Here is a 55,739-nt window from a genome sequence, read left to right on the forward strand (position 1 = left end):
CTGGAAACCGTGGTCGAGGGCAACGCCACCCTGCGGCGCGGCGCGCTCGGCATCACCGCCGACCGCCTCGAGTACTACCAGCCCAACGACCTCGCCAAGGCCACCGGCAACGTGCGGGTCAACCAGGGCGGCAACGTGTACGAAGGGCCGGAGCTGCAGCTCAAGCTCGAGACCTTCGAGGGCTTCTTCAACAACGTTCGCTACCAGTTCCTCGCGAACGAAGCGCACGGCGAGGCGCAGCGCATCGACTTCGTCGACGCCAACGTGTCGGTGGCCCGCCAGGCCACCTACACCACCTGCCGCCGCGAAGACTTCCCCGGCTGGATGCCGGCCTGGCTGCTGACCGCGACCACGCTGACCACCGACACCGAGGAGAACGAGGGCGTCGCCAAGAACGCGCGCCTGAGCTTCATGGGCATCACCACGCCGCCCATTCCCAGCGTGAGCTTTCCGCTGTCCAGCGAGCGCAAGAGCGGCCTGCTGCCGCCGACCGTCGGCATCGACAACACCAACGGCATCGAGATCTCGCAGCCGTACTACTGGAACATCGCACCCAACCGCGACGCGACGATCACGCCGACGATCATGAGCAAGCGCGGCGTCGATTTCAGCAACGAATTCCGCTACCTCGAGAAGGACTACAAGGGCACCGTCCGCCTCGACTTCATGGGCAGCGACCGGCTGGTGGGGCAGCGCTACAACGAACTGCGCAGCACCCAGCTGCAGCAACTGATGAGCGGGCAGATCCAGCCCCAGGCCCTGACGCTCGGCAACGGACCGGGCAGCACCAGGCGCTGGGGCCTCTGGGCCAACCACCACCAGGACTTCGACGCCAAGGCGCTCGGCCTGGATTCGCTGTCGGCCAACATCAGCATCAACCGCGTGAGCGACAACGACTACTGGCGCGACTTCACGCGCACGCCGTCGCTCGCGCAGCGCCAGTTGCCGAACGACGCCTCGCTCAACTGGGCCAAGGGCGACTGGAGCGGCGGCATCCGCGCGCTGCAGTACCAGAACCTGCAGTACAACCTGTCGCCGATCACGCCGGCCTACGACCGGATGCCGCAGATCACCGCCAACTACAACAAGTACGACTGGCACGGCTTCGACGTCTCGCTCAACCTCGACTACACGCATTTCCGGGTCAACACGATCCTGAACGGCCAGCCGGGCTACGACTTCAACCAGCAGTCGCAGCCCGATGGCGACCGTGCGATGGCCGTTGCATCCATCAGCCGGCCGTTCATCACGCCGAGCTCCTTCGTCATTCCGAAGCTGATGCTGAATGCGGCCACCTACAACTACTACCTGCCGCAGGCTGACATTCCGAAGCTCACCGTCAACGGCACGCAGTACGTGGGCGGCATTCCCTACAACCCGAACTCGCTGTATTTCTACCCGACCTCCAGCACCCGGACGGTGCCGACCTTCAGCCTCGACAGCGGCCTGATCTTCGAGCGCGACGCCAGCTACTTCGGCCGAGCCTTCCGCCAGACGCTGGAGCCGCGCGCCTACTACGTCTACACGCCGTACCGCAACCAGAACATGCTGCCGAACTACGATTCGGCGGCCAACGACTTCAGCTTCGCGACCATCTACACCGAGAACGCGTTCTCCGGCGGCGACCGGATCTCGGACACCAATGCGCTCACCCTCGGCGTGACCTCCCGCCTGATCGATCCGGCCACCGGCGTCGAAGCGGCGCGCTTCGGCATCGCGCAGCGCCTGCGCTTCAGCAACCAGAACGTGGTGTTGCCCGGCGGCACCCCCGTGACCGACCGCGCGAGCGACCTGCTGATCGGCGGCCAGATCAACTGGACGCCGAAGTGGAGCGTGGACACCCTCGTCCAGTACAACCCCGACACGCGCAAGTCCGAGCGCTCCGCCATCAGCGCACGGTACAACCCCGAGCCGTATCACAACCTCAGTGCCGCCTTCCGCTACCAGGCGCCGACCACGCCCACCGCAACCGACGGCAGCAAGTCGTTCGACGTGGGCTGGCAGTGGCCGATCAACGACCTTTGGGGCGACAAGGGCAAGAACCTGGGCCCCGGCAAGGGCCAGGGCGGTGGACGCTGGTATGCGGTCGGCCGCCTCAATTACGACCTGCAGGACAAGAAGATCACCGACGGCGTGCTCGGCTTCGAGTACGACGGCTGCTGCTGGATCGGACGCGTGGTGCTCCAGCGCACCACGACCGGCCTGGTGACGGCGAACACGCGCATCATGTTCCAGCTCGAATTTGTCGGCTTCTCCAGCATCGGGTCGAGCCCGATGCAGGCGCTGCGGCAGAACATCCAGCGCTATGAACCCCTGCGCCAACCTGGCGAAGCGCCGAGCCGCTTCACCAACTACGACTGAGACGACTGACTGAGCACGCCATGAAACACATCCGTTCCATCATCACCCTGGGCTGCCTTGCAGCAATGGCCGCAGCGGCGGGCGCGCAAGGCTTCCACTCCGGCATCACGGACATCATGCGCGCCGGCCCGCGCCTGGGCCCGCCGGTGGCCCGCCCCGCGGCGCCCACCACCGCACCGGTGCAGCGCGCGGCCGAATTCATCGTCGCGCTGGTCAATTCGGAGCCGATCACCAACACCGAAGTGCTGACGCGGGTGGATCGCCTCATCAAGGAAAACCCGGATGCCGAACGCGTGCCGCGCAACGAACTCACGCGGCTCGTGCTCGAGCGCCTGATCTCCGAGCGCGCCCAGCTGCAGCTGGCCAAGGAAAACGGCATCAAGGTCGACGAAGTGGCCATCGACCAGGCCGAGCAGACGGTGGCGCGCCAGAACGAAATCAGCCTGACCGAGCTGCGCCGCCGCGTGGCCGCCGAAGGCCTCACGCAGGCCGAGTTCCGCCGCGACCTGCGCGACCAGCTTCTGCTCACGCGGCTGCGCGACCGCGAAGTCGAGTCGAAGGTCAAGGTCAGCGATGCCGAGGCCGACGAATACCTGATCGACCAGCGCAACGTCGCCGTCAAGAACATGGCGCTGCAGAACCTTAACCTTGCGCAGGTGCTCGTCGCCGTGCCCGAGACCGCCACCGACGCCCAGGTGGCCGCGGCCCAGAAGAAGGCGCAGGACATCGCCCAGCGCGCCCGCGCCGGCGAAGACTTCGCCAAGCTGGTGCGCGAGAACTCGGATGCGCCCGACCGCGCCAACGGCGGCGCCATCGGCATGCGCAGCGCCGACCGCTATCCGTCGCTGTTCGTCGACGCCACGCAATCGACGGCGGTGAACGGCATTGCCGGGCCGGTGCGCTCGAGCGCCGGCTTCCATGTGCTCAAGGTGCTCGCCAAGGCCCAGATCGGCTCGGGCGACGCGACCGTGACCCAGACGCAGGTGCGCCACATCCTGCTGCTCAACGATCCCAAGCGCACCACGGCGCAGGCGGTCGCGCAGCTGGCCGAATTCAAGCGCCGGGTGCAGTCCGGCACGGCCGACTTCGCCGGGCTGGCCCGCGACAACTCGCAGGACGCCAGCGCCAAGGACGGCGGCGAACTCGGCTGGTCGCGCCCCGGCCAGTTCGTGCCCGAGTTCGAGGAAGCCATGGACCGCCTCGCCCCGGGCGAGATCAGCGATCCGGTGGTGTCGCGCTTCGGCGTGCACCTGATCCAGGTGGAAGGCCGCCGCGACGCCAAGCTGAGCCAGTCCGAGCAGCGCGAAGCCGCGCGTGCCGCGCTGCGCGAAAAGCGCGTCGAAGAGGCTTTCTCCACGTGGGTGCAGGAAGTGCGCGCCCGCGCCTACGTCGAATACCGCGATCCGCCGCAGTCTTGATGGCACATATCGCCAGGAAGCGGTTCGGACAGCATTTCCTGTCCGACGGGGGAATCATCGATGCGATCGTGCGCGAGATCGCGCCGCAGCCCGGCGACGCCATGGTCGAGATCGGACCGGGGCTTGCCGCGCTGACGCAGCCGCTGGTCGAGCGGCTGGGCCGCCTGACGGTGATCGAGCTCGACCGCGACCTCGCCAAGCGCCTGCGCGAGCACGCCCAGCTCGAGGTGATCGAGTCCGACGTGCTGAAGGTCGACTTCGCGGCGCTGGCCGAACGGTTTCCGGCCAGGCCCCTGCGCGTGGTCGGCAACCTGCCCTACAACATCTCCACGCCCATTCTTTTCCACCTGCTCGGCTATGCCCACCTGGTGGCCGACCAGCACTTCATGCTGCAGAAGGAAGTGATCGACCGCATGGTGGCGAAGCCCGCCACGTCGGACTACAGCCGGCTGAGCGTGATGCTGCAGTGGCGCTACAAGATGGAAAACGTGCTGTTCGTGCCGCCCGAGAGCTTCGATCCACCGCCTCGCGTGGACAGCGCCGTGGTGCGGATGGTGCCGCTGGCCACGCCGCCGGCGGTCAATGCCGCGCGGCTGGGCGAAATCGTGCAGGTGGCCTTCAGCCAGCGCCGCAAGCTGCTACGCCACACGCTCGGCAAGTGGCTGCAGGAACACGGCTTCGAGGGCGAGTTCGATGTCCAGAGGCGGGCCGAGGAAGTGCCTGTCGACGAATACGTCGCCCTGGCCCAGGCCGTTGCCCCATGAAAAAAGCCCGCTCAGCGGGCTTTTTTCAATTAGGCCGATGCGCTGTCGCTTGTGTTCAAGCGGCGGCAAGCCAGTAACCCGCATTGAAGGGGCTGCTCATGCGCAGGGCAAGAGGCGAAACGTCGACCAGTTTGTCGGTCGGCATTTTTTCGCCGGCCGGCTCGGTGCTGGCGGCGGCCGCCGCGGTTGCGGTGGTGTTGTTGACGTCGATGCCATCGAGGGTTTCAGCGTTCGGCTGAGCCTCGTTCGCCCGTTCTGCTTGGCTGGTGGATGCAGAACGGGCTACAGAAAAGAATAGAAGCAGCGGAACGGGACCTTGCGGTCGCCCCAGTAGTCCGAGGCATCGCGGAAGATGTCGAGCAGTTGCTCGCGCGCTTCCTTGTCGAACTTGGCGTTGGCCGGAATCTGCTCCAGCACGATGACGAAACCTGGCTGCGGGCCCGATTTATGCAACGGGTCGGTCATGCAGTCGTACAGCGCGTCGAAGTTCTTCCCGAAGTGGGCCGGGAACGTGAACTGCTGTGCGATCAGGTCGAGCACGTCCTGCTTGGTCTGGGCGTTGCCCAGGTTCGCATACAAGAAGTGCTGGCCGGCTGCGTTGGCAGCGTCCTGCAGGTCGTTCACGCGGAACGCGCGGATCGATTGCACGATGTTCGGGCGTACGGCACGAAGGGATAAGGTCATCTCCGCTGGTCTTTCCATAGTCATCATCATTTCTTCGGGGCGCTTTGGTGCGCCGCTCAGGTCGTTTTCATCGCTCATGGTGCAATCCGTCTGAAACTCGCATAGTGGTCCGCCGTGTACCAGCAGGCTTCGGGCGCCGTGCGCTGTTCACCGCCGCAGACGATCCGCCGTGCACCACGATTGCGCGCGCCGGGCGTCTGCACCGTGTACTCGCGGTAGTGGCCGCGGCGTGCCGCTGGCAGGAGGCGTTCGCGATTGCCAAATACAACGCCGTCCTTTTCATGGCGAAACGGGCCGCCGCTGAGGATTGCCTGATAGGTCTGCTGTCCTTGCACCGGCAATTCGGACAGTGCAATCGTTTCCTCGGCGGGCGTTTTTCCTGCGCCGAACCATCCGCGGGCCTCGGCCCCCGTCGTCAACGCCGCCAGCAACAAGCTGGTGAGCGCAAACTTTGTGACAGAGGACGTGATCGAGGCGTAAGCCGCCATGGGGCACCACAAGAAAAGAGCGGGGGGTTCGAATTGGCGATCAACCTCGGGGTTAACCCGCAAATTCAAGCCCGCGAGTGTGCACCACGCTGGCGAAAATAGCAAGCGACTGCCCAAAGTTTGAGCAGTCGCAGGGGCATCGAATGGCGTTTTAAGTTGGCGGCCACTCTCGCCAAATAGCTTACCTTTCGGCGTTTGCGTCAGCCACTGTCAAGGCTGTCATGTTCACGATGCGGCGAACAGTCGCGCTGGCCGTGAGAATGTGCACGGGTTTGGCCGCGCCGAGCAGAACCGGCCCGATCGCGATATTGCCGCCCGCCGCCGTCTTGAGCAGGTTGTACGAAATATTCGCCGCGTCGATGTTTGGGAAAACCAACAGGTTGGCATCGCCCGCCAGTGCGCTGTGCGGCATGACGACCGCGCGCTGCTTGCTGTCCAGCGCCACGTCGCCGTGCATTTCGCCGTCCACCTCGAGCCAGGGGGCCTGCACGCGCAGCAGTTCTAGCGTCTTGCGCATCTTGATGGCGCTGGGCTCGTTGCTGGTGCCGAAATTGGAGTGAGACAGCAGCGCCGCCTTCGGCTTCAGGCCGAAGCGCATCATTTCCTCGGCCGCCATCGTCGTGATCTCGGCCAGTTCCTCGGGCGAGGGGTCGTAGTTGACGTGCGTGTCGACCAGGAATACCTGGCGGTCGGGCAGCAGCAGGCCGTTCATGCAGGCGTACACCGGCACGTCCTGCGGGGTGCTTTCGCAGCCGCCGGGGCGCTTGCCGATCACCTGGTCGATGTAGTGCAGGTGGATCAGCGTGGTGCCCCAGGTGCCGCAGATCATGCCGTCGACCTCGTCCTTGTGCAGCAGCATCGCGCCGATCAGCGTGAGGCGGCGGCGCATCTCGATCTTGGCGGTCTGCACCGTCTGGCCCTTGCGCTCCGTCATGCGGTGGTAGGTCTGCCAGAAGTCGCGGTAGCGGTGGTCCTGCTCGACGTTGACGATGTCGTAGTCCAGCTCTTCCTTCAGCCGCAGGCCGAACTTCTCGATGCGCTGGGCGATGATGGCCGGGCGTCCGATCAGCGTCGGGCGGGCGATGCCTTCGTCGACCACGATCTGGGCGGCGCGCAGCACGCGTTCTTCTTCACCTTCGCAATACGCCACGCGCTTCTTCGAGGCGCGCCGGGCCGCTTCGAAGATCGGCTTCATCGTCGTGCCCGAGGCATAGACGAAGTTCTGCAGCTTGTCGCGGTAGGCGTCCATGTCCTTTATCGGACGCGACGCCACGCCGCTTTCCTCGGCCGCCTTGGCCACGGCCGGCGCGATCTTCATCATCAGGCGCGGGTCGAAGGGCTTCGGAATCAGGTATTCAGGGCCGAATGACAGCTTTTCGCCGACGTAGGCAGCAGCAACGCGCTCGCTCTGCTCGGCCTGCGCCAGGTCCGCAATGGCGTGCACCGCGGCGATTTCCATCTCGTCGGTGATCGTGGTCGCGCCCGAGTCGAGCGCGCCGCGGAAGATGTACGGGAAACACAGGACGTTGTTGACCTGGTTCGGGTAGTCGGTGCGGCCGGTGGCCATGATGACGTCGTCGCGCACCGCATGGGCGTCTTCGGGCGAGATCTCGGGGTTCGGGTTCGCCAGCGCGAAGATCACCGGCTTGGGGGCCATCTTGGCCACCATTTCGGGCTTCAGCACGCCGCCGGCCGACAGGCCCAGGAACACGTCGGCGCCGGCAATGACTTCCGACAGCTTGCGCGCGTCGGTTTTCTGCATGTATTGGCGCTTGTCGTCGTCCATCAGCTCGGTACGGCCTTCATAGACCACGCCGGCCAGGTCGGTCACGAACACGTTCTCGCGCTTCAGGCCGACCTTGAGCAGCAGGTTCAGGCAGGCCAGCGCCGCGGCGCCCGCGCCCGAGGTCACCAGCTTCACGTCGGCGATGTTCTTGCCCGCCACCTTCAGGCCGTTGACCATGGCCGCCGCCACGGTGATGGCCGTGCCGTGCTGGTCGTCGTGGAACACCGGGATCTTCATGCGCTTGCGCAGCTCGCGCTCCACGTAGAAGCAGTCCGGTGCCTTGATGTCTTCCAGGTTGATGGCGCCGAAGGTCGGCTCCAGCGACGCGATGATGTCCACCAGCTTGGCCGGATCCTTTTCGTCGATTTCGATGTCGAAAACGTCGACGCCGGCGAACTTCTTGAAGAGAACGCCCTTGCCTTCCATCACCGGCTTTGACGCCAGCGGGCCGATGTCGCCCAGGCCCAGCACGGCGGTGCCGTTGCTGATGACGGCCACGAGGTTGCCGCGGGAGGTGTACTTGAAGGCGTTGGCCGGGTCCTTGACGATTTCCTCGCAGGGCGCGGCCACGCCGGGCGAGTAGGCCAGCGACAGGTCGCGCTGGTTGACCATCTGCTTGGTCGCCGCGATGGCGATCTTGCCTGGGACGGGAAACTCGTGGTACTCGAGGGCGGCACGGCGCAGCTCGGCGCGTTTGTCTTCGGGCGTGGGAGTCGATGAGGTCGAAGGGGTCGAATCGGACATGTGCCTGTAGCTCCTGGTGGCGCTTCTTCTGGGGGCGCCGATTGTAGACCTCGCCCCATTGGCGCCATACGCCGCATGGCCGGTGGGGCCCATGACCAAAGGCACGGCTGCGCGGTCAAGTCGGTGTGGCAATATGCACAGTTCGGACAAAAACCTGAAAACACCTGAAGAGGAGCGACCATGGCCCTGATGGATTTCATCAAGAAACAGTTCATCGACATCATCCAGTGGACCGAGACCGGCGACGGCACGCTGGCCTGGCGTTTCCCGATGGCGGACATGGAAATCCAGAACGGTGGCTCGCTCACCGTCCGCGAATCCCAGGTCGCGGTTTTCGTCAACGAAGGCAAGGTGGCCGACGTGTTCGGCCCCGGCATGTACAAGCTCACGACGCAGACGCTGCCCGTGCTCACGTACCTGAAGAACTGGGACAAGCTCTTCGAATCCCCCTTCAAGAGCGACGTCTACTTCTTCAGCACCCGCCAGCAGGTCGACCAGAAGTGGGGCACGCCCCAGCCGATCACCATCCGCGACAAGGACTTCGGCGCCGTGCGCCTGCGGGCCTTCGGCAACTACAGCTTCCGCATCGGCGACGCCAAGCTGTTCCACACCGAAATCTCCGGCACGCGCGACATCTACAGCGTGGCCGACCTCGACGGCCAGCTGCGCGGCCTGGTGCTGCAAAACATCAGCAACGCCATCGCCTCCAGCGGCGTGCCTTTCCTCGATCTCGCGGCCAACCAGATCCAGTTTGCGCAGGCGCTCGCAGCGCAGCTGGTGCCCGAGTTCGAGAAGATCGGCATCAAGCTCGAGAACATCACGGTCCAGAACGTCTCGCTGCCCGAAGAGCTCCAGAAGATCCTCGACCAGAAGATCGGCATGGGCATGGTCGGCAACGACATGGGCAAGTTCATGCAGTACCAGACGGCGCAGGCCATTCCCAAGTTCGCCGAAGGCGCGGCTGGCGGCGGCGGCATCGCGGGCGACGCGATGGGCCTGGGTGCCGGCGTGGCGCTCGGCCAGGTGCTGGCGCAGAACCTCGCGCAGGGCCTGAGCCCGAACGCGGCCGCCCAGGCCGCGGCGACGCAGCAGCAGCCTGCCGTGGCCGTGGTGAGCCCCACCGACGTGATGACCACGCTCGAGAAGCTCGGCGAACTCAAGACCAAGGGCATCCTCACGCAGGAAGAGTTCGACGCCAAGAAGGCTGAACTGCTCAAGAAGCTGGTCTAACCCCGGTATTTGTCCAACCCCCAGGCTCCGCGCACTTCGTGTCGCTTCTCCTCCCCCCTTGCAGGGGGCGATACCTGCGGCCCGGCATAGCCGGTTCCGCGGTATCTCCCGCCTCGTTCGCCGTGTCTTCAGCATCGCTTCATGGCTGAGGAAACCGGCAACCAACGCTACTACCGCGCGCCCTGCCCCGGCTGCGGCGCGCCGGTCGAGTTCCGCTCGGCGCAATCGACGCACGCGGTCTGTCCGTATTGCCAGAGCACCGTCGTGCGCCAGGGCGACACGCTCGCGCGCACCGGCAAGATGGCCGAGCTGTTCGATGACTTCAGCCCGCTGCAGCTGTTTGCCGCCGGCCGCATCCAGGACAAGCCCTTCACGCTGATAGGCCGGCTGCAGTACACCTACCCGGGCGGGCGCTGGACCGAATGGATCGCAGCGCTTGACGGCGACCGCACCGGCGTGCTCAGCGAGGACAACGGCGCCTACGTCTTCGCGCTGCCCTTCGACCTGCAGCGCGCCGCGCCGCCCTGGAACGAGCTGCGCGTGGGCGCGACCACCGCCTTCGCCGGCCAGGGCTACACCGTCACCTCGAACGAGCAGGTGGCGCTGACTTCCGCTCAGGGCGAGCTGCCGCACCTGCCCGAACTCGGCCGCTCCTTCGCGATGGTCGAGCTGCGCAACGACAAGGGGCTGGTGCTCAGCATCGACTACGGCACCGCCACGCCCACCGCGTACCTGGGCCGCTCGGTGCAGCTCGAGGACCTGCAGCTCACCGGACTGCGCGAGGAATCCGCCAAGAACGAGACGGGCCGCAGCTTCAATTGCCCCAATTGCGGCTCGCCCGTCACTGTCAACCTGGCGGACAGCAAGAGCGTCACCTGCCGTTCGTGCAACAGCATCATCGACCTGACGCAGGGCATCGGCGGCGAGCTCAAGCATGCGACGCAGGACGAGCCCGTGCGCCCGCTCATCGCGCTCGGCAGCATGGGCCAGCTGCAGGGTGCGCAGTGGCAGGTGGTCGGCTTCCAGCACCGCATGGGCACCGAGCCCGGCGACGACGAGCAGTTCGGCTGGGACGAGTACCTGCTCTACAACAAGAAACGGGGCTTCAGCTTCCTGGTCGACGCGGAAGACGGCTGGAGCATGGTCAAGCCGACCACCGGCGCCCCGGTGATGGCCGAGAGCGGCAATACCGCCACGTACCTCAACAAGCGCTACCAGCAGCAGTACGCCTACAACGCCGAGACCACCTATGTGGCGGGCGAGTTCTATTGGCAGGTCGAGCGCGGGCAGAAGACCTTCAACCGCGACTTCGCCAGCGGCCCCGCGCTGCTGTCGATGGAGCGCTCGGCCAACGAGCTCACGTGGTCGTCGGGCATCAAGCTCGACAGCGGCGTGGTGGCGACCGCCTTCAAGCTCGACGCCAAGAAGGACATGTTCAAGCGCGCCGACGCGCTGCCCGTGAGCGCGGCCGCGTCGAAGCTGGGCTGCGGCACGATCATCCTCATCATCGTCGTGATCATCATCCTGCTGATCATCCTGAGCACCTGCAGCAGCAGTGGCGGCTCTTCGAGCGGCTACCGCAGCTCGGGCGGCTCCTATGGCGGCTACTCGAGTGGCGGCGGCCACAAATGACGAGGAAGATGCGCATGACGCACCCGATGTATCTCATTACTACGACTGGAGGTCCCCATGGGATTTGAATGGCTGAAACCGGGCGTGGTCCTCGGATCGCTCGTGTACGCGCTGATCGGCGTCGTGATCTTCTGGCTCTGCTTCCTGATCATCGACAAGATCACGCCCTATGACCTGTGGGGCGAGATCGTCGAGAAGCAGAACGTGGCGCTGGGCCTCGTCGTGGCGGCAATGAGTCTGGGCATCAGCATCATCGTGGCTGCTGCAATCCATTGAGCGACGCGGCCTCGCCCGCGCGCACCCCGGATGCGCGGGGGCCGCAACCCGTCGAAGTCGCGCTGCTCGCCAGCGTGTTCGTGGTCGCCGCCTGCGGGCTGGTCTACGAACTGAGCGCGGCCGCGCTGAGCTCCTACCTGCTCGGCGACTCGGTGCTGCAGTTCAGCACCATCATCGGCACCTACCTGTTCGCGATGGGCGTGGGCTCCTGGCTTTCGCGCTATTTCGATCGCCAGCTGCCGGCGCACTTCCTGCGCATCGAGCTGATGGTCGCGCTGATCGGCGGCGCGCTGCCGGCGATCCTGTTCCTGGCCAACGCCTACGTGCCGGGCGCCTTCCGCCTGCTGCTCTATGGCCTGGTGATGGTGGTCGGCACGCTGGTGGGCCTCGAGATTCCGCTGGTGATGCGCATCCTGAAGCGCAACATCGTGCTCAAGAACCTGGTGTCGCAGGTGCTCACCTTCGACTACCTCGGCGCGCTGGCGGTGTCGGTGGCGTTCCCGCTCATCCTCGTGCCGCAGCTCGGCATGATCCGCACCGGCCTGCTGTTCGGCTTCATGAACGCGGCGGTGGCGGTGTGGGCGCTGTGGCTGTTTCGCCATGAGCTGCGCCGCATCGGGGCGCATGCGCTCGCCTGCTTCCTGTCGCTGGCCGTGCTGCTGGCCGCCTTCGTGTGGGCCGACCACATCACCACGCTGGCCGAAGACAAGTTCTACCAGGACCGCATCGTGTTCAGCGCGACCTCGCCGTACCAGCGCATCGTCGTCACGCGCGGACTGCTCGGGCACCGCCTGTTCCTGAACGGCAACCTGCAGTTCGCCGAGCGCGACGAGTACCGCTACCACGAGGCGCTCGTGCATCCGGTGATGGCCGCGCAGGGCGCGCCGAAGAAGGTCGCGGTGCTCGGCGGCGGCGACGGCATGGCGGTGCGCGAGATCCTCAAGTACCCCTCGGTCGAGTCGGTCACCCTGGTGGAACTTGACCCGAACATGACCAGACTCTTCACCGAGCACGAGACGCTGGCCGCGCTCAACGGCCATTCGCTCTCGTCGCCCAAGGTGAAGATCGTCAACACCGACGCCTTCCAGTGGCTGCAGCAGCCGGGCGACATGTACGACGTGATCGTGGTCGACTTTCCCGATCCGACCAACTTCGCGATCGGCAAGCTCTACACCAACAGCTTCTACGCGCTGCTCGAAAAGCGCCTGTCGGCCAGCGGCTATGCGGTGATCCAGACCACCTCGCCGCTGGTGGCGCGCAAGAGCTACTGGACCGTGGCGACCACCATCGAGTCGGTCGGCCTGCGCGCCACGCCGTACCACGCGCACGTGCCGAGCTTCGGCGAGTGGGGCTACATCATCGCGAGCCGCCGGCCGTATCGCATGCCCGATGCCTTGCCGCCGGGACTGCGCTTCCTGTCGCCTTCCACGCTGCCGCTGATGTTCGACTTTCCGCTCGACATGGCGCGCGTGCCGACCGAAGTGAACCGGCTGTCGAACCAGATCCTCGTCACCACCTATGAGCAGGAGTGGGGCAAGGTCATGGCGCACTAGCCACGCCATGCAGCGGCGCGAATTCCTCGGCGTGGCGGCGGGTGCGGCGGGTGTCCTGGCGCTCGCCGGCTGCGAGGCGCCGCCACCGCCCATCGAAGGCGGCTTCACCGGCATCGACGTCACGCGCGGCCACGCGATGCGCGACGGCGCGCTCAAGAGTGCTGCGCCTGCTGTCGTGAAGCGCACACGCGTAGTGGTCGCCGGCGGTGGCGTGGCCGGCCTCGCGGCGGCGCGCGCGCTGCGGCTCGCGGGCGTCGAAGACTTCGCGCTGATCGAGCTCGAGGACACCGCCGGCGGCAATGCGCGCGGCGGCATGGTCAACGGCATCGCCTGCCCGCTCGGCGCGCACTACCTGCCGGTGCCGGGGGACGATGCGCGCGAGGTGCAGGACCTCCTCGAGGAACTCGGCCTGCGCCGCCGCGTGGCGGGCCGCTGGGAGTACGACGAACTCAACCTCTGCCACGCTCCGCAGGAGCGGCTGTTCCTGCACGGCGAATGGCAGGACGGCCTGCTGCCCGTGCACGGCGTCGGCGAGAGCACGCTGGCGCAGTACCGCAAGTTCGCGCAGCGCATCGACACACTGCAGCACGCGGCGCATTTCGCCATTCCCACGCTCAAGGTCGCCATCACGCCCGAGCTGCTGGCGCTCGACGCCATCCCTTTCTCCAGCTGGCTCGACAGCGAAGGCTTCAGCGACGCGCAACTGCGCTGGTACCTCGACTACTGCTGCCGCGACGACTACGGCGCCGGCATCGCGCATGTTTCGGCCTGGGCCGGCATCCACTATTTCGCGAGCCGCCACGGCTTCCACGCGCCCGGCGACCCGAGCGGCAGCGTCAACGATTCGAGCCCCGAGCGCGACGGCATCCTCACCTGGCCCGAAGGCAACGGCTGGCTCACGCGGCAACTGGCCAAGCCGCTCGGCGACCGGCTGCACACCGGCCAGGTCGTCACGCGCATCGCCGAGCTGCGCGACGGCGTCGAGGTCGATGCATGGGACGCGAAGACGAAGTCGCTCGTGCGCTGGCAGGCCGAGCGCTGCATCGTCGCGCTGCCGGTGTTCATCGCCGCGCGCGTGGTCGAGAACCCGCCGCCCGTGCTGGCAAACGCCGCCGCGCATGTGCGCTACGCGCCGTGGCTGGTGGCCAACGTGCACCTGCGTGGACCGCTGGCCGACCGGCCCGGCGCCGCGCCGAGCTGGGACAACGTGATCTACGGCACGCGCGGCCTCGGCTATGTCGATGCGCGCCACCAGGCGCTCGACCCGACGCCGCGGGGCACCGTGCTCAGCTGGTATCGCCCGCTGGGCCCTAGCAGCTACGACACCGCCGACGGCCGCCGCCTGCTGCTCGACCGGCCGTGGACCGGCTGGCGCGACGACCTGCTCGCGGAGCTGTCGGTGCCGCATCCAGACCTGCCCGCGCTTGCCACGCGCATCGAGATCACGCGCTACGGGCATGCCATGTCGATCCCCGGGCCGGGCCTGCTGGCGCAGATCGGGTCGCAGCGCAGCGCACCGGATGCGGCGCATCGCGGCAGTGTCGTTGCGGGGCGGTTGTCGTTCGCGCATGCGGACTGGTCGGGCTATTCCATCTTCGAAGAGGCGTTCACGCGCGGCCATGTCGCGGGCACGAGCGCGGCATCCGCATGATGAAGACGCTGGTGCTCGGCGGCTACGGCAACTTCGGTGCGCGCATCTGCCGGGCGCTGACCAGCAACGCCGGCATCGAGCTGCTGGTGGCCGGGCGCGATGCGCGGCGCGCCACGGCGTTCGCCGAATCGCTGGGTGGCGGTGGCGGTGGCGCACGCGGGGTTCGCATCGACGTGCAGGCGCCGGACCTTGCGGACACGCTGCGCCAACTTGGCGTGGCGCTGGTGATCCACACCGCCGGCCCGTTCCAGAACCAGGACTACCGTGTGCCGCTGGCTGTTGCTGCAGCAGGCGCGCACTACATCGACCTGGCCGACGGCCGCCGCTTCGTGTGCGACTTTCCCGGCGCGCTCGACACCGCGTTCCGCAATGCCGGCCGCACGGGTATCAGCGGCGCCAGCACGGTGCCTGCGCTGTCATCCGCCGTGGTCGACCATCTGGCGGCGGGCTGGCAAGGCATCCACGGCATCGACATCTGCATCGCGCCCGCGCAAGGCGCGCCGCGCGGCGAAGCCACGCTGGCCGGCGTGCTCGCCTACTGCGGTGAGCCGATCCGCGTCTGGCAGCAAGGGCGCTGGACCGAGCAGCCCGGCTGGGCGAACCCGGCGAAGGTCGCGTTCGCGCGCATGAAGCCGCGCCACGGCGCGCTGTGCGACATCCCCGATCTCGAACTCTTTCCCGCGCGCTATGCCGGCGTGCAGTCGGTCATGTTCCGCGCAGCGCTCGAAGTCGGGCTGGCGCAGCAGGCCTTTGCGTTCCTGGCTTTCCTGCGCCGCTTGGGTGTGCTGGCCGCGCCGCAAAAGCTGGCGCCGCTGCTGCATTCGGCGGGCCGCGTGTTCGATGCGCTCGGCACTGCGCTGGGCGGCATGGTGGTGCGCGTCGAAGGCATCGACGCATCGGGCCGCACCGCGCGCCGCGCCTGGCACATTGCCGCCGATGACAACCACGGCCCGGAGATTCCCTGCATGGCGGCCATCCTGCTGGCCCGGCGCCTGGCGCGCGGCGAGGCATTGCCCGCCGGCGCGCACGCCTGCGCGGGCCTGCTCGCGCTTGCGGAATTCGGCCCCGAATTCGCGCGCTGGGGCATGGTGACGGACCTCATCGACGAGGCCCCATGACGCGCGCCGAAGACGACGATCGCCTGCTGCGCGCGAGCCTCGTCGCCGTGTGGCTGTTCACGGCTGTCGCCAGCATCGTCGAGCTGAACGGCCAGAGCCGCGAAGTGCTGGCCGCTGCGGGCATCACTTCGCCGCCGTGGCTGGTGCAGTTGCTGATCGCCGGCGGCGCTGCGGCCGACCTCCTGGTTGGCCTTGCGCTCTGGTTGCGGCCCGGCCGTGCCAGCTACGCAGCCGCCCTTGCCTTGATGCTCGCCATGACTCTCGTGGCGACCGTGCTCCAGCCGAGCCTGTGGCTGCACCCGCTCGGCCCGTTGCTCAAGAACCTGCCCATCGCCGCCCTGCTCTGGCATTTGTACCGACGCGCGACGCCATGAACACCTACCTCGTCCTCAAGTGGCTGCACATCGTCTCCAGCGTGCTGATGGTCGGCACCGGGCTGGGGTCGGCGTTCTACATGTTCTTCACCAACCGCAGCGGCAGCGTGCCCGCGCAGGCGGTGGTTAACCGGCTGGTGGTGCGTGCCGACTGGTGGTTCACCACGCCCACCGTCATCCTCCAGCCGGCCACCGGCTTCGCGCTCGCGCACATGGCGGGCTGGCCGTTGTCTACGCCGTGGCTCGCGCTGTCGCTGGGGCTGTTCGTGTTCGCGGGGCTCTGCTGGCTGCCGGTGGTGTGGCTGCAGATCCGCATGGCGGCCATTGCGGCGCAGGCGCATCGCGAGGCGACACCGCTGCCTCAGCTATATGCGCGCTACCAGCGCTATTGGGAGCTGCTGGGCTATCCGGCCTTCGTGGCGATGGTGGTGGTGTTCTATCTGATGGTGAACAAGCCGCAGCTTTCGATCTGAGATGAGTCACTGAAACGGCCCCGGCGCGGCCCTGTGCGGTTTTCACGAAGACTTCACACACAGCGCCATTGCTTCACAGATGGTCCGCAAACTCGCGGACGCCAACAAAAACACAGTGGGAGCGTCCATGCTGCAAGTCGTCAATCGAAAACTCGCGTCGTTCAGCGACGTGCTCTTCACCGGACTGGGCCGCGTGCTCGGGTTCTTGCGCCCGGTGGCCCGTGGGCTCATCGGTTCCTGGCGACCACCGGGCTGGCTGCGCATCGTGGGCGCCTTCCTGCTCTTCGGGCTGCAGTGGCTGCAGCAGCGGCTGGCCTGGCTGGTGTTGCTCCTGCTGCTCGTGCTGGCCGGCTGGATGGCCAGCCCCCACGTGATCAAGTGGTGGCACGGCCTCACGCCCGATCGCGTCGAACCCGTCGTCGCCACCGCAAAGACCGAGCCGCCGCAACGCACGCAGATCGAGCTCGACAGGGGGCCGAACCCCTTCGTCATTGATTTCTCGGCCTCAGTGGCGCCAATTTCGCGCATCGGCCAGGAGGCCACCGGCGTCACCATCGAGCCCGCAATTGCCGGCCGCTGGACGTGGACCAAGCAGAACCGGCTTGAATTCCTGCCCGCGCAAGACTGGCCCATCGGCCAGCCGTACAAGGTGCAGATCGCCGACAGCGCACTCGCGCCGCACATCGAGATGGCCCTGCGCAAGTACGAGTTCACCTCACCCGAATTCACCGCGCAGATCAACGCCGCCGAGTTCTACCAAGACCCGGTGCAGGCCAACGTGCGCCGCGCGCTCTTTCAGGTGCACTTCTCGCACCCCGTGAACACGGCCGAGTTCGAGAAGCGCCTGGTGCTGACCTACGACCAGCCCTGCAGCTCCTCGTTCTTCAGCGTGGGCAAGTGCGCGAGCGAGAAGTTCACGGTCAGCTATGACAAGCTGCGCCTCAACGCCACCCTGCAATCAGAGCCGCTGCCGATTCCCGAGAAGACTCGCCCGGCGATCCTCAGCCTCACCTCCGGCACGGTCGCGCAGAAGGGCGGCCCGGCGCTGCGTGCCGACATGTCCCGCGCGGTCGACATTCCCGGCCTTTTCAGCCTGAGCATGGCCAGCATCGAACCCACCATCGTCACCGGCGAGAACGGCGAGCCTGAGCACGTGATGCACGTTACTGCCTCCATGCCAGTGCACGAGCGCGAAATGGCGCGCGTGGTGCAAGCCTGGCTGCTGCCCGCGACAGAAGAAGCCAAGGGCGATCCCGACGAAAAATTCGACTGGTCCGTCGATCCGTCGAAGGTCACCGACGCCGTGCTGCGTCGCGCGAAGAAGATCAACCTGCAGCCCATTGCCAGCGAGCGCGAAGTGACCGAGATGGTCAGCTTCCGCATGCCGCAGGCCGAGGGCGGCCGCTACCTGCTGGTACGCGTGGCCAAGGGCCTGAAGACGCCCGGCGGCTACCAGCTCGGCGCCGCGCGGCAAGACGTGCGCCTGCTCAAGACCTTCGCGCCCGAGCTCACCATCATGAGCCAGGGCTCGCTGCTCGCGCTTTCGGGCGAGCGCAAGCTGCCGATCCTCGTGCGCGACCTGCCCGGCATTCGCCTTGAGATCGGCCGCCTGCTGCCGCAGCAGCTGCAGCACCTGGTGACGCAGACCAACGGCGACTTCGCGCATCCGCAGTTCAACGGCGGCCTTCAGTCGGACAACCTCGTCGACCGCTTCCAGAAGGAGATTCCGCTCAGCATTCCCGCCGGCAAGGCGCACTACGAAACCGTCGACTTCGCCGAATACCTGCGCAACGACGTGGCCGACCGCCGCGGCGTGTTCCTGCTCAAGGTGCAGGGCTACGACCCCAAGGCGAAGAAGAAGCCCGAGGGCGACGAGCAGCAGGCCCAGCCCGAAGACGAGCAGCAGCAAGAAGAACAGTCCTCTGACCAAGAAGGCAACACCGAAGGCGGCAGCCCCGAGCAGCAGCTCGACCAGCGCCTCGTGCTCGTCACAGACCTGGGCATCGTCGCCAAGAAGTCGCTCGACGGCACGCGCGACGTGTTCGTGCAGAGCATTGCCAACGGCCAGCCCGTGGCCGGAGCGCTGGTCGAGGTGTGGGGCCGCAACGGCATGATCGTCGCGTCGCAGGCCACGGATGCGACGGGTGCCGCCAAGCTGCCCAACCTCGCCGGCTACCAGCGCGAGAAAGCGCCCGTGGTGCTGGTCGTGCGCAAGGACGGTGACCTGAGCTTCCTGCCCTTCAACCGCAACGACCGCACGCTGGACATCTCTCGCTTCGACGTCGGCGGCCTGCGCGCGGCCGGCGTGCCGAACCAGATGACGGCCTACGTCTTCAGCGACCGCGGCATCTACCGCCCCGGCGACACCATGCACATCGCGATGATGGTCAAGGCCGGCAACTGGGGTACCTCGCTGCGCGACCTGCCGCTCGAAGCCGAGATCATCGATGCGCGCGGCCTCAGCGTGCGCCGCGAAAAGCTCAAGCTCGGCCCCGGCGGCGCGGCGGAAATCGCCCACACCACGCAAGACACATCGCCCACCGGCAACTACACCGTCAACCTCTACCTGCCGCGCGAATCGTCGCCCGGCACGCCCGAGGTCGAAGGCCTGCTGATCGGCAGCACCACGGTGAAGGTGCAGGAGTTCCTGCCGGACCGCACCAAGGTCACGGCCAAGCTCAGCAGCGAAATCGCCGAAGGCTGGGTCAAGCCCAAGGACCTGAAGGCGCTCATCGACGTGCAGAACCTCTTCGGCACGCCCGCGCCCGACCGCAAGGTCGAAGGCACGCTCACGCTGAGCCCCGGCTTCCCGGTGTTCCGCGCCTTCACCGACTACGCCTTCTTCGATCCGCAGCGCGCCGCCGACAAACAGGTCGACGACCTGGGCAGCGTGCAGACCAGCGCCGACGGCAAGGCCGAATTCGACTTGCGCCTGTCGCGCTTCGACGCCGCCACCTACCAGGTGCACGTGCTCGCCAAGGCTTTCGAGCCCGAGGGCGGGCGCAGCGTGTCGGCCGAGGCGCAGACGCTGGTGAGCGACATGCCCTACCTCGTCGGCGTGAAGGTCGACGGCGACGTCGGCTACGTGAGCAAGGGCGCCGCGCGCAATGCCACCGTGATCGCCATCGACCCGCAGGCGAAGAAGACGGCCGTGGCCGACCTGAAGATCGAGCGCGTGGAGCGCAAGGTGCTGTCGGTGCTCATCAAGCAGGACAACGGCCTGTACCGCTACGAGTCGCGCCGCAAGGAAGTCGTGCTCGACGAGAAGCCCTTCGCCATCGCCGCGGCCGGCAACAACGTGGCGCTGGACACCGGCGCGCCCGGCAACTTCGCCTACGTGGTGCGCAATGCGCAGGGGCTGGAGCTCAACCGCGTGGAGTACAGCGTGGCGGGCAATGCCAACGTATCGCGCTCGCTCGACCGCAACGCCGAGCTTCAGCTCACGCTCGACCGCAAGGACTACGAGCCGGGCCAGGAGATCGCGGTGAGCATCCGCGCGCCGTACGTGGGTGCGGGCCTCATCACCATCGAGCGCGACAAGGTCTACGCCCACGCATGGTTCAAGACCGACAAGACCGCCTCGGTGCAGAAGATCGTTCTGCCCAAGGACTTCGAGGGCACCGGCTACATCAACGTGCACTTCGTGCGCGATCCGGCTTCGGACGAGGTCTACATGAGTCCGCTGTCTTACGGCGTCGTGCCCTTTGCCACCGCGCTGACCAGGCGCACCGCCAACCTGCAGCTCACCAGCAGCGAACTGGTGAAGCCGGGGCAGACCGTGAAGATGAAGCTCACCAGCGACAAGCCCACGCGCGCCGTGGTGTTCGCGGTGGACGAAGGCATCCTGCAGGTGGCGCGCTACAAGACGCCCGACCCGCTGAAGCACTTCTTCCAGAAGCGCGCGCTTGAAGTCGGCACGCTGCAGACGCTCGACATGATCCTGCCGGAGTTCAAGAAGCTCATGCAGGGCGCCGCACCCGGCGGCGACGGCGAGGGCGAACTCGGCAAGCACCTGAACCCGTTCAAGCGCAAGCGCGACAAGCCGGTGGCTTATTGGTCGGGCCTGGTCGACGTGAACGGCAGCCGCGAGTTCAGCTACACCGTGCCCGAGAGCTTCAACGGCAGCCTGCGCGTGATGGCCGTTGCCGTGAACGACGAGACCACCGCAGCCAAGACCACCCGCACCGTGGTGCGCGGCGACATGGTGATATTGCCGAACGCGCCGCTCGCTATGGCGCCCGGCGATACGGTCGAAGTGGGTGTGGGCCTGGCCAACAACATCGTGGGTTCGGGCAAGGAAGCGCCCATCGCGCTCACGCTCACCGCCTCCGGCGGGCTCGAAGTGGTGGGCGACGCCACGCAGACGCTCAAGGTCAACGAGCGCGGCGAAGCCAGCACCAAGTTCAATGTGCGCGCCAAGCCGGGCGAGCAGGCGGTGCTGGGTTCTTCCGCACTGGTGTTCACCTCGACGCACAAGACCTTCAGCGCGCGCCTGTCGACCGAAGTGAGCGTGCGGCCCGCGTCGCCCTTCGTCACGCTGGTGCAGGCCGGCAGCTTCCAGCGCGCGGGCGAGCTGTCGAGCCAGGCTGACCTGTACCCGAACTTCCGCCAGAGCGACGTGGCCGTGTCCGCCGCGCCGTGGGCCTTCGCGACCGGGCTCATGCAGTATCTGGAGGCGTACCCGCACGGCTGCACCGAGCAGATCACGAGCCAGACCTTCCCTGCCGTGCTGCTCGCGGGTCGCCCCGAGCTGGTGAAGGAGATGGCGCGCGGCCGCACCGCCGAGCAAGGCCCGATGCCCGAGGCGCGCAAGACCTTCGAGCGCTACCTCGTGCAGCTGCGCGCACGGCAGACGGCCGATGGCGGCTTCTCGCTGTGGCCCGGCGCCGGCACCGATGCCTTCGCCACGCTGTACGCGGTGCACCTGCTGGTCGAGGCCAAGGACCACAAGCTGCCCGTGCCGCAAGACCTGCTGCAGAAGGCCAACGCCTACCTGCAGGGCTGGCTCGGCAGCGGCGACGCTTCGCTCGACGGCTGGCGCCAGCGCACGCAGGCAGCCTACCTGCTGACGCGCCAGGGCATCATCGCGCCGGCCGCGCTGGCCAACCTTCGCGAAGCATGGCGCAGCAAGCAGACGCAGGGCTGGAGCGACGACCTCGGCGCCGTGTACCTTGCCGCGAGCTACCAACTCGTGAAGCAGGAGCAGGTGGCCAACGAGCTGCTGAACCCGGTGTGGGCCGACCTGCTCGCGCGCACAGAGAAGAAACAGCGCCGCAACGTCTGGGGCGCCTACTACGACCCGCTGGTGCACGACAGCATGACGCTGCACCTGGTGGGCCGCCACTTCCCGTCGCGCCTGAAGACGCTGAAGCCCGCGGTGTGGGAAGGCATGGCGGCGATGGTGCGCGACGGCTGGTACAACAGCCTGTCGTCGGCCTCGATGCTGCTCGCGGTCGATTCGTACTTCGAGGCCGTGGGGCAGAACGTCGAAGGCAAGCTCACGGCGAGCGCCGTCAACGCACAAGGCCAGGCCGCCGCGCTCGCGCTGGGCGCGGTGAACCCGATCACGCGCGCAGCGGTGCCGGCCGGCACGGCCAGGCTGAAGCTGTCGAACGACAGCGACTTCAACCTGTACTACAGCTGGGCCGAACAGGGCTTCGAGCGCAACGTGCCCGCCACGGCGGTGAACAAGGGCCTCGAAATCTTCCACGAAGTGCTCGATGCCAAGGGCAACCCGATCACCAAGGCCAAGCTCGGTGAAGAGGTCACGGTGCGGGTGCGCGTGCGCAGCCTGGAGCGCGCGCAGCTCAACGACGTGGCGCTGGTCGACGTGCTGCCCGGTGGACTGGAGCCGGTGCTGCAGGCAGTGGGCGATGACGACGATGCCAACGCCGACGCGCCCATCTGGAAGAAGCGCCTGGGCGGCGCCGGTTCATGGAAGGTGCAGTACGCCGACATCCGCGAAGACCGCGTCGTGTTCTACGGCAGCGTCAACAAGGACCTGCTCGAAGTGACCTACAAGGCTCGCGCCACCAACGTGGGCGACTACGTGGTGCCGGCGGCGTATGGCGAGGCGATGTACGACCGGCGCGTGTTCTCGCGCTCGGCCGGTGCGCGCTTCCAGGTTGTCGGCAACTGAGGCAAGGCGGGCCTGCCATGCGCATCGGCATCGCGTCTGCAGGAAGAAGGCTGCGCAAGCCCGCGCTGTGGGCGCTGGCGCTTGTCTTCGTGCTCGCGCTGCTGCGCCTGTGGCCGCACGCGGCGTTGAGCGAAACCGTCGGCAGCTCCCGCGCCGTGTATGCGCAGGGCGGCGAGCTGCTGCGCCTCACGCTCGCGGGCGACGAGCAGTACCGTCTCTGGGTGCCGCTCGATCGCATCTCGCCCACGCTGGTCGACGCGGTGCTGCTGTACGAAGACCGGCGCTTCTACTCACACCCCGGCGTCAACCCCGCCGCGCTGGCGCGCAGTGCCTGGCGCATTGCCAGCGGCGAGCGCAGGCAGGGCGGCTCGACGCTCACGATGCAGCTCGCGCGCCGCGTCTACGGCATCGACAGCCGCACGCCCACCGGCAAGGTCGCACAGATCTTCGCGGCGCTGTGGCTGGAGGCGCGCTTCAGCAAGCACGACATCCTGGAGGCGTATCTCAACACCGCGCCCTACGGCGGCAACATCGAAGGTGTGCAGGCCGCGAGCCTCATCTACTTCCGCAAGGACGCCGCCAAGCTGAGCCTGCCCGAGGCGCTGACGCTCGCAGTGATTCCGCAGAACCCCGTCAAGCGCATTGCCGAGCGCGGGCGCAATGCCGAGCTGCAATCGGCGCGCGAACGCCTGTGGGCGCTGTGGGCCGAGCGCGACCCGGCCGCTAAGCAGCATGCGCCCGATGCGCAGCTCGCGCTGTCGGCGCAGTCGCGCGGCAGCCTGCCTTTTCTTGCGCCGCACGCCACCGACATGCTGCTCGCGCAGGAGCGCGGCGTGCAGGAAGTGCGCACCACCATCGACCTGCGCATGCAGGCCACGCTCGAACGAGTGATGGGCCAGTACCTGCGCACGCATGCCGACGTGGGCATGACGAATGCGAGCGCATTGCTGCTCGACGCCTCGACCATGCAGGTGCGCGCGATGATCGGCTCGGCCGACTTTCGCAACGACGCCATCTCGGGGCAGGTCAACGGCGTGCTGGCCAAGCGCTCGCCGGGCTCCACGCTCAAGCCCTTCATCTATGCGTTGGCGCTCGACCAGGGGCTGCTGCATCCGAAGACGATGCTGAAGGACGCGCCGACCTCCTTCGGCCCCTACACGCCCGAGAACTTCGACCACCGCTTCGCCGGCCCGCTGCCGGCGCAGGAGGCGCTTATCCGCAGCCGCAACGTGCCCGCGGTCGCCGTGGCCGCGAAGCTCTCGAAGCCGGGGCTCTACGACTTCATGCGGCTCGCTGGCGTGCAGAAGCTGCAGAGCGAATCGCACTACGGCCTCGCGCTGGTGCTGGGCGGTGGCGAGGTCACGCCCGAGGAACTGGCGGGCATGTACGCGACGCTGGCCAATGGCGGCATATCGCAGCCCATTCGCTACACGCGGGCCGCGCCCGACGAGCGGACCGCGCAGCCGCTGCGCCTGCTGAGCGAGGAGGCTTCCTTCATCACGCTCGACATGCTGCGCCACACGCCGCGCCCCGACACCACGCTGCCCGCGCGCCCTGCCATCGCATGGAAGACGGGCACGTCCTGGGGCTTTCGCGACGCGTGGACGGCCGGCGTGTTCGGCCGGCACGTGCTGGTGGTGTGGGTGGGCAACTTCGACGGCACCAGCAACCCCGCGCTGGTGGGCGTCGATGCGGCCGCGCCGCTGTTCCTGCGCATGGTCGATGCGTTGCGCGCCGAGCGGCTCGACCCCGGCGAGGTTGCGTCGCGCCAGCCGCCGGATCTGAGGCAGGTCGAAGTCTGTGCCGCGACGGGCGGCCTGCCCGATGCGCTGTGCCCGGTGCGCACCATGACGTGGTTCATCGCCGGCAAGTCGCCGATCCAGGTCAGCAACCTGCACCGCGCGGTATGGGTCAACGAGACGACCGGCAAGGTGGTCTGCGGCCCGCAGCCGAATGCGCGCCAGCAGGTGGTGGAGCAATGGGGCAGCGACATGCGCCGCCTGTTCCGCCAGGCCGGCCTGCCGCGTGCGAGCGCACCGGCCGATGGCTGCGAGAAAGACGGCGACGCACCGGAAAGCGCACCGCTCATCACCTCGCCCCTGCGCGGCGTGCGCCACACGCTGCGCGCGAAGAAGCCCGAACCGCTGGTGCTGCGCGCCGAAGCCGCCGCGGGCACGCAGGCGATCTACTGGTTTGCAGACGACGCGCTCATCGGCCGCGCCGCGCCCGGCGAAGGCATCACGTGGATGCCCGACCTCGCGGCGTCGGGCCGGCGGTATGTGCTGCGCGCAGTCGATGACCAGGGGCGCGCCGAGTCGCGCGAAGTGACGGTCGACATCGCACCTTGAAGGGATGTCATGGCGGCGTCACTCCCCCTCGGCATGGTCACGCGTTTTCGACTTGAACGCTTTCCTGCTCATGACACGTCTTGCCTCCCTGTCCTTCGTTGCCCTCAGCGCTGCACTCGCATGCGGCGCCGCGGCCGCACAGACCTCCTTCCCCGCCACGCTCTCCGGCCACGCCGTGCTGCCAGCGCAGAGCTTCGTTGCAACGCCCAAGGACGCGCCGGCCGACCTGCAGGTCAGCGGCAAGTTCACGACGGCCATGCGCGTCGAGGCCGTGGGCAGCGTCGAAGGCCTGTCGGCCGGTCGACCCACCGGCGTGTCGCTGCCCTTCAAGGGCCAGCCGCTGCAAGGCCACTCGGGCATCAAGAAGATGGACGACGGCACCTTCTGGATCCTCACCGACAACGGCGCCGGCACCAAGGCCAATTCGCCCGACTTCATGCTCTACCTGAACCACTACAAGGTGGACTTCAAGAGCGGCAAGTTCAATCGCCTGGACACCATCTTCCTGCACGACCCCGACAAGAAGGTGCCCTTCCGCATCGTCCAGGAAGGCACAAAGCAGCGCTACCTGACAGGCTCCGACTTCGACCCCGAGAGCTTCCAGTTTGCCGGCGGCGCGCTGTGGATCGGCGAGGAGTTCGGCCCCTTCCTGATCAAGGCCGACCTGAAAGGCAAGGTGCTGGCGGTGTACGACACGCTGGTCGACGGCAAGGCCGTGCGCTCGCCCGACCATCCGGCCGTGACCACGCCGGGCGCACCGGGCGGCGCGGTCGAATTCCAGATCAAGCGCTCCAAGGGCTTCGAAGGCATGGCCTCGTCGAAGGACGGCAGCAAGCTCTACGCGCTGCTCGAAGGCCCGGTGTGGAACGCCGAGGCCAAGGACTACGAGAAGGTCGAAGGCAAGGAAGCGCTGCGCGTGCTGGAGTTCGACGTGGCCACCGAGAAGTGGACCGGCCGCCACTGGAAGTACGTGCTCGAAGCCAATGGCAACGCCATCGGCGACTTCAACATGATCGACGGCAAGGCAGGAGATGGCACGAGCGCCATGGGCCTCATCATCGAGCGCGACAACGGCGAAGGCACCAGCGACAAGGCCTGCCCCGAAGGCCAGAAGCGCACCGACTGCTTCCATGACATCGCGAAGTTCAAGCGCGTCTACAAGGTCGAGCTGAACGACGCCAACGTGGGCGGCCCGGTGCGCAAGATCGGCTACATCGACCTGCTGAACATTGCCGATCCGAACAAGCTTGCACGCAAGCCGCTGAACGACGGCGTGCTGAAGTTCCCGTTCTTCACGATCGAGAACGTCGACGTGGTCGATGCCACGCACATCGTGGTCGGCAACGACAACAACCTGCCCTTCTCCAGCAGCCGAGAGCCGAACAAGGCCGACGACAACGAACTGGTGCTGCTCGAAGCCGGCGCGCTGCTGCAGGCCAAGTAAGCAAGAGCCAAGCGCCCGGCTTTTTTCTTGAGCTTCAGAACGCGATGTCGGCGACGATGCGCGCCACCTGCCGCTCGACCAGGTGGTGCTCCGCCGCCAGCGCGCGCACCGACTTGCCGGTGCTGAAGTCCGTGCGGATGCGCTCGTTGCGGATCGCGTCGAAAGCGCGCTGCGCCTTCGGCAGCACGAAGCGCAGGCCGGTGCCGTCGATGGCGTATTCCGCGCTCAGCGCGCGCAGCTTGTCGAAGCCGATCAGGTTAGCAAGCGGATGGTCCGGCGCCGGGTCGGCCGGAATGTAGATCCGCAAGCCGCCGTAGCGCTCGATCAGCCGCAGCGTGGCGGGCAGCCCGATCAGCCGCACGAACTCCCGCAGCCGCGGCGGCAGCAGCTCGCTGGCCAGCGCGGTGGCGGCTTGCCGAAGGCCGCCGCCGCTTCGTGCCGGCGGTGGTGATGACGATGATGAAAACGGCGTCATGCCGATGAGTTCATGCGTGTTCATACGGCGGCCACGTCCAGGTTGATGGGCGTGTACTCGCCCGTGGTGTCGTCGCGCTCGTAGAAGCGGATGTACGGCTTGGTGCTCGCGACCTTCATGCTGTCGCCGATCGCCTTCATGGCCTGCTGCCATTTCTCGTCGGCGATGTCGTGGCGGCGCAGGCCGAGCACGCGGGCGGTGCTGATCTTGCCCTGCTGGTCTACCTGGAAGGCGTCGTTCACCAGCACCTTGATGTTGGCGTTGCTGCCCTTGCTCCAACCCTGGATGCACTCGTCGATCAGCGCCTTGGCCGCCTGCAGGCGCTCGTCGAAGACCACGGTGTCCTGCATGCGGCGCTCGACCTTGTGCTTGCCGTCGAAGCTCAGTAGCGTGACGTTGCCTTTCTTGCCGCCCTTCTTCACGTCGTAGGCCGCCAGGCTGCGCTCGATGAACTCGTGCACCGCGTTCATGGCCGAGAGCTTGAACCCGATCAACGCCGCGCTCTGGCGGCGCGCCTGCTCGCAGAGTTCGCTGACGACGGCATGGCGGTCCTTGTCGATCGGCTTGATCTTCGACACCGGGATCAGCGCGTCGTTGGCGTCTTTCCAGTAACCGGGGTGGTGTGCGATGGCTTCTTGCATGGTGTGTCCTCTCAGGAGTTGACGGTGTCGGTGGCGTTGTTCTTGTCGGAAAGCGAGAGCTGCCCGAGCAGTGCCGGCATGGAGACGCGGCGCATGCGGCTCTCGATCAGCAGCCCGGAGACGGCGCGGCTGCGCAGGTAGCGGCAGGTTTCGTCGAGCTCGGCGGCGCTGGCGGCCATGAAGTAGCCGGTGTCGGGCTTGCCGCAGATCTGCTCGCCCTGCAGCCGCAGCGCCGAGACGAACTCGCGCACGCGGCGCTCCAGTGCCGGTGCGGGCGCGGCCTGGCCGGTGATGCGCGCGACGAGGTCGCGCACGTGGATGCCGTTGTCGCGGCCCGGTCGGGTCCGCAGTTCGGCGAGCACCTGCGCGGCGTTGATGGAAGCCGTGGCGGCGCTCATCGCGAAGTGCCCCAGTAAAGGGAGCGCTGCCCCAGCAGCAGGCTGGGGATGCGGGCGAAGTCCATCGCGCCGGGCCGCACGACCGTGACGTCGGCGGGCTCGTACACGCTGGTGTCGAGCCGCAGCACCCGGCGCGCCGCCGCGATGCGCCCGGCCAGCGGGCCGGGGCCGCGCTTCCAGCAGGGCCGGCCGCCGACCGTCACGCTGTGCACGTGACCGCGATGGGCCATCTGCGCCAGTTGCTGCCGCAGCGAGGTGCCGCCGGCCTCGGGCCGGTAGCCCTCGACGCGCGCGGCCAGCATGCGTTCGAGTTCCTGCGCGGAGGCCGCCTCGTGCGCTTCGAGATGCGTGGCGATGGCGCGCCGCACGTCGGCTGCCTGTTCGTTGTCGGGTGTGGTCGTGCTCATGCTGCGGTCTCCTCGTTCGTCGTGGGGTCGCCGAAGGTGTCGAGCACGCGGCGGGCGATGCGGTCGGTGCGCGCCTTGCCGGCGCCGTATTTGCCGCTGGCGTTGAGCACCTGGCTCACCGCCGCTGGGCTGATGCGCAGCTGCGCGGCCACTTCGGAGCGCGGACGTCCGTCGCAGGCTTGCCGCAGCAAGGCGAACCATGCCTCGTGCATGTAAGGGGGCGGCGTTCCGGTCATCGGGCCTCCCCGCGCGGCGCCGGCGGCGTGGCGCCGATGTCGCGCAACAGGGCGTAGCGCTTCAGGCCATCGACGCGCCGGGCGTCCATGCGCACGGCCTGCGGGCATTGCCGCGACCATGACAGCATGAGCGCGCCCGCCTGGCGGCGGCCCAGCGCGATGTCTTCGTCGGCCTGCGCATCGGTCAGCAGCAGGGCCGCGGCTTCGTCGGCCGTCAGCGCGCGGCGGATGCGCAGCAGGTTCCACAGGCGGGTGGCGAACGGGTCCGCGTCACGGACCTGCGCGTCGGGCGCCGCGGCGGGAGCGCCGGTCTCGCCCTGTGCCGCTTCGGCGCGGCGGTCCGCCAGCGCCATCAGCGCCTTGGCGACGAACCATTCGGGGGTGGTGTCTTCCATCACGCGCCTCCTGTCTGGCGGGTGCGGCCTTCGGTTTTGACAAAGCGTTTTCTCACAGTACATTCCTCCTCGCTCGTGGCACTGCTCAGTTCACTGGCACGCCCGATGAAGGCTGCAACCTTCGTCGGGCACTCTTCAAACAACCGCCTTCGCGTCCCGCCCGGGACGCTCCAGCCCCTTCGGATTGCGCGTCAGCGCGAAGCCCCGATGCGCGGGCCACAACCCACGGACAGTTCAGAACCTCGTTGGATATGCGCGCATCCGTGTTCTTTGGCCAACTTGGACAGGTTGGTTTCGCTCGTTTGAAGCGCTGCTTTAACCTGAGCAGGGTGCCAAAGCATCAAAATATATTGTTTTGTGTCGATGATCCTGATTATGCACACAAATCGGGTTTTCACAATCAGGAGAAACATGAAAACCAACATTTACATGATTTCAGACATCGTGCGGGTTGAAAAAATACCTGCACGTGTCTAGGATGTGCGCGTTCGCACAGATCAAAGTTATCGTGAAGCCGCAAATCAACACTCCACCCGACGACGACCAGGTGAAGGCTCGCGTCGGCGAGCTGGCTCTCGCGCAAGGCGCGCGGGTTCGCGATCTGCGCAAGCAGAAGGGCCTCACCATCGACGACCTCGCCCAGCGCAGCGGCCTGCACTTCAATACCGTGGGCCGCATCGAGCGGGGCGTGAGCGATGCCAGCCTCGAGCAGCTGTACGTGATGGCGCTGGCGCTGGGCGTCGACCCGTCGGAGCTCAACCCGTTCCAGCCGGCCAACCCGCCCAGCCAGCTGTCGAGCGGGCTGGACGACGAGGTCTTCGTGCTGGTCGAACTGCTCGACGTGCGTGTGAGCGCCGGCAGCGGCGCCATCAACGGTTCGCAGGAGCACATGGGCCGCTTCGCGTTCAGCCGCTCGTGGATGGCGCGCAAGGGCGTGAAGCCGGTGCATGCGCGCATCGTCCATGCGCGCGGCGATTCGATGGCCGACAAGATCAACAACGGAGACATCCTGCTGGTCGACACCGCCACCAAGTCGCTCGACCAGGACGGCGTGTACGTCATACAGCTCGACGGACACGACTACGTGAAGGTGCTGCAGCGCGACTTCTCCACCGGCGGGTTGCAGATCATCAGCTACAACCCCGCGTACAAGCCGCAGGTGCTGAGCGCCGAGCAGGCCGCGGAACTGCACATCAGCGGCCGCGTCGTCTGGCACGGCGGCGAAATCTGACGCGCCGGCAGAAATGAACAAAGGGGCCGGCTCATGTCGGCCTCAGTCGTTTGACCCCTTCGCCCGACCATTCGGGTCATGGGCAACGACATCTCTCGAACACTCTTTCAGCGACAGCAAACACGCCAGCGCGGCCAGGCGCCGCGCCAGTTGCTGGCCGCGCTCGCACTGAGCGCGGCGGGGCTGATCGGCATCGTCGCGCGCGAGGGCTACAGCGACAAGGCCTACCCCGACCCGGTGCACGGCACGGCCGTGCCCACCATCGGCTTCGGCACGACCGGCGGCGTGCGCATGGGCGACACCACCACGCCCGTGCCCGCGCTGCAGCGCGCGTTGCGCGACGTGCAGACCTACGAGGGCGAGCTCAAGCAATGCGTGAAGGTGCCGCTGCACCAGTACGAGTACGACGCGTACGTGAGCCTCGCCTACAACATCGGCGCCTTCAACTTCTGCACCGGCGGCCAGAAGGGCCGCACCTCGGTGCTCGTGCAGCGCCTCAACGCGGGTGACTACGCGGGCGCGTGCAACGCCATCCTCGGCTGGAAGTACGTGGGCAAGACCGATTGCTCGGCGCCCGGCAACAAGACCTGCGCGGGCATCTGGAAAGACCGCCTCAAGCTGCATGCGCAGTGCATGGGGAGCGACGCGCCATGAGCCTCACAGCCAGGGCCTGGGCAGGCTTCGTTGCGGCGTTGCTGCTCGCCGCCTGCGCTTTCGCGATCCACGGCGCCGGCCGCATGCAGGAGCGCGCTGCCTGGCAGCAGAAGGAAGCGCAGCGCGCCACGCAGCTCGCGCAAGACCTGCAGGCCGAGTACGAGCGCGGCCGCGCCGCCTCGGCGAAGTACCAGCTCGGCGCGAGTGCCCTGCAGGCCAGCTACCTCTCTCTCGAAGGCCCGACCCATGAACTACGTCAGCGCGTTTCTCTCGTCCTTCCTCCTGCAGTTCCTGATCGCCGCGCCCGGCAGCCCTCTTGCGCTGCGCCGGCTGCGGCGCCCGAACCGCATGCCGACGCCGCGCCGCCTGGTGACACACAGCGCGACGGTGTCGATGGCCCTCATCGCCTCAGCCTTGCTGCTGTCTGGATGTGGAACAGCGCCCTCGCGGGCACCGACGTACCCGCGGGCGCCTGCGGACTTGCTGACACCTCCGTCGAAGCCTGTGCTGCTGATTCCGGCCTCACCGTCGACGACGCCTGGACCAACCACGACATCAATGCCCGCTCATGCGCGGCGGACCGGTTCCGGTACCGCGCGCTGATCGAGTTCCTTACAGAAAGACCCGCCCCATGAGCGAAATCCACGCACGCACGCAGGAGCTGTTGCTGCTCGGCCAGATCCACGGCCTGGTGCAGGCCCTGAAGGACGGACAGGACCGGCAGAACCGCCGCATGGACGGCTTCGACACGCGCTTCGACGCGCTCGACGGCCGGCTGCGCACGGTCGAGCAGCGCGCCGCCGTGTTCGGCGCCGCATCGGGCGGCGCGATGGCCATCGGCACGGCGCTGCTCGCGGAGGCCGTCAAGCAGTGGTTCCGCAACGGACCTGGCGGCAACTGATGGATGACGGATGCACGGGGACGGCGAATGTCGGCCTCAGCCATTCGGGTCTTCGCCGCGACAGTTCATACACCAACCCATCAACACCCAACGGAGCCCAGGCATGAGCCGTCTCGACACCCTTCGCAGCGCCATCGTGCAGACGCTGAACACCGCGCCACAGGTCGGCCGCGTCCATGACCGCGAACGCTCCCTGGCCGACGAAGCAGCGCTGCGCGCGCTCTTCCTGTACGACCTGCCGGGCGGCGGCCAGCAACTGCGCGGCTGGTGGCTGCGCCGCACAGCCACCGAAGAGCGCAGCGTCAACGCCGCCGGCCGCGCGATGAGCGTGGACACCTGGACCGTGCACGGCCTGCTCGCATTCGACGACGCCGCTGCTTCGGAGCATGTGTTCGACGCACTCGTCGAAGACATCCGCGACGCCGTGCGCGCCGACCCCACCTTCGGCGGCGCATGCGCCGCCGGACCGCTCACCGACGACAAGCGCACCGACGGCGTGCAGGTCGACGGCACCGGCCTTGTCACTTTCTGCGGAGTGCGCTGTCACGGCGTCGCGCTGCAGCTGCGGACCTGGCGCTACCTCTGACTGCACGCAGGCAGATCTTTCCTTTTCTCGACAACCCAACCCAACCAACCAACGGAGAACGCCGACATGGCAAAACTCATGCGCAAGATGGCCATCCTGGCCAAGGCTGAAACGGTACGCAGCACCGACGCGGTGCCCACGGGCGCGGCCAACGCGATCCTGGTCAGCGAAGTCACGCTGACCCCCATCGAAGGCGACGTCGTCCAGCGCGACAACGTGCGCCCGTACTTCGGCTCGCGCGGCTCCGTGCTGGTCACGCAGTACAGCAAGATCGCCTTCTCGGTCGAGATCGCCGGCGTTGCGGCGGCGGGCGACGTGCCCGGCTACGCAGCGCTGATGCGCGGCTGCGCCATCGCCGTCACCACGGCCGCCGGCGTCAGCACCACCTTCGCGCCGGCCACGGACGCGCTGGAGTCGCTCACCATCTACGGCAACGTCGACGGCACCGTCTACAAGATGACCGACGCGCACGGCAACGTGAAGGCCACCATCAATGCCAAGGGCATTCCGAAGTGGCAGTTCGAGTTCACCGGCCTGTTCGTGCCCGCCGAAGACGCGCCGCTGCCTGTGGCCGACTACACCAAGTTCATGGACCCGCTGGGCGTGAACAAGGCCAACACCACGCTCACGCTCGACGGCCTCGGCGTGGCCGCCAACGCCTTCGCCTTCGACGCCGGCAACACCGTCGTCAAGCGCGACCTGATGACCGTCGATGCCGTGGACATCACGGCGCGCGTGTCGACCGGCTCGGTCACCTTCGAGAACACCTCGGTCGCCACCAAGGACTGGATCGGCATGGCGCGCGCGAGCCAGCGCGTGAACCTGGCGCTCAAGCACGGCCAGGGCGCGACCAACGTCGTCGAGTTCCTGTCGCCGCGCGCGCAGATCGGCAAGCCGACCTTCAGCGACGTCGACGGCGTGCAGATGATCACCGTGCCGCTCGAGTTCGTGCCCACCGGCGCGGGCAACGACGAGTGGTTGATCGTCGTGCGCTGAGCATCACCGGCACCACCACTCCACAAAGGAACACACAGAGATGCCCCAGAAACTCAAGATCGCAGTCAAGCCGACCTTCGTCGCGCCGGTGCTGATGCGCGTACCCGGCGACAGCCAGGTCGAGGAAGTGCGCTTCAGCGCCGTCTTCAAGCGCCTGACCAAGTCCGACAACGACATCCTGCAGAAGCGCCTGGACGGCCGCGACCTGACCGACAGGGAACTGCTCGACATGGTGCTGGCCGACTGGAAGGGCCTGGAAGGCGATGACGGCGCGCCCTTCATCTGCACCGCGGAGAACCGCGCGGCGGCGGTGGAGGAATGGCCGTCCTTCGAGGCTGCCATTGCCTACAGCTACTTCGAGCATGCCTACCCGGCCGCGGTAAAAAACTGAGAGGCGCCGCGCGCCTTGTGCTCGGAGCAGAGCATCGCGTCCACGACGAGCTGGACGACGATCTCCGAAGCCAGTGCGCGTCGCTCGGTCTCGACCCGACCCGGCTCGTCTCTTCGACGGCCAACGGCGGCGGCCCGCCACCCTTCGAGCTATGGCCCGAACACCAGGAAGCATTCGAGGTGTTCCATGCCTGCCGAACGCAGTGGCGGGTCGTCGCGGGTGCGGCAGGCGCGTGGTTCCAGGGGCTCGACTTCGGCGCCGTCGACGTCGCCATGAAGCGCCTGGGCATTCCACGCGCACGCCAGCGCGAGGTGTTCCTGCAACTGCAGGTGATGGAAGACGAAGGCATCGCGGTGCTGAACGTCTAGCGGCATCGCAGGCCCCTGCGGCCATCGAAGAAGCATGGGGCCGGCAGATGTCGGCCTCATTTTTTTCTTAGCTCAAACGGACCATACAGACATGGCTGCAACACAACAACTATCGATTCAGATGTCGGTGAACGCTTCGTCGATGAAGGCGGACCTGGCCGAGGTCTTGAGCGAATTTTCAAAGTTCGTCGACAGGATATCGAGCGGCGCCAGCAAGGCCGAAGAGGCCAAAGCAAAGGCGGCGGCTTCCGCCAAGGAGGTTGCTTCTTCTGTTCAAAGCCTGTTCTCCAGCATCCAGGGCGGGCAGTCACCCTTGACCTCGCTGGTGGGTGAGGGGGCGAAGCTCATTTCTTCTTTCGGCGGCATCGGTCCAGCAGCGGGTGCCGTGGGAGGCTACATCAGGGGCTTGGTGTCGCCTCTCAATCTGGCGACGCAGGCTGTCCTCACGTTGACCGAGGCTTATGTCCAAGGCAGCAAGGAGGCTGCCGGATACGCCAACGCAAGAATTCTGTCCGGCAACTATGCGGGTCAAACGAACGACAGCCTTCAGGCAAGAGCCGTGGAGATCGCCGGAACGAAGGGCACGCAGTCATCGGCCGCAGAAGCCCTCACGGCCGCAGTCGGTACTGGCAGGGTAGGCAGCCAGGTCCTGAGTGACGTTGCTGGTGCAACTTCGGAAATGAACCGTGTGCTGGGAACATCGGTCAGCGAAGCCACGGAGCACTTCGTCAAGCTTGCCGATGCGCCTTCCAAGGCATCCGCCCAGCTCAACGAGGCGTATCACTACCTGAGCGCGAGCACCTACGACCGAATCAAGGCACTCGAAGACCAGGGCCGCAAGGAAGACGCCACTGCGCTTGCGCAGAAGTCATTCGCCGATGCCATGAGCCAGCGCACACAGCAGGTGGTCGGCAATCTCGGCACCATGGACCGTGCCTGGATGGCCATCATCGGCACCATCAATCGCGCAGGGGATGCCATTCGCAACATCGGCCGTGCCGAGCCGATGCAAAAGAAAATCGATGAGGTCTCGGAGAAGATCGAGCGCTATCGCAAGCGTTACGGGGATGACAACGGTGGGTTTGCAGAAACCGCCGGTGGTGCTGTTGTGGGAGCGCCCAGAAAAAACAATCTGGAAACTCTGAGGCTGAACCAGTCTTACCTGCAGGAAGAACTTCGCCTGAAGAATAGAGATGCCACGTCTCAGTCGGAACGCGCGCTCGTCGAACAGAAGGGCATCAAGGCCAGCGATACGTTGACTGAGCTGCGTGGCCGGTTCAACAAGAAAGACGAAGCAGCTGCTGCCGTCGATCTCTACAAGAAGAGCATCCTCGACTCCAAGGCGGCGAGCCGGCCGGTGCCCACTGCCGCCGAGCAGGAAAAGGAGATCGAGGCGCTCAGGAAGTCCTTCGCCCCCAAGGGCGGCACCGGCGGGATTGATCGCGCCGAAGACGAAGGGGTCCGCATTCGGCTGGAGGCCGTGCGCGAGGAATACAACGCCAAGGCGAGAGAGACGGCCGAGGGTCTGAAGAAGATCGACAGCCTTCGCAAGCGGGACCTCCTGACCGACTACGACGTCGTTCGCAGCAAGCGAGATCTTCGTCTCAAGGACCTGAAGGATCAGGAAGACCTAGTTCAGGAAGAGCTACGAATCCTCGGTTCAAAAAAGGGGTCAGCCCTCGCGCGACAGAAGCTGGAAAACCAATCCAGAGTCCTTGGTGACCAGCGTCGTTCCGTTGACAGTGATGCCGAAAACACCTTCGCGGAGCTGGACGCGGCATCTCAGAACTCGGTGCTCAAGACATCGCAGCAGGCCACGGAAAAGCTCCGCGAGCAAGTCCGTGCGCAGGAAGAACAGAACGCGGTGTTCGGCCTCACCAAGGAGGCTGTGCAGCAACTGAACATCGAGCAGACCCAACGCCAGATCAACGACCTTGAGGCGACGAACAACGTCATTCCCGGCTATGTCCAGTCCCTGTACGACCGCTTGCAGGCAGAAAAGGACCTTTTGAAGGTGACCCAAGCCGGCGATCGACTGAAGACCGAGAGCGAAAAGAAGAAGAAAGACGAGGACAAGGACAAGGACCGCTCCAAGAAGCTCTCTGACGACATCGGTGGTGTGTTCCGCGATGGGTTCGTGAATCTCCTGGATGGCGGCGGCAAAGATGCCATCGACAAGATGGGCGAAGCGCTCAAGAAGAAGCTCGCCGCGTCGGTGGCCGATGCGCTGTACGACGCTTCGGTGAAGCCGGCTGTCGAGGCGTTCTCCGGATGGCTCTCCGGTGCGATGAAGGGGATTTTTTCGGGAAGTAGCAGCGGCGGCACGGCCTCGGGTTCCAGCTCCGGCGGAAGCTGGATCGGCAGTGCAGTGAGCACCGTGCTCGGCTTCTTCGGCGTGAAGAGCGCCAACGGCAACGTCTTCTCGTCCCCCGGCCTGCACGCTTATGCCAACAGCGTGGTCGGCCAGCCCACGTTCTTCCCGTTCGCGAACGGCATCGGCCTCATGGGCGAAGCCGGGCCCGAAGCAATCATGCCGCTGCGCCGTGGCTCCGACGGCCGCCTCGGCGTGAGCGCGCCGGGCGGTGCGAATGGCTCGCCGACGATCCAGTTCGCGCCCTCCAACGTCTTCCACATCGACGCCCGTTCCGATCGCGGCGCGGTGATGGCCGACATGCAACGCCTGCTCGCGGAGAACAACCGCGGCCAGATGGAACAACTCAAGCGCGTGAAGGTGCTCCCCCAATGACCATCGTGACACTCCCGTCCGATCTGCCGGTGAAGCGGCAGGACTTCGGCCTCCAGGTCTTCGACCTGACTTTCAGCAACAGCGAATCGGGATCGATGCAGGTGGCCGTGCTCGGGCCCGCGCGCCGCACCTGCACGCTCGTGAGCGAGGAGCGCATTCCGCTGATGCGCGAGGCTGCCGCCTGGCGCGCCCTGGTGCATTCGATGCGCGGCCAGGTCAATGTGCTGGCCGTGCACGACATGCTGCAGCCTGTGCCGCGAGGCACCGCGCGCGGTGTATGGACGGCGGTCGCTGCCGCCGCAGGCTCGTCGGAGCTGACGATCCGCATGGGTGCCACCGAGGCCGGCAAGACCCTGCTGCAGGGCGACTGGATCGGCGTCAACCAGGCGTCGAACCACCGGCAGATGCTGCACGTGCAGGCCGACGCGGTGGCCGACGCGGCCGGCGTGATCTTGGTGCGCTTCGAGCCCGTGCTGCGCACGCCCGTGGTGGCCGGCAGCGCGGTCGTGTGGGACCGCCCGACCTGCCTGATGCGGCGGGTCGACACCAAGACTACCTGGGCTTCGGAGTCGCGCACGCAGGGCGGCTTCAGCCTGGACCTGATGGAGTCGTGGGAACAATGACCATCCAGACCAGCTCCGGCTTTCAAGCGGCCGCGCGCTCGCAGACGTACGGCCAGCTGGCCCTCGTCGAGCTCAAGCTGCGAAGCGGCACCGCGCGCTTCACCAACTGGCCGTTGTCCCTCCAGGTAATGGGCGAGACGTGGCAGGGCGTGGGCAACCTCGGCTCCATCGGCGAGCTTCACGAAAGCGAAGACGGCGCCGCCGAGAAACTGACGCTCACGCTGTCGCCCGTCGACATCGGTACGCGTGCGCTCGCACTGGGCGACCCGAGCGAATACCAGGACCGCGGCGTGCGCGTGTGGATCGCATTGCTCGATGCCGCCACGCTGCAGATCAGCGGCGAGCCGGTGTTGCGCTTCGCGGGCGTGATGGACCAGATGAAGATCGAGCGCGACGGCTCCACCGCAAAGATCGCGATGGACTGCCGCACCGCGTCTTACGACGTGCGTTCCAACCCCGCGTCCCTGCGCACCAACGATGCCCAGCACCAGGTCAAGCACCCTGGCGAGCGCGGCTTCGAATACCTGAATTCCATGATCGGGTCGCCCACCGTGTGGGTCAACAAGTACCTGCAGATGGCACTGAACTACTGGGCCCGGGCACGAGGCAAATGACCATGAAGAACCTGGACGATTTCATCTCGGTGCGAAGAAACGCACCCTTCGAATATTTCCGGCACGACTGCGCGCACATCGCGGCCGACTGGGTCATCGAGCGCACGGGCAAGGACCCGCTCGCGGACCTGCGTGCACCCGATGCGCCCATCGGAAGAAAACACCTGCTGGCCACCTTGCGCGCGGTGCGCGCGGCTGGGGGCTTCCTGTCGGCCGCTACGGCACGGCTCGGCCCGCCGTTGCCGGGAACGATGGCGCAGCGCGGCGACGTGGTGCTGGCCCGTAGCGGCGGCAAGGTCGGGCGCGTGTCGGGCTACAGCTTCGGGATCTGCACGGGATCGCACATTGCCGCGCCGGCGGCCGACCGGCTCGTGTTCTTGCCACTTACCGCGGGGGTTGCCACATGGCGCGTCTGATTCGTTTCGCTCTTGTCCTGGGCGCCCTGCTGGGGATTTGCACCGCCGCGATGGCGGACCCCGTTTCGATTCTGAGCGCGATCGGCACTGCCGTGGGAGCGACCACGTCGGCAGTTGCCGTGGGCGGCATGATCGTCTCGACGGCGCTCTCCATCGTGGCCAGCGCCTACGGCAACATGCAGGCCAAGAAGCAGGCCAAGGCCGCAGCGGCCCGCAAGCTCGCCGAAGACGTCGCGAACATCAAGGAGCGCACCACCACGATCATCGCGTCCGATGCGCCGCACACCGTGATCTACGGTGAGCCCGCACCGGTCGGCGGTGCGGTGGTGGCGGTGCTTACCGGCGGCGAGTACAGCCACCTGAAGCATGTCGTGATGGTGCTGGCCGCGCATCCGTGCGAAGCCGTGACCGACATCCAGATCGAAGGCGTTTCGCTCGGCGCGCTCGATGCGAACGGCTACTCGTCGAACCCGGAATTCATCGTCACGGACTCGGAGGCGATCGGCGGCGTGCCCGGGGTCAACGTGCAGATCCACCTGTCGCCCGACGGTGTCGACACGGCCGATGCGTACATGCGTGCCAACCTCGATCCGTGGCCCGCCAGCAGGGGCTTGTGGACCGAAGCCCACAAGCTCAGCGGCTACACGTACATCGTCGTCACGCTCAACCTCTTCGTCGAGCGCTTCCAGGGCGGCCTGCCGGCCATCACCGCGAACGTGAAGGGCAAGAAGGTCTACGACCCGCGCACCGGCGCAACTGCGTACAGCCGCAACCCCGCGCTGTGCCTGGCCGACTTCCTGCGCTCGGAGGAGGGCTACCTCGCGTCCAACGACCAGATTGACCAGAACGCGCTGATCGTTGCAGCCAACGCCTGCGACACGCCGATCTACAACCTCGGCACGGCCGTTGCCGACAGGGCCAACTACGGCGGCAGCGCCGCTCGCTACACCTGCGACGGCATGTTCCGCTCCGACCAGGACCGCGACAGCACGCGCCAGCAGCTCGAAGACACGATGGCCGGCTACAGCCTCGAGTCGGGCGGTGTCTGGCGCATCCTGGCTGGCGCATGGACCACCCCCGTCCTCGCGATGACCGACGACGACCTGCTGGCGCCCATGACCGTGGTGCAGACCTGCAACCCCGGCACCGCGCGCTACAACGGCGCCAGGGGTACCTACGTCAACCTCACGCGCAACGGCGTGTCGGAAGACTTCAAGCAGTACCAGAACGCCGTCTTCCGCGAGAGCGACCAGAAGGACAAGTTCCTCGACCTCGTGCTGCCGTTCACCACGGCCCATGCGCGCACGCACCAGATCTCGCGCGTGCTGGTGGAGCAGAGCCGCGGCGGCTTCGTGCTGCAGATCCATCCGAAGATGCTGGCGTGGCACCTGCAGCCGGGCGACCGCATCGTGCTCACGAGCGCGCTCTACGGCTTTGCCAACAAGCCGTTCCGCGTGCAGGACTGGAGCTATTCGATGAGCTCGCCGCTCTCGTTCCAGGTCATCGAGGACGAAGAGGCCTTCTACGACACCGCCGACGAGGTGCTGCGCGACCCGTCGCCCAACACCAACCTGCCGAACCCGTTCCTGCTGCCGCAGCCGCCGCTCGACCTGCAGGTGCGCAGCGGCCAGGAGCAGATGGTGCAGCAGGGCGGCACGCTGGTGATCCGTGCGCGCGTGAGCTGGTCGGCGTCGGTTGACGACGCGGTATTGCGCGGCGGCAACGTGCAGGTGCAGTGGCGCACGACCACGCCAGTGGGCGACTGGCAGAGCGCCACGCTGCCGGGCACGGCCACCGAGACCTTCCTCCTCGGCCTGGAGGTACACGGCGAGTACCAGGTGCGCGTGCGTTTCATGACGGCCTACGCTTCGAGCTACTGGACGATGGTGACGCACACGCTGCAGGGCGCGAGCGTGAAGCCGGGCGACGTCGAGGGACTGAGCCTTGCCGTGGAGCCGACCGGCGTGGTGGCACGCTGGTCGGCCCCGACGGGCATCGACCTGCTCGAATGGGGCGCGACGCGGATCTTCATCGGACCGACCTTCGAGACGGCGGTGGAGCGATGGACCGGCAAGGCCCTGAACGCCAACATCGGCTGGCTGCCTGCAGGGACAGTGAAGGTGTGGGCGCAGCACGGCAATACGCAGGGGGTCTGGGGCATTCCGATCTCCGCGACGATCGAGATCGCCCGTCCGGCGCAGCCGATCGTGCGCGGAGAGGTCTGGGGCGCGCAGATCGAGCTGGCCTGGCAGGCGTGCGGCACGACCCAGCCGATCTCCGCATACATCGTCAAGGTGGGGCCGACGCTGGCCGAGGCGGTGGAGATCGGTCATACGGGTTCGCTCAACTTCGTGCGGACCGAGCCTGTGGCGGCCACGCGGATCTACTGGGTCGCCGCATTCGACATCGGTGGCAATGCCAGTGACGCGGGGTATATCCAGCTTGCCTCGCTGCCTTCGATCGACGATGCGATCAAGGAGCTGCAGGAGGGGCTCGACGAGCAGGTCGCCGATCTGTTGAACGTCAACTCCGGCATCAGCGAGCGCCTGATCGACGAGGCCATCGAGCGCGGGACTGCGATCACGCATGTCGAGAAAGTGATGACCGATACGGCGGAGCAGCTGGCGCAGCGCATCGACACCGTCTCGGCCCGCGCGGTCGGCTATGTGCGCGCCAACCTGGTTTTCAACGGCGGGTTCGAGTTCGACCTGGACAGATGGGAGTTGCAGGACAACGCCTGGGAGGTGGTGGAGGACGACTGGGGCACCTCGGCGCGGCTTCATGCGGTGGCGCCTGCAAGCGGACGGCTCGTCAGTGCCAGCTTCCCGGTCAAGCCCGGCAGCTGGTACGCAGCTTCGGGCGACTCGATGTTCCAGAGCGACGTAGGCCAGAGCGGATTCGCGCTCGAGTTCTTCGATGCGAGCGGCAACTCGCTGGACATCACGGACACGCTCAATGAAGGGCGGCACGGCTTCATGAACGAGCAGCTTCGCCGCAACGAGTTCGCGGTGGAAGCGATTGCGCCGGCCGCCGCGGTCAAGGGCAAGGCAGTGTTCCTGTGGAACGGCTACGCCGCAGGCGGGGGCATGGGCGTGCGTTTCGTGAAGGTGGAGCAGGGCCGCTTCCCGGTCACGCCGTACACGTCGGAAACCAGCGACCGCGGCGCGGTGGCGGCCATCCGCGAGGAAGTGGTGGCCCGTGCGGCCGCCGATGCGGCGGAAGCTGCGGCCCGCACGACGCTGGCCGTGCGCGTGAACGGCGCCGAGGCGGCCATCGACCAGGAAGCCCAGGTGCGCGCCGACGAGACCGGCCGACTGTCCGCCAAGTGGGGCCTGAAGGTGGTGGCCGGCAACAAGGTCGCGGGCGTGCTGCTCAACAACGACGGGCAGGAGAGCAACTTCACCGTGCTGGTCGACCGGTTCGCGATAGCGCAGCAGGCGGCCGGTGGCGCCACGAAGTACCCCTTCGTGGTGGGTTCGGTGGGTGGTTCGCCGACCGTCGGCATCGATGGCACGCTGGTCGTGGACGGCTCGATCCTGGCGCGTGCGATCAGTGTCGACCGGCTGTCGGCGATCACGTCCCGGCTGGGCTACGTGACCGCGGGCCAGGTGGACATCTCGGGCGACGGCGTGGGCGGCTGGGGTTATCTGCGCAGCGCCAACAAGTGGTTCAACGATGGCAGCTGGGGATGGATTCTTGCGCGCCACACGGGCGGTGACACCTTCGTCGACATGACCTGCAACGGCATGGGCCTGCAGATGCAGAACGCCACGGGGCGGTTCCGGCTGTGGGGGCCCGGGTTCAACCTGCAGAACGAAGGCTTGACGATCAATCAGGTCGACGTCATCGATACGTTGAATCTGCGTGGGCAGGCTGTGACGGTGCCGTCTTTCGTGTCAGCTCCGGGTTCGCACATTGCTCAGCTCAGGCACGTCGTGCCGGGCAGTGTGCCGCTGGACACCTTCATTCTGGGCTCGGTGTTCGTGATGCAGACGAGTTTCGTCTCTCTCACGGTCGACGGCGTGCCGGCCTGGACCGGTGCTGGCATTGCGGGCAGCACTGTGACGGGTGGCGTTCAGGTGCCGTTGAGTCCTGGCGCGCACACGATCGTTTTTGCCTCGCTTGGCCCTCCCGGTAGTGCCGGGTCTGCCGGGTCTTCCATCTATGCGCTGTCCACGCGCCGCTGAACCATGCCTCACTTCACTGTCTACAACACCCGCACCGGCGAGATCCGTTGCACCGGCACGCAGGCCACCGTCGAGTGGTGCCACGCGCAGGCCGATCCCGGCGAGTCTGTCTACCTCGGGCACGCGGCGCCCGGTACCTTCATCCGCAACGGCGTGCCCGAGCCGTTGCCGCAGCGGCCGAGCGAGCACCACGTCTTCGATTGGGCGGCACACGCCTGGCGCGATCCGCGCACGCCCGACGACCTGCGGCGGCAGCTCAAGGCCGAGCTTGCCGACGAACGCTGGCGCATCGAGACCGGTGGCCTGACGCTCGTCGGCGGCCTGCGCATCAAGACCGGCCGCGAAGACCGCGCGACCTTTGCCGAGTCGCTTGCCGACATGGAGGCGCGCGGGCTCGATCGCATCGACTTCAAGGCGGCCGAAGGCTTCGTCACGCTCACGCGGGAAGAAGCGCTGGCCATTGCGCGTGCCGTCGCCGAACACGTGCAGCGCTGCTTCGGCGCCGAGCGGGCGGCGCATGTGTTCATCGACGGACTTCGCGACACCGACATCCCGGCCAGCTGCAGCCTGGCCGACTTCATGGGCGACCAGCCCGTCAACCCTTCGCTTGCATAACCAACTCAACCCCAGGAGCTCCCAATGGCTTATTCACCCGCATCTGCCAACGCCTTCATCAAGCTGATTCTTCTCGGCACGCCCATCACGGGCCTCGCCGACAACGCCTCGGTGAACCCGTCGACAGACCTCTACATCAGCCTTCTCACCGCCGCCCCGGGCGCCGGCGCCAACCAGAGCACGAACGAGCTCGTGTACCCGGGCTATGCCCGCATGGCGGTACCGCGCAGCCCGGCCGGCTGGTCGGTGATCGGCAACGAGGCCTTCCTCGTCAACGCGCTGGAATTCCTGGAAGTGGCCGGCACCGCCACAGGCACGGCCACGCACCTGGGCATCGGCACCGCGGCGGCCGGCGGCGGCCTGCTGCTGCTGCACGGCGCGCTGACGCCCGTCATCCCGATCCAGGCCGGCGTGGTGCCGCGCCTCAAGACGTCGACCAAGGTCGCGTTCCTCACGGTCTGAACGGCACAGCGCGATGGCACACAAAACCGCCGACCGCATCCTGGAGTCCAGCAGCTCCGTGGGACTGGGCGCCTTTGTGCTGGGGGGCGCTGTCGATGCATATCGGCCGTTCTCCGCAGCTGGCATGGCAGAGGGAGACACCTGCCACTACATGATCAACGCGGTCGACTCCGTCGGCCGCCCAACCGGCCTGTTCGAACTCGGCCGGGCCACGATGACCGATGGCGCGCTTGCGCGCACGCTGGTCATCGCATCGAGCAACGACGGCGCGAAGGTCGACTTTCCCGAGGGGCCGAAGCAGATCGGGTTGACCATCCTGTCGGCATCGACCGAGCAGCTCAAGGCCGATTGGCAGGAAGCCCTCGGCCTCGACCAGACGGGCATGGTGTGCTACTTCGCGCAGGCCACGCCGCCTGCGGGCTACCTCAAGCGCAACGGCGCCGCGGTCTCGCGCACGACGTATGCGCGGCTTTTCGCGAAGATCGGCACGACGTACGGCGCGGGCGATGGCTCGACCACGTTCAACCTGCCTGACGGGCGTGGCGTGTTCGACCGCGGTCTGGACGATGGGCGAGGATTCGATCCTGGCCGCACGCTGGGGTCCTACCAGGACAGCGCGAATCTGTCGCACGCGCATGGTGTGGTGGATCCGGGGCATGCGCATGCGATCACGGATCCTTCGCATGCGCATGGTGTCTATGACCCAGGGCACTCGCACGGTGCATGGACAGATGCTCAGGGCCATCACGCGCACGGATACGTCACACCGCAGTTATCGGGCGTCGGTTCGTATGCCGCAGGGGTATTCGGACGGCTGGTCGATGGTGATGTGGGCAAGGGCACCGACGGGGCGGGCAGTCACGCCCACAACGTCGGCGTCGGCGGCTCCGGCACGGGCATCAGCATCTACGGTGCCGGCACCGGCATCGTCATCAAGACCGGCCCCACCGGCATCTCGCTGAACACCAGCGGCGACACCGAAGCCCGCCCACGCAACAACGCGTACCTCGCGTGCATCAAGTACTGAACATGAAAACCAAGACCGTCTATTCATTCGGCCCCGACCGGCTCTACATCGGCCCTGTCGAGCTCGACGAGAGCGATCTCTCGCCGGCCGACGAGGGCGAGGTCTGGCTCGTCCCCGGCAATTGCCTGGTGGCGGAGCCGCCGCCGCCCGTCGAAGGCAAGCGCTATTTCGCGGCGGCCAACGGCATGTGGATTGCCGAGGACATCCCCGCGCCGGAGCCGCTTCCCGAGCCACCCGTGACGCCGGAACCGGAAGCGCCAGGCAGCGAGCCGCCAGTGACGCCCGAACCGCATGTGCCGACCCTCGAGGAGCGTGCCGCTACCTTGCGCAGCGAAGTGCAGAAGCACCTCGATGCCACTGCCGTCGCCTATGGCTTCGACGACATCAGGACCGCCGTCACCTATGCCGACGAGCCGGCCGTTCCGCGCTTTCAGGCGCAGGGGCGCGCCTTTCGCGCGTGGCGCTCGCTGGTATGGGACTTCTGCTATTCGCTGCAGGACAAGGTCGCGGCCGGCCAGGTCGACGAGCCGACCCTGGAGCAGCTCCTGCAGATGCTGCCGGTGTGCGATTTCCTCGCGTTCCAGCCGGCTCCCGATCAGGAGCCGCCGTCGTCCTCTGAAACCCCGGCGGAGTAGCACCGATGTTCGGCGCATTGACCTTCGGAGCATCGACTTTCGGCGCCAAGCCGTTCTCGGGTGCGCTCGTCTTCGAGGTGGCAGGACTTCTGGCCGCGAGTACTGACGTGGAAGGCGGCGGTGCCGCACGGGCTTCTTCTGCCGGTTCGATCGAGCTGAATGCCGAGGCCAAGGCGGGCCTGATCGCGTTGCGCAGTGCCGCCGGGGTGGCGACGCAGGGTGCCCCGCTTGGCGGACAGAGTTCGATCGTGTCCAACGTCTACGGGCTCGTGTCGCAGTCGGCACCGCTGATGGGCGTGGGATCCGCAGTCATTTCCTCCGAAGCCACTGTCGAGGCATCGTCCGAATTCCTGGGATACCGCCTGCGAGCCTACGACCAGCTGTTCCCCGCCAACGTGGCGAACGGCGACGTCGTGCAGATTGGCCCGCGACTGTACGAATGGCTCGCAAACGCTGGCCGCTGGCGTCCGGCGGGCCCTGCCCCCTGAGACCTTGATTGACGCAGGGCGAAGCCCCGGGACGGTGCACACGCATCGCTCCGGGGCTTTTTCGTGGCCGTTTCATTGCTGCTGCGTCACCTGGGCAAGAAGAGGTCAGCGTCGAAGATGAGTATGATTCTCATTATCCGATATCTCTTTTTTCCATGAATCCCCGAACGCCCTCGCCCGCCGTCCGGCGCACGTCGTGAGCTCCAGCCTTCGTTACCGCCTCGGCGTGGCCGCCCGCGCCATAGCCGCCATCCTCGGCGGCTACGGCGTGGCCGCCCTGTCTTCCATCGTGCTCGCTCTGTGCCTGCCCTTCTTCTTCGGCATGGCGCGCAGCGAAGCCACGATGATCGGTCTGCTCGCTTCCTTCGCGGTCTTCGCGCTTGCCGTGATGTGGGTCTTCGCGGCGCGCACTGCGCTGCGTGCCTGGTCCGGCCTTGCCATCGCTGCCGGGTCGCTCGGCGCGCTGCTGCTCGTCCTCCTGCGGTTCACCGGAGGCGCAGCAGCATGAAGGAAGGTTTCCGCCAGTCGATGGCCTGGCTGCACACCTGGTCGGGCCTTCTGGTCGGCTGGGTGCTGTTCATGGTCTTCGCGGCCGGCACGGCGTCGTATTTCAAGGACGAGATCACGTTCTGGATGAAGCCCGAACTGCACGCTGCCGCGCAGCCCACCGTGCCGCCGGCTCGCGCCGTCGAAAGCGCCGTGGCCTACCTGCAGCAGCGCGGCGCCGACAGCCCGCGCTGGTTCATCAACCTGCCGAACGAGCGCCAGCCGTCGACCGACGTACTCTGGCTCGCGGCGCCCCCGCCGGCCTCTGCCGCCACCGCCGCGCCCGACGACAAGAACAAGAAGCCGCCGCGCCGCCGCTTCGACCGCGCATCGCTCGACCCGGCCACCGGCGAACCGGTCACCGCGCCGCGCACCACGCGCGGCGGCGAGTTCTTCTACCGCCTGCATTTCGACCTGCACTACATGCCCGCGCTGTGGGCGCGCTGGATCGTGGGCTTCTGCGCGATGTTCATGCTGGTGGCGATCTTCAGCGGCATCGTCACGCACAAGCGCATCTTCAAGGACTTCTTCACCTTCCGCCCGAAGAAGGGCCAGCGATCATGGCTCGACGCGCACAACGCGACGGCCGTGCTCGCGCTGCCCTATCACCTGATGATCACGTACACGGGCCTCGTCACGCTGATGTTCCTGTACATGCCGTGGGCGCCACAGGTGGCCTACAAGGACCGCGGCGGCGAGCAGGCTTTCTTCTCCGAAGTCTTCCCCGGCGGTGGCCGCGACCAGTTCAAGGCCTCGGGCAACAGGGTGCCGCTGGCGCCCATCGCGCCGATGATCGCGCAGGCCTCCGCGCACTGGAACGGCGCCGCGGTGGGCCGTGTCACCGTGCACCAGCCGAACGATGCCAACGCGGTGGTCTCGCTCACGCGTGCCGAAGGGCCGCAGCTGTCTTACGACCAGCCGACGATGCAGTTCAACGGCGCGACCGGCGCGCTGATCGGCGCATTCGGCGACGTGCCCAGGCCTGCGGCCGAGACGCGCGGCGTGCTCTACGGCCTGCACATCGGGCGCTTTGCGAATCCGCTGTTGCGCGCGCTGTTCTTCCTCTCTGGCATCGCGGGCTGCCTGATGGTGGCCACGGGGCTGCTGCTGTGGGCGGTGAAGGAGCGGCAGAAGTTCGCGAAGACGCTCAAGCAGGGCGGGCGTGTCGGCTTCGGCCTGCGGCTGGTCGACGGGCTCAACCTCGGCGCCATCGCCGGGCTGCCGCTTGCGATGGCGACGTTCTTCTGGGCCAACCGCCTGCTGCCGGTCGAGATGGCCGAGCGCGGCGAGGCGGAGGTCCGCTGGTTCTTCATCGTCTGGGGCGCGGCCGCGGTGCTGGGCCTGCTGCGGCCGACGCTGCGCATGTGGCAGGCGCAACTGGCGCTCGGTGCGCTGCTGTTCGTGCTGCTGCCGGTGCTGAATGCGTTCACCGGCCCCGCGCCGCTGACGGTGAGCCTGCGCTCGGGACCCAGTGCGGTGGCTGGCTTCGATCTCGTCGCCATCGCGCTGGGCCTGGGGCTCGCGAGCGCGGTCTGGCTCGTCGAGCGAAAGCGCCGCAAGACCATCACGCAGAAGCCGGCCACGAAGACACCGGCCACGAAGACACCGCCACAAGGGCTCGCTACCTCGGGAGGCGGCCCCTGATGCATGCCTTGCTCATGGCGCTGGTGTTCACCGCTTCGCTAGCGGGCTTCTGCGCGTTGAGCCTCGCGATGGACCGCCACAGCGAAGACGTATTCGGCCGCGGCAGCACGCCGGGCCCGTGGCGGCGCTGGCTGCAACTGGGCGGTGCCGCGCTCTTGTGCCTGTCGCTGGGCGCGAGCCTGCAGGCTGCCGGCAGCGCCATCGGCTGGGTGCTCTGGCTGGGCGCGCTCACCACGACCGCGCTGACCACGGCAGGCCTGCTGAGCGCAGTGCCGAGCCGCTTTCACTGGATCGCTTCCGCGACCGCAGTGCTCGCGCTCGGCGGAACGCTGCTCTACCTGCTGCTGGGGGCGCTGCTCGCCACCTGACGACCGGCGGCGTCGCCGGGCCTCACACCGGCCGCCGCACCGAGGTACCGCCCGACAGCACGCCCTGCGTCATCGGCAGCGCCATGAAATCGTGCGGAAAACCCTTCGCAACGGCGCTGACTGCGTCGAGGCGCTGCAGCGTCTCTTCGTCGAGCACGCCGAGGTTGTCATCGAATTGCGCGAAGGTGCGCGCGCCGATGATCGGCATCACCGCCGGCCCGCTGCGCATGGTCACCTTTGCCGCGCCGCGCTACCTCAAAGGCCGCAAGCCGCCGCGCGTGCCCGAAGACCTGCGCGAGCACCGGTGCCTGAACTACCGCCTCACCACGGGCGGCCTCTATCGCTGGGAATATGCGCAGGACGGGCGCGTGCTGGACATCGCGCTGCCCGGCCCGCTGATCAGCAACGACAGCGAGGTGCTGCTGGCGGCTGCCCGCGCGGGTGCGGGCATCACCTCGGCCTTCGAGGGCGCGGTGCGCGAGGACTTCGAGAGCGGCCGCCTCGTGCCGCTGCTAGAGCCCTGGTGGCCCACTTTCCCGGGCTTCTACCTTTACCACCCGAGCCGCGCGCAGATGCCGCGCAAGCTGCGGGTGTTCATCGACTTCCTGCAGGCGCGGCATGCGCCGCCGCCGGTGTCGCAGCGGGCCGTCAGGCTCGCATCAGCGCCTCGATCTCGTCCGCCTTCACCGGCACGCCGCGCGAAATGAGCTCGCAGCCGGTGGCGGTGACGATCGCGTCGTCCTCGATGCGGATGCCGATGTTGTGGAACTGCTCAGGCACGCCGTCGGCCGGCCGCACGTAAATGCCAGGCTCCAGCGTCAGCACCATGCCCGGGTGCAGGATGCGGCTCGGGCGGTTCTTGATGACCTCGTTCGACAGCGGATCCTTGCGTTCGCTCACTTCGCCGACCTGCGTGGGCTCGACGTAGCTGCCGCAGTCGTGCACGTCCATGCCGAGCCAGTGGCCGGTGCGGTGCATGTAGAACTGGAAGTAGGCACGCGAGTCGATCACGTCCTGCACGCTGCCGACCTTGTCTGCGTCGAGCAGCCCCAGGTCGAGCATGCCTTGCGACAGCACCTTCACGGCCGCGTCGTGCGGGTCGTTGAAGCGGTTGCCGGCCTTGGTGGCTGCGGCCGCGGCGTCCTGGCTGGCCAGCACCAGGTCGTACAGCGCGCGCTGCGGGCCGGTGAACTTGCCGTCGGCCGGGAAGGTGCGCGTGATGTCGCTCGCGTAGCCGTCAAGCTCGCAGCCCGCGTCGATCAGCACCAGCTCGCCCTTGCGCACCGGCGCCGCATCGGCGCGGTAGTGCAGCACGCAGGCGTTGGCACCGGCCGCGACGATGGAGTAGTAGGCGGGGTACTGCGAGCCGCCGAGGCGGAATTCATGCAGCAGCTCTGCATCGAGGTGGTACTCGCGAGCGTCCTTGCCCTCGCGCAGCATGCGGGCCGACAGCTGCATCGCGCGGACGTGCGCGCGTGCGCTGATCTGCGCGGCGCGCCGCATGATGTCCTGCTCGTGCGCGTCCTTTACGAGGCGCATCTCGTCGAGCGGGCCGCACAGGTCGCGCTGCTCTTCGGGGCACAGCGCGCCGTAGCGAACGCGGGCGCGCACCGACTGCAGCCAGCCGTCGATGCGTGTCTCCAGGCCCTTGTGAATGGCGAACGGGAACCACACGGTCGAGCGGTTTTCGAGCAGCTTCGGAAGTTTCGTGTCGAGGTCGGCGGCCGAGAACGCCTCGTCGACACCGAGCGCCGCCGGCGCAGCGTCGGGGCCGAGGCGGTAGCCGTCCCAGATCTCGCGCTCCAGGTCTTTCGGGGCGCAGAACAGCGTGGCGCGGCCGTCGCCCGCCAGCACCAGCCAGGCGTTCGGTTCGGTGAAGCCCGTCAGGTAGTAGAAGTAGCTGTCGTGGCGGTAGAGGAAGTCGGTGTCGCGGTTGCGCGGGCGCTCAGGCGCGGTCGGGATGATGGCGATGCCGTCCTTGCCCAGTTGCGAGGCGAGGCGCGCGCGGCGCTCGGCGTAGATCGTGGTGGTGTCTGCTGAGGTCATCTTGGCGTGTTCAGTTGGGCAAGCCGTTCGGGGGTTCCCACATCGGTCCAGGGGCCGGTGTAGAGCTCGGCGCTCACCAGTTCATTGTCCATCGCGGCACGCAGGATCGGCGCCAATGGGGCTTTGCGGCCGGCCGGGTTGCCTTCGGGGATGTCGCAGTACGGCGGCGCGAACAGCGCGGCTCGGTACAGGCCGATGGTCGAGAAGGTGAATTTCTCGGGCGCCGTGTTGAGCGCGAGGCCGTCCGGCGAGAGGCCGAAGTCGCCCTTGGGGTTGTGCGCCGGGTTCGGCACCAGCCACAGGTGCGCGAGCTTGCCGCCCGCCATGAAGCGCTCGACCGAAGCCTGCGTGAAGGCGAAGCCGGGCGCGAACACGTCGCCGGCCGCGACCCAGAACAAGTCGCCCAGCAGCGGCAGCGCACGCACGATGCCGCCGGCGGTCTCGAGCGCGCCGCCGAAGTCGCGGCCCTCGTCGGAGTATGAAATCGATAGCGCGGCGTGCCCGTCCAGCAAGGGCTTCGCACCGAAGCGCTGTGAAACCTGCGCGCCGAGCCAGTCGGTGTTGACCACCAGCTGTGTGAAGCCGCCCGCGGCCAGCGCCTCCATCGGCCATTGCATCAGGGGCTTGCCGCGCACTTCGAGCAGGGGCTTGGGGCAGATGTCGGTCAACGGCCGCATGCGCTCGCCGCGCCCCGCGGCCAGGATCATGGCGCGGACCGAGGTCACCGCGCTCACGCCGAAACCCGTCCGCGTTGAAGCTCGTTGCGCTCGCTGTGGCGAGGCTGGAACAGCGTCACCAGGCATTCCATCAGCACATGCGCCTTGGCCGAATGGTCGCCGCTGAAATTGCAGACGTACACGTCGAGCGTCACGCCGCGTTGCTCGGGCCAGGTGTGGATGCACAGGTGCGATTCGGCCAGCAGCACCGTGGCGGTGACGCCGCCCGGCCCCTGCGGCGTGGCCGGAAAACCGTGGACCAGCCTGCCTACCGCCTGCAGCCCGGCGGCCGAGACCGCCTTGAGGCAAACCGCTCCCAGCGCGTCCCGGTCGGTAAGCCATTGAAGGCCGCATTGGCAGTCGTGGAGGTCGGCGGTGAGGTGCAGCCCATGCATGGGTGGCAACTCTAGCAGTCCGGCTGCCGCACAAGAACATCAGCAGGGTGTTCGGGCCGTATCGGCAGGCGTTCGGGCTCGCCCGGTAAAATCGCGGGTTCCCCCCTATCCCACCCACCCCTTTTCCCCCGAAAGTCCCATGCCCATGGCAAACCAAGCCCTGATGGCCAACGCGATCCGCGCGCTGGCTATGGATGCCGTTCAACAAGCGAATTCCGGACATCCGGGTGCACCGATGGGCATGGCCGACATGGCCGTCGCACTCTGGGGCGAACACCTGCGCTACAACCCCGCGAACCCGCATTGGTTCGACCGCGACCGCTTCGTGCTTTCGAACGGCCACGCCTCGATGCTGCTGTACTCGGTGCTGCACCTCACCGGCTACGACCTGCCCATCGGCGAGCTGAAGAACTTCCGCCAGCTGCACAGCAAGACCGCCGGCCACCCTGAAGTCGACGTGACCCCGGGCGTGGAAACCACCACCGGCCCGCTGGGCCAGGGCATCACCAACGCCGTGGGCTTCGCGCTGGCCGAAAAGCTGCTGTCGGCCGAGTTCAACCGCAAGGACCACGCCATCGTCGACCACCACACCTACGCCTTCCTGGGCGACGGTTGCATGATGGAAGGCATCAGCCATGAAGCCTGCGCACTCGCCGGCGCCTGGCACCTGAACAAGCTCATCGCGCTGTACGACGACAACGGCATCAGCATCGACGGCCAGGTCAAGCCCTGGTACATCGACAACGTGGCAGAGCGCTTCCACGCCTATGGCTGGCACGTGATCGGCCCGATCGACGGCAACGACGCCGCCGAGGTGTCGAAGGCCATCGCCAAGGCCAAGCAGTCGACCGACAAGCCCACGCTCATCAACTGCAAGACCGTCATCGGCAAGGGCAGCCCGAACCGCGCCGGCACCGCCAAGGCACACGGCGAGGCGCTGGGCGCCGAAGAAATCAAGCTCACGCGCGACGCCATCGACTGGCACTACCCGCCCTTCGAGATCCCGGCCGAGGTCTACGCCGACTGGGACCACAAGGAAGCCGGCGCCAACATCGAAGCCGAGTGGAACGCCAAGTTCGCCGCCTACGCCGCCGCCTACCCCGAGCTGGCTGCCGACTTCACCCGCCGCATGAAGGGCGAGCTGCCCAAGGATTTCCACCAGGTCGCGTTCGACACCGTGGTTGCCGCCCACACCAAGGCCGAGACCGTGGCCAGCCGCAAGGCCAGCCAGCTCGCGCTGGAAGCCTTCACCGCCGCGCTGCCTGAAATGCTCGGCGGCAGCGCCGACCTGACCGGCTCCAACCTCACCAACACCAAGAGCACGCCCGCCCTGCGCTTCGATCCGAAGACCGGCGCCGTGGTCATGAACGTGCCGGCCGCCCCCGCCAAGCAAGGCGCCGAAGACGAAGCCAAGCCCGAAACCCCCGCCGAAGCACCGCACGGCACCATCGGCCGCCACATCAACTACGGCGTGCGCGAGTTCGGCATGGCGGCCATCATGAACGGCGTGGCGCTGCATGGCGGCTACATCCCCTACGGCGGCACCTTCCTCACCTTCAGCGACTACAGCCGCAACGCCATCCGCATGGCCGCGCTGATGAAGCGCCGCGTGATCCACGTGTTCACCCACGACTCCATCGGCCTGGGCGAAGACGGCCCGACCCACCAGTCGATCGAACACGCCGCCTCGCTGCGCCTCATTCCCAACCTGGACGTCTGGCGTCCGGGCGACACGGCAGAAACCGCCGTGGCCTGGGCCGTGGCGCTGCAGAACCAGTCGCGCCCCACGGCGCTGCTGCTGAGCCGCCAGAACATCGCCTACGCACCCAAGAGCGAACTCGGCGACATCAGCCGCGGCGCCTACGTGCTGTCCGAGCCGGAAGCCGTCGGCCTCAAGAGCAAGAAGACGGCCGCCGTCATCATCGCCACGGGTTCCGAAGTGCAGCTCGCACTGGCCGCTCAGAAGCTGCTGGCCGAAAAGAAGATCGCCGTGCGCGTGGTGTCGATGCCCTCGACCACCACCTTCGACCGCCAGGACCTGGCCTACAAGAAGGCCGTGCTGCCCAAGAAGCTGCCGCGCATCGCCGTCGAAATGGGCTGCACCGGCGGCTGGTGGAAGTACGGCTGCGCCGCCGTCGTGGGCATCGACACGTACGGCGAATCGGCGCCCGCGCCGGTGCTGTTCAAGCACTTCGGATTCACGGCGGAGAACGTGGCCGCCACGGTGGAAGCGGCGCTGCGCGACTGAGTCCCTCGCCGGTTCACGACAGACAACAAGTTTTTCAACCTTAGGAGCAAGTCAGATGGCTATCAAACTCGGTATCAACGGCTTCGGCCGCATCGGTCGCAACGTGCTGCGCGCGGCAGTGCAGAACTTCAAGAACGACATCGAAATCGTTGCCATCAACGACTTGCTTGAGCCCGACTACCTCGCCTACATGCTCCAGTACGACTCGGTGCATGGCCGCTTCAAGGGTGAAGTGACGGTCGAAGGCAACACGCTGATCGTGAACGGCAAGAAGATCCGCCTGACGCAGGAGCGCGACCCGTCGCAGCTCAAGTGGAACGAAGTCGGCGCCGACATCGTGCTCGAATCGACCGGCCTGTTCCTCACCAAGGAAACGGCGCAGAAGCACATCGACGCGGGCGCGAAGAAGGTCATCCTGTCGGCACCGTCCAAGGACGACACCCCCATGTTCGTCTACGGCGTGAACGACAAGAAGTACGCCGGCGAAGCCATCATCAGCAACGCCAGCTGCACCACCAACTGCCTGGCCCCGCTGGCCAAGGTGCTGAACGACAAGTGGGGCATCAAGCGCGGCCTGATGACCACCGTGCACGCAGCCACCGCCACGCAGAAGACCGTGGATGGCCCGAGCAACAAGGACTGGCGCGGCGGCCGCGGCATCCTGGAAAACATCATTCCCTCGAGCACCGGCGCCGCCAAGGCCGTGGGCGTGGTGATCCCCGAGCTCAACAAGAAGCTCACCGGCATGAGCTTCCGCGTGCCGACCTCCGACGTGTCGGTGGTCGACCTGACGGTCGAGCTGGTGAAGGAAGCCACGTACAAGGAAATCTGCGCCGAAATGAAGGCACAGAGCGAAGGCGCGCTCAAGGGCGTGCTGGGCTACACCGAAGACAAGGTCGTCGCCACCGACTTCCGCGGCGACCCGCGCACCTCGATCTTCGACGCCGAAGCCGGCATTGCGCTGGACGGCACCTTCGTCAAGCTCGTGAGCTGGTACGACAACGAATGGGGCTACTCGAACAAGTGCCTGGAGATGGTGAAGGTCGTGTCGAAGTAAGGCTTCGACGCTTCAATGAGAAACGCGCCCGAGGGCGCGTTTTTTCATGGCAAGGACAAGTCGGGTATCTGCTCGGACGCATAGCGCGCAAGGAGCCCGCGCAATCCCTCCGCGTCGTAGCTGCGAGGGCCTGCCCAGGCCAGCCGCTCTTGAAGTTCCTGGTCTCGCTTGGCGTTCGGCACGAGCATCTGCATGCTCTCCTGCAGGCGGATTCCGCCGCTTGTGAGCCAGGCCACGGAAAACATCAGCGAGTCCAGATGTTTCCCCCAGTAAAGCTGGGCGAGGACCCAGGCTTCCGTGTTGCCAGCCAGGCCGTATTCCAGCGCCGTGTCGTCCAGGGCCTGCTTGAACGTTGCCCAATCCGAGGGATGCTCCCCTTCGCGGAAATTGCCTGCGCCGGGGGCGCCCATGGCCTGGGCGATCTGCGCATGAAGCGAGGCGATGAATGCGGGTTCGAGCGACACCTTGCTTTCCCTGGCCGATGCGACAACGCTGTGCCACCCCGACTGAATGGCGGCTTCGAGCGCTTCGGCCGATGCGGTGATTGGACCCCAGTTTCCAAGCGCCAGCTCGATGCGAGCCAGTGCGCGTGCCAAGTCTGGGGCCCGAAGTTCGGCGTCCTCCCAGATAGTCGCGCCGCAAGCGAAGGCCACGAGCGGGAGACTCAAACCGGCTCGAGCACGTGAATCAGCTTGCCCGCCGTCAGCTCCTTGGTCTTCTCGCTGTGCGCCTTCATGTGCGGCG

53 protein-coding genes (2 of these 53 cut by a window edge) are annotated in these 55,739 nt (G+C 67.0%); 38 read left to right on the forward strand and 15 right to left on the reverse strand.

The features are described 5' to 3' along the window. The 3 genes in view from ACQY8B_RS24425 to rsmA are tightly spaced (at most 20 nt apart) and all read left to right on the forward strand, a layout consistent with a single transcriptional unit that may run on beyond the window. Window positions 1-2,361 carry the 3' portion of an LPS-assembly protein LptD gene (locus tag ACQY8B_RS24425; RefSeq protein ID WP_422084290.1) on the forward strand. The gene continues 234 nt to the left of window position 1, outside the view, so the window shows 2,361 of its 2,595 coding nt (coding positions 235-2,595); its start codon lies beyond the left edge, outside the window; the stop codon is at window positions 2,359-2,361. A 20-nt stretch (window positions 2,362-2,381) separates the two neighbouring features. Next, window positions 2,382-3,779 carry a peptidylprolyl isomerase gene (locus ACQY8B_RS24430; RefSeq protein WP_422084291.1) on the forward strand — a complete coding sequence of 466 codons (1,398 nt, stop codon included), beginning with the start codon at window positions 2,382-2,384 and terminating at the stop codon, window positions 3,777-3,779. Then, the gene (gene rsmA, locus ACQY8B_RS24435; protein ID WP_422084292.1) at window positions 3,779-4,543 is read left to right on the forward strand and encodes a 16S rRNA (adenine(1518)-N(6)/adenine(1519)-N(6))-dimethyltransferase RsmA; all 765 of its coding nucleotides are present in this window, start codon (window positions 3,779-3,781) and stop codon (window positions 4,541-4,543) included. Before ACQY8B_RS24430 ends, rsmA begins: the two co-directional genes overlap by 1 nt. Before the next feature lie 282 nt (window positions 4,544-4,825). On the opposite strand, the gene ACQY8B_RS24440 is transcribed toward rsmA, so the two are convergent. From ACQY8B_RS24440 to ACQY8B_RS24450, 3 genes are all read right to left on the reverse strand, one after another. Then, a complete protein-coding gene (locus ACQY8B_RS24440; protein ID WP_086011111.1) occupies window positions 4,826-5,251 on the reverse strand; it encodes a barstar family protein in 426 nt (141 codons plus the stop codon). A 50-nt stretch (window positions 5,252-5,301) separates the two neighbouring features. Then, complete coding sequence (locus ACQY8B_RS24445; protein WP_422084294.1) at window positions 5,302-5,715, reverse strand: ribonuclease domain-containing protein; 414 nt, start codon at window positions 5,713-5,715, stop codon at window positions 5,302-5,304. Window positions 5,716-5,896: 181 nt separating this feature from the next. Beyond that, window positions 5,897-8,245 (reverse strand): NADP-dependent malic enzyme, encoded by a 2,349-nt coding sequence (locus ACQY8B_RS24450; RefSeq protein ID WP_422084295.1) that lies wholly within the window; start codon window positions 8,243-8,245, stop codon window positions 5,897-5,899. Window positions 8,246-8,425: 180 nt separating this feature from the next. On the opposite strand from ACQY8B_RS24450, the gene ACQY8B_RS24455 reads away from it, so the two are divergent. The 11 genes from ACQY8B_RS24455 to ACQY8B_RS24505 all read left to right on the forward strand — a co-directional run bounded on the left by ACQY8B_RS24455 (window position 8,426) and on the right by ACQY8B_RS24505 (window position 26,483). After that, window positions 8,426-9,475, forward strand: a complete 1,050-nt coding sequence (locus ACQY8B_RS24455; RefSeq protein WP_237677869.1) for an SPFH domain-containing protein — start codon at window positions 8,426-8,428, stop codon at window positions 9,473-9,475. A gap of 141 nt (window positions 9,476-9,616) precedes the next feature. Continuing rightward, window positions 9,617-11,107, forward strand: coding sequence for a DUF4178 domain-containing protein (locus ACQY8B_RS24460; RefSeq protein ID WP_422084296.1), 1,491 nt, complete (start codon window positions 9,617-9,619; stop codon window positions 11,105-11,107). 57 nt (window positions 11,108-11,164) lie between these two features. Next, window positions 11,165-11,383, forward strand: coding sequence for a DUF350 domain-containing protein (locus ACQY8B_RS24465; protein WP_019653703.1), 219 nt, complete (start codon window positions 11,165-11,167; stop codon window positions 11,381-11,383). Continuing rightward, a complete protein-coding gene (locus ACQY8B_RS24470) occupies window positions 11,380-12,936 on the forward strand; it encodes a polyamine aminopropyltransferase (protein WP_422084297.1) in 1,557 nt (518 codons plus the stop codon). The genes ACQY8B_RS24465 and ACQY8B_RS24470 overlap by 4 nt, the downstream gene beginning before the upstream one ends. Before the next feature lie 7 nt (window positions 12,937-12,943). Beyond that, complete coding sequence (locus ACQY8B_RS24475) at window positions 12,944-14,587, forward strand: FAD-dependent oxidoreductase (RefSeq protein ID WP_422084298.1); 1,644 nt, start codon at window positions 12,944-12,946, stop codon at window positions 14,585-14,587. Beyond that, window positions 14,584-15,705 carry a saccharopine dehydrogenase family protein gene (locus ACQY8B_RS24480; RefSeq protein ID WP_422084299.1) on the forward strand — a complete coding sequence of 374 codons (1,122 nt, stop codon included), beginning with the start codon at window positions 14,584-14,586 and terminating at the stop codon, window positions 15,703-15,705. Before ACQY8B_RS24475 ends, ACQY8B_RS24480 begins: the two co-directional genes overlap by 4 nt. Further along, a complete protein-coding gene (locus ACQY8B_RS24485; protein WP_422084300.1) occupies window positions 15,702-16,079 on the forward strand; it encodes a DoxX-like family protein in 378 nt (125 codons plus the stop codon). Before ACQY8B_RS24480 ends, ACQY8B_RS24485 begins: the two co-directional genes overlap by 4 nt. Continuing rightward, complete coding sequence (locus ACQY8B_RS24490) at window positions 16,076-16,552, forward strand: DUF2269 family protein (protein WP_422084301.1); 477 nt, start codon at window positions 16,076-16,078, stop codon at window positions 16,550-16,552. Before ACQY8B_RS24485 ends, ACQY8B_RS24490 begins: the two co-directional genes overlap by 4 nt. 127 nt (window positions 16,553-16,679) lie before the next feature. Next, window positions 16,680-22,691, forward strand: a complete 6,012-nt coding sequence (locus ACQY8B_RS24495; protein ID WP_422084302.1) for an alpha-2-macroglobulin family protein — start codon at window positions 16,680-16,682, stop codon at window positions 22,689-22,691. A gap of 17 nt (window positions 22,692-22,708) precedes the next feature. Continuing rightward, on the forward strand, window positions 22,709-25,039 hold the full coding sequence (gene pbpC / locus ACQY8B_RS24500) for a penicillin-binding protein 1C (protein WP_422084303.1): 2,331 nt from the start codon (window positions 22,709-22,711) through the stop codon (window positions 25,037-25,039). A 70-nt stretch (window positions 25,040-25,109) separates the two neighbouring features. Next, complete coding sequence (locus ACQY8B_RS24505) at window positions 25,110-26,483, forward strand: esterase-like activity of phytase family protein (protein WP_422084304.1); 1,374 nt, start codon at window positions 25,110-25,112, stop codon at window positions 26,481-26,483. 34 nt (window positions 26,484-26,517) lie between these two features. On the opposite strand, the gene ACQY8B_RS24510 is transcribed toward ACQY8B_RS24505, so the two are convergent. From ACQY8B_RS24510 to ACQY8B_RS24535, 6 genes are read right to left on the reverse strand one after another with little or no spacing between them, the layout of a single operon-like run. Continuing rightward, window positions 26,518-26,982 carry a Mor transcription activator family protein gene (locus ACQY8B_RS24510; protein WP_422084305.1) on the reverse strand — a complete coding sequence of 155 codons (465 nt, stop codon included), beginning with the start codon at window positions 26,980-26,982 and terminating at the stop codon, window positions 26,518-26,520. Next, window positions 26,979-27,599: a DUF3164 family protein gene (locus ACQY8B_RS24515; RefSeq protein WP_422084306.1), complete on the reverse strand. Its 621-nt coding sequence runs from the start codon at window positions 27,597-27,599 to the stop codon at window positions 26,979-26,981. Before ACQY8B_RS24515 ends, ACQY8B_RS24510 begins: the two co-directional genes overlap by 4 nt. An 11-nt stretch (window positions 27,600-27,610) precedes the next feature. Continuing rightward, entirely contained in the window at window positions 27,611-27,997 is a 387-nt protein-coding gene (locus ACQY8B_RS24520; RefSeq protein ID WP_422084307.1) for a hypothetical protein, read from the reverse strand. Then, window positions 27,994-28,404, reverse strand: a complete 411-nt coding sequence (locus ACQY8B_RS24525) for a hypothetical protein (protein ID WP_422084308.1) — start codon at window positions 28,402-28,404, stop codon at window positions 27,994-27,996. Before ACQY8B_RS24525 ends, ACQY8B_RS24520 begins: the two co-directional genes overlap by 4 nt. Continuing rightward, on the reverse strand, window positions 28,401-28,640 hold the full coding sequence (locus tag ACQY8B_RS24530) for a hypothetical protein (protein ID WP_422084309.1): 240 nt from the start codon (window positions 28,638-28,640) through the stop codon (window positions 28,401-28,403). The genes ACQY8B_RS24525 and ACQY8B_RS24530 overlap by 4 nt, the downstream gene beginning before the upstream one ends. Then, window positions 28,637-29,035 (reverse strand): hypothetical protein, encoded by a 399-nt coding sequence (locus ACQY8B_RS24535; protein WP_422084310.1) that lies wholly within the window; start codon window positions 29,033-29,035, stop codon window positions 28,637-28,639. The genes ACQY8B_RS24530 and ACQY8B_RS24535 overlap by 4 nt, the downstream gene beginning before the upstream one ends. A 508-nt stretch (window positions 29,036-29,543) precedes the next feature. Here ACQY8B_RS24535 and ACQY8B_RS24540 point away from each other — a divergent pair. The 21 genes from ACQY8B_RS24540 to ACQY8B_RS24640 all read left to right on the forward strand — a co-directional run bounded on the left by ACQY8B_RS24540 (window position 29,544) and on the right by ACQY8B_RS24640 (window position 48,533). Continuing rightward, window positions 29,544-30,266 carry an XRE family transcriptional regulator gene (locus ACQY8B_RS24540; RefSeq protein WP_422084311.1) on the forward strand — a complete coding sequence of 241 codons (723 nt, stop codon included), beginning with the start codon at window positions 29,544-29,546 and terminating at the stop codon, window positions 30,264-30,266. Window positions 30,267-30,344: 78 nt separating this feature from the next. Then, window positions 30,345-30,920: a lysozyme gene (locus tag ACQY8B_RS24545; protein WP_422084312.1), complete on the forward strand. Its 576-nt coding sequence runs from the start codon at window positions 30,345-30,347 to the stop codon at window positions 30,918-30,920. Then, window positions 30,917-31,555: a hypothetical protein gene (locus ACQY8B_RS24550; protein ID WP_422084313.1), complete on the forward strand. Its 639-nt coding sequence runs from the start codon at window positions 30,917-30,919 to the stop codon at window positions 31,553-31,555. The genes ACQY8B_RS24545 and ACQY8B_RS24550 overlap by 4 nt, the downstream gene beginning before the upstream one ends. Then, window positions 31,552-31,821, forward strand: coding sequence for a hypothetical protein (locus ACQY8B_RS24555; protein ID WP_422084314.1), 270 nt, complete (start codon window positions 31,552-31,554; stop codon window positions 31,819-31,821). The genes ACQY8B_RS24550 and ACQY8B_RS24555 overlap by 4 nt, the downstream gene beginning before the upstream one ends. 103 nt (window positions 31,822-31,924) lie before the next feature. Continuing rightward, window positions 31,925-32,407: a hypothetical protein gene (locus ACQY8B_RS24560; RefSeq protein WP_422084315.1), complete on the forward strand. Its 483-nt coding sequence runs from the start codon at window positions 31,925-31,927 to the stop codon at window positions 32,405-32,407. A 66-nt stretch (window positions 32,408-32,473) separates the two neighbouring features. Further along, window positions 32,474-33,403: a hypothetical protein gene (locus ACQY8B_RS24565; RefSeq protein ID WP_422084316.1), complete on the forward strand. Its 930-nt coding sequence runs from the start codon at window positions 32,474-32,476 to the stop codon at window positions 33,401-33,403. Between the two features lie 40 nt (window positions 33,404-33,443). Beyond that, the gene (locus ACQY8B_RS24570) at window positions 33,444-33,794 is read left to right on the forward strand and encodes a hypothetical protein (protein WP_422084317.1); all 351 of its coding nucleotides are present in this window, start codon (window positions 33,444-33,446) and stop codon (window positions 33,792-33,794) included. Between the two features lie 17 nt (window positions 33,795-33,811). After that, window positions 33,812-34,162: a DUF1799 domain-containing protein gene (locus ACQY8B_RS24575; protein ID WP_422084318.1), complete on the forward strand. Its 351-nt coding sequence runs from the start codon at window positions 33,812-33,814 to the stop codon at window positions 34,160-34,162. A 91-nt stretch (window positions 34,163-34,253) separates the two neighbouring features. Next, on the forward strand, window positions 34,254-36,908 hold the full coding sequence (locus tag ACQY8B_RS24580) for a phage tail tape measure protein (protein WP_422084319.1): 2,655 nt from the start codon (window positions 34,254-34,256) through the stop codon (window positions 36,906-36,908). Next, a complete protein-coding gene (locus ACQY8B_RS24585; protein ID WP_422084320.1) occupies window positions 36,905-37,531 on the forward strand; it encodes a hypothetical protein in 627 nt (208 codons plus the stop codon). The genes ACQY8B_RS24580 and ACQY8B_RS24585 overlap by 4 nt, the downstream gene beginning before the upstream one ends. Then, entirely contained in the window at window positions 37,528-38,145 is a 618-nt protein-coding gene (locus ACQY8B_RS24590; protein ID WP_422084321.1) for a hypothetical protein, read from the forward strand. The genes ACQY8B_RS24585 and ACQY8B_RS24590 overlap by 4 nt, the downstream gene beginning before the upstream one ends. After that, window positions 38,142-38,561 carry a DUF6950 family protein gene (locus tag ACQY8B_RS24595; protein ID WP_428744989.1) on the forward strand — a complete coding sequence of 140 codons (420 nt, stop codon included), beginning with the start codon at window positions 38,142-38,144 and terminating at the stop codon, window positions 38,559-38,561. Before ACQY8B_RS24590 ends, ACQY8B_RS24595 begins: the two co-directional genes overlap by 4 nt. A gap of 50 nt (window positions 38,562-38,611) precedes the next feature. Next, a complete protein-coding gene (locus tag ACQY8B_RS24600; RefSeq protein WP_428744990.1) occupies window positions 38,612-42,748 on the forward strand; it encodes a phage tail tip fiber protein in 4,137 nt (1,378 codons plus the stop codon). A gap of 3 nt (window positions 42,749-42,751) precedes the next feature. Then, entirely contained in the window at window positions 42,752-43,363 is a 612-nt protein-coding gene (locus tag ACQY8B_RS24605; RefSeq protein WP_422084324.1) for a DUF4376 domain-containing protein, read from the forward strand. A 24-nt stretch (window positions 43,364-43,387) separates the two neighbouring features. Then, window positions 43,388-43,825 (forward strand): phage tail fiber protein, encoded by a 438-nt coding sequence (locus tag ACQY8B_RS24610; RefSeq protein WP_237677896.1) that lies wholly within the window; start codon window positions 43,388-43,390, stop codon window positions 43,823-43,825. 13 nt (window positions 43,826-43,838) lie between these two features. Then, window positions 43,839-44,852, forward strand: a complete 1,014-nt coding sequence (locus ACQY8B_RS24615) for a phage tail protein (protein ID WP_422084325.1) — start codon at window positions 43,839-43,841, stop codon at window positions 44,850-44,852. Between the two features lie 2 nt (window positions 44,853-44,854). Continuing rightward, entirely contained in the window at window positions 44,855-45,487 is a 633-nt protein-coding gene (locus ACQY8B_RS24620; protein ID WP_422084326.1) for a hypothetical protein, read from the forward strand. Window positions 45,488-45,492: 5 nt separating this feature from the next. Then, on the forward strand, window positions 45,493-45,975 hold the full coding sequence (locus tag ACQY8B_RS24625; protein WP_422084327.1) for a hypothetical protein: 483 nt from the start codon (window positions 45,493-45,495) through the stop codon (window positions 45,973-45,975). 196 nt (window positions 45,976-46,171) lie between these two features. Beyond that, window positions 46,172-46,483 carry a DUF3649 domain-containing protein gene (locus tag ACQY8B_RS24630; RefSeq protein WP_422084328.1) on the forward strand — a complete coding sequence of 104 codons (312 nt, stop codon included), beginning with the start codon at window positions 46,172-46,174 and terminating at the stop codon, window positions 46,481-46,483. Beyond that, window positions 46,480-48,165, forward strand: a complete 1,686-nt coding sequence (locus ACQY8B_RS24635) for a PepSY-associated TM helix domain-containing protein (RefSeq protein WP_422084329.1) — start codon at window positions 46,480-46,482, stop codon at window positions 48,163-48,165. The genes ACQY8B_RS24630 and ACQY8B_RS24635 overlap by 4 nt, the downstream gene beginning before the upstream one ends. Further along, complete coding sequence (locus ACQY8B_RS24640) at window positions 48,165-48,533, forward strand: DUF3325 domain-containing protein (RefSeq protein ID WP_422084330.1); 369 nt, start codon at window positions 48,165-48,167, stop codon at window positions 48,531-48,533. Before ACQY8B_RS24635 ends, ACQY8B_RS24640 begins: the two co-directional genes overlap by 1 nt. 22 nt (window positions 48,534-48,555) lie before the next feature. On the opposite strand, the gene ACQY8B_RS24645 is transcribed toward ACQY8B_RS24640, so the two are convergent. Then, window positions 48,556-48,741 (reverse strand): hypothetical protein, encoded by a 186-nt coding sequence (locus ACQY8B_RS24645; RefSeq protein WP_422084331.1) that lies wholly within the window; start codon window positions 48,739-48,741, stop codon window positions 48,556-48,558. Between ACQY8B_RS24645 and ACQY8B_RS24650 the strand changes: the two genes are divergently transcribed. Further along, a complete protein-coding gene (locus ACQY8B_RS24650; protein WP_422084332.1) occupies window positions 48,731-49,240 on the forward strand; it encodes a LysR substrate-binding domain-containing protein in 510 nt (169 codons plus the stop codon). The genes ACQY8B_RS24645 and ACQY8B_RS24650 overlap by 11 nt on opposite strands. On the opposite strand, the gene ACQY8B_RS24655 is transcribed toward ACQY8B_RS24650, so the two are convergent. From ACQY8B_RS24655 to speD, 3 genes are read right to left on the reverse strand one after another with little or no spacing between them, the layout of a single operon-like run. Beyond that, complete coding sequence (locus ACQY8B_RS24655) at window positions 49,182-50,579, reverse strand: aminopeptidase P N-terminal domain-containing protein (protein WP_422084333.1); 1,398 nt, start codon at window positions 50,577-50,579, stop codon at window positions 49,182-49,184. The genes ACQY8B_RS24650 and ACQY8B_RS24655 overlap by 59 nt on opposite strands. Further along, the gene (locus tag ACQY8B_RS24660; protein WP_422089103.1) at window positions 50,576-51,286 is read right to left on the reverse strand and encodes a nucleotidyltransferase family protein; all 711 of its coding nucleotides are present in this window, start codon (window positions 51,284-51,286) and stop codon (window positions 50,576-50,578) included. Before ACQY8B_RS24660 ends, ACQY8B_RS24655 begins: the two co-directional genes overlap by 4 nt. Window positions 51,287-51,309: 23 nt before the next feature. Continuing rightward, window positions 51,310-51,690: an adenosylmethionine decarboxylase gene (speD, locus tag ACQY8B_RS24665; protein WP_422084334.1), complete on the reverse strand. Its 381-nt coding sequence runs from the start codon at window positions 51,688-51,690 to the stop codon at window positions 51,310-51,312. A 145-nt stretch (window positions 51,691-51,835) separates the two neighbouring features. Between speD and ACQY8B_RS24670 the strand changes: the two genes are divergently transcribed. Further along, window positions 51,836-53,938 carry a transketolase family protein gene (locus ACQY8B_RS24670; protein WP_422084335.1) on the forward strand — a complete coding sequence of 701 codons (2,103 nt, stop codon included), beginning with the start codon at window positions 51,836-51,838 and terminating at the stop codon, window positions 53,936-53,938. A 55-nt stretch (window positions 53,939-53,993) separates the two neighbouring features. Then, window positions 53,994-54,995 carry a type I glyceraldehyde-3-phosphate dehydrogenase gene (gene gap / locus ACQY8B_RS24675; protein ID WP_007828559.1) on the forward strand — a complete coding sequence of 334 codons (1,002 nt, stop codon included), beginning with the start codon at window positions 53,994-53,996 and terminating at the stop codon, window positions 54,993-54,995. Between the two features lie 44 nt (window positions 54,996-55,039). Here gap and ACQY8B_RS24680 read toward each other — a convergent pair whose 3' ends face one another. After that, complete coding sequence (locus ACQY8B_RS24680) at window positions 55,040-55,591, reverse strand: hypothetical protein (RefSeq protein ID WP_422084336.1); 552 nt, start codon at window positions 55,589-55,591, stop codon at window positions 55,040-55,042. A 68-nt stretch (window positions 55,592-55,659) separates the two neighbouring features. After that, window positions 55,660-55,739 carry the 3' end of a putative quinol monooxygenase gene (locus ACQY8B_RS24685; protein WP_422084337.1) on the reverse strand. 229 nt of this gene lie beyond the right edge of the window, so only the last 80 of its 309 coding nucleotides appear in the window; the start codon falls outside the window, past its right edge — the gene reads right to left on this strand; the stop codon is at window positions 55,660-55,662.

Origin of the sequence: Variovorax sp. (assembly GCF_965279555.1) — a bacterium.
Taxonomy (GTDB): domain Bacteria; phylum Pseudomonadota; class Gammaproteobacteria; order Burkholderiales; family Burkholderiaceae_C; genus Variovorax.

What these genes read in the sequence shown, in the direction of transcription:
- ACQY8B_RS24440 (WP_086011111.1), bottom strand. Translation starts at nt 5,251, where the DNA reads ATGACTATGGAAAGACCAGCGGAGATGACCTTATCCCTTCGTGCCGTA.
- ACQY8B_RS24505 (WP_422084304.1), top strand. Translation starts at nt 25,110, where the DNA reads ATGACACGTCTTGCCTCCCTGTCCTTCGTTGCCCTCAGCGCTGCACTC.
- gap (WP_007828559.1), top strand. Translation starts at nt 53,994, where the DNA reads ATGGCTATCAAACTCGGTATCAACGGCTTCGGCCGCATCGGTCGCAAC.
- speD (WP_422084334.1), bottom strand. Translation starts at nt 51,690, where the DNA reads ATGCATGGGCTGCACCTCACCGCCGACCTCCACGACTGCCAATGCGGC.
- ACQY8B_RS24640 (WP_422084330.1), top strand. Translation starts at nt 48,165, where the DNA reads ATGCATGCCTTGCTCATGGCGCTGGTGTTCACCGCTTCGCTAGCGGGC.
- ACQY8B_RS24585 (WP_422084320.1), top strand. Translation starts at nt 36,905, where the DNA reads ATGACCATCGTGACACTCCCGTCCGATCTGCCGGTGAAGCGGCAGGAC.
- ACQY8B_RS24495 (WP_422084302.1), top strand. Translation starts at nt 16,680, where the DNA reads ATGCTGCAAGTCGTCAATCGAAAACTCGCGTCGTTCAGCGACGTGCTC.
- ACQY8B_RS24620 (WP_422084326.1), top strand. Translation starts at nt 44,855, where the DNA reads ATGAAAACCAAGACCGTCTATTCATTCGGCCCCGACCGGCTCTACATC.
- ACQY8B_RS24465 (WP_019653703.1), top strand. Translation starts at nt 11,165, where the DNA reads ATGGGATTTGAATGGCTGAAACCGGGCGTGGTCCTCGGATCGCTCGTG.
- ACQY8B_RS24515 (WP_422084306.1), bottom strand. Translation starts at nt 27,599, where the DNA reads ATGCAAGAAGCCATCGCACACCACCCCGGTTACTGGAAAGACGCCAAC.
- ACQY8B_RS24450 (WP_422084295.1), bottom strand. Translation starts at nt 8,245, where the DNA reads ATGTCCGATTCGACCCCTTCGACCTCATCGACTCCCACGCCCGAAGAC.
- ACQY8B_RS24615 (WP_422084325.1), top strand. Translation starts at nt 43,839, where the DNA reads ATGGCACACAAAACCGCCGACCGCATCCTGGAGTCCAGCAGCTCCGTG.
- ACQY8B_RS24560 (WP_422084315.1), top strand. Translation starts at nt 31,925, where the DNA reads ATGAGCCGTCTCGACACCCTTCGCAGCGCCATCGTGCAGACGCTGAAC.
- rsmA (WP_422084292.1), top strand. Translation starts at nt 3,779, where the DNA reads ATGGCACATATCGCCAGGAAGCGGTTCGGACAGCATTTCCTGTCCGAC.
- ACQY8B_RS24600 (WP_428744990.1), top strand. Translation starts at nt 38,612, where the DNA reads ATGGCGGACCCCGTTTCGATTCTGAGCGCGATCGGCACTGCCGTGGGA.
- ACQY8B_RS24660 (WP_422089103.1), bottom strand. Translation starts at nt 51,286, where the DNA reads ATGATCCTGGCCGCGGGGCGCGGCGAGCGCATGCGGCCGTTGACCGAC.
- ACQY8B_RS24545 (WP_422084312.1), top strand. Translation starts at nt 30,345, where the DNA reads ATGGGCAACGACATCTCTCGAACACTCTTTCAGCGACAGCAAACACGC.
- ACQY8B_RS24610 (WP_237677896.1), top strand. Translation starts at nt 43,388, where the DNA reads ATGGCTTATTCACCCGCATCTGCCAACGCCTTCATCAAGCTGATTCTT.
- ACQY8B_RS24625 (WP_422084327.1), top strand. Translation starts at nt 45,493, where the DNA reads ATGTTCGGCGCATTGACCTTCGGAGCATCGACTTTCGGCGCCAAGCCG.
- ACQY8B_RS24605 (WP_422084324.1), top strand. Translation starts at nt 42,752, where the DNA reads ATGCCTCACTTCACTGTCTACAACACCCGCACCGGCGAGATCCGTTGC.
- ACQY8B_RS24555 (WP_422084314.1), top strand. Translation starts at nt 31,552, where the DNA reads ATGAGCGAAATCCACGCACGCACGCAGGAGCTGTTGCTGCTCGGCCAG.
- ACQY8B_RS24550 (WP_422084313.1), top strand. Translation starts at nt 30,917, where the DNA reads ATGAGCCTCACAGCCAGGGCCTGGGCAGGCTTCGTTGCGGCGTTGCTG.
- ACQY8B_RS24490 (WP_422084301.1), top strand. Translation starts at nt 16,076, where the DNA reads ATGAACACCTACCTCGTCCTCAAGTGGCTGCACATCGTCTCCAGCGTG.
- ACQY8B_RS24635 (WP_422084329.1), top strand. Translation starts at nt 46,480, where the DNA reads ATGAAGGAAGGTTTCCGCCAGTCGATGGCCTGGCTGCACACCTGGTCG.
- ACQY8B_RS24455 (WP_237677869.1), top strand. Translation starts at nt 8,426, where the DNA reads ATGGCCCTGATGGATTTCATCAAGAAACAGTTCATCGACATCATCCAG.
- ACQY8B_RS24535 (WP_422084310.1), bottom strand. Translation starts at nt 29,035, where the DNA reads ATGGAAGACACCACCCCCGAATGGTTCGTCGCCAAGGCGCTGATGGCG.
- ACQY8B_RS24645 (WP_422084331.1), bottom strand. Translation starts at nt 48,741, where the DNA reads ATGCCGATCATCGGCGCGCGCACCTTCGCGCAATTCGATGACAACCTC.
- ACQY8B_RS24480 (WP_422084299.1), top strand. Translation starts at nt 14,584, where the DNA reads ATGATGAAGACGCTGGTGCTCGGCGGCTACGGCAACTTCGGTGCGCGC.
- ACQY8B_RS24590 (WP_422084321.1), top strand. Translation starts at nt 37,528, where the DNA reads ATGACCATCCAGACCAGCTCCGGCTTTCAAGCGGCCGCGCGCTCGCAG.
- ACQY8B_RS24595 (WP_428744989.1), top strand. Translation starts at nt 38,142, where the DNA reads ATGACCATGAAGAACCTGGACGATTTCATCTCGGTGCGAAGAAACGCA.
- ACQY8B_RS24475 (WP_422084298.1), top strand. Translation starts at nt 12,944, where the DNA reads ATGCAGCGGCGCGAATTCCTCGGCGTGGCGGCGGGTGCGGCGGGTGTC.
- ACQY8B_RS24655 (WP_422084333.1), bottom strand. Translation starts at nt 50,579, where the DNA reads ATGACCTCAGCAGACACCACCACGATCTACGCCGAGCGCCGCGCGCGC.
- ACQY8B_RS24580 (WP_422084319.1), top strand. Translation starts at nt 34,254, where the DNA reads ATGGCTGCAACACAACAACTATCGATTCAGATGTCGGTGAACGCTTCG.
- ACQY8B_RS24570 (WP_422084317.1), top strand. Translation starts at nt 33,444, where the DNA reads ATGCCCCAGAAACTCAAGATCGCAGTCAAGCCGACCTTCGTCGCGCCG.
- pbpC (WP_422084303.1), top strand. Translation starts at nt 22,709, where the DNA reads ATGCGCATCGGCATCGCGTCTGCAGGAAGAAGGCTGCGCAAGCCCGCG.
- ACQY8B_RS24525 (WP_422084308.1), bottom strand. Translation starts at nt 28,404, where the DNA reads ATGAGCACGACCACACCCGACAACGAACAGGCAGCCGACGTGCGGCGC.
- ACQY8B_RS24565 (WP_422084316.1), top strand. Translation starts at nt 32,474, where the DNA reads ATGGCAAAACTCATGCGCAAGATGGCCATCCTGGCCAAGGCTGAAACG.
- ACQY8B_RS24460 (WP_422084296.1), top strand. Translation starts at nt 9,617, where the DNA reads ATGGCTGAGGAAACCGGCAACCAACGCTACTACCGCGCGCCCTGCCCC.
- ACQY8B_RS24485 (WP_422084300.1), top strand. Translation starts at nt 15,702, where the DNA reads ATGACGCGCGCCGAAGACGACGATCGCCTGCTGCGCGCGAGCCTCGTC.
- ACQY8B_RS24510 (WP_422084305.1), bottom strand. Translation starts at nt 26,982, where the DNA reads ATGAACACGCATGAACTCATCGGCATGACGCCGTTTTCATCATCGTCA.
- ACQY8B_RS24520 (WP_422084307.1), bottom strand. Translation starts at nt 27,997, where the DNA reads ATGAGCGCCGCCACGGCTTCCATCAACGCCGCGCAGGTGCTCGCCGAA.
- ACQY8B_RS24670 (WP_422084335.1), top strand. Translation starts at nt 51,836, where the DNA reads ATGGCAAACCAAGCCCTGATGGCCAACGCGATCCGCGCGCTGGCTATG.
- ACQY8B_RS24530 (WP_422084309.1), bottom strand. Translation starts at nt 28,640, where the DNA reads ATGACCGGAACGCCGCCCCCTTACATGCACGAGGCATGGTTCGCCTTG.
- ACQY8B_RS24445 (WP_422084294.1), bottom strand. Translation starts at nt 5,715, where the DNA reads ATGGCGGCTTACGCCTCGATCACGTCCTCTGTCACAAAGTTTGCGCTC.
- ACQY8B_RS24650 (WP_422084332.1), top strand. Translation starts at nt 48,731, where the DNA reads ATGATCGGCATCACCGCCGGCCCGCTGCGCATGGTCACCTTTGCCGCG.
- ACQY8B_RS24430 (WP_422084291.1), top strand. Translation starts at nt 2,382, where the DNA reads ATGAAACACATCCGTTCCATCATCACCCTGGGCTGCCTTGCAGCAATG.